Source organism: Sphingomonas sp. DMC6 (assembly GCF_056314225.1).
Genome location: NZ_JBQUYT010000003.1, coordinates 55,542 through 112,193 on the forward strand (window position 1 = coordinate 55,542; position 56,652 = coordinate 112,193).

The following is a 56,652-nucleotide window of genomic DNA, read 5'->3' on the forward strand; positions in this document are numbered from 1 at the left end:
CTTCTTTTCCTCTTCGAGCCGCTCGATGCGCTCGATCAAGAGGCGGAGCTGCTCGGCGGAAATATTATCGGACATGGGTGTTCGGCTCCTGAAAATGGCGCCGGACGGCCGCTGCCCCGAATCGCGTCGCGCGGGGCCGGCCTTCCGGAAAGGAAAGGATGAACCCGGGCGCTTACTGAAGCCGCGCCGCGTGCTCAACCCTTATCCGCGGGCAGTGCTTATCCGCGCCCCGGCTCGGTCATCGCCGGCGGGTCGCTGGCCGGGAAGCTTTCGTCGAGCGCTTCGTCCAGCTCGGCATTTTTCTTCAGGCTCGCTTCCATGCGCGCGAGTTGTTCCGGCGTAGCTTCGCTCTGGTACTTCGCCTTCCAGTCGGCCTGGTCCATGCCATAGACGATGCGCCGGGCCGCGGCCTTGTCGATCGCCGGATCGGCTTCGTGGATCCAGTCGCCCAGGCAGTTACGGCAAAAGCCGGAAAGCCCCATCAGATCAATGTTTTGAGCATCTTTGCGATGGCGCAGGTGGCGCACCAGCCGACGGAAAGCAGCAGCGGCCGTGGCGTCGTCGAGCCGATCAAGTTCATCCATTGCGCGTCTCCGCTGTTGATCCCGTCGCATTAGAGGTTAGAGGCGGGCTCGCACAAGCCGAGGATGACAACGATGACACAGGCGATCCCTCCCCGTTCGCGCAAGGTTCGCGTGCTCGCAACGCTGGGCCCGGCCAGCAACAGCCCCGAGATGATCGAGCGGCTGTTCCGCGCAGGCGCCGACGCATTCCGCATCAACATGAGCCACGGCGACCAGGATTCGAAGCGGCCGGTGTTCGAGGCGATCCGCGCGATGGAGAAGGTAACGGGCCGCCCGACCACCATCCTCGCCGACCTGCAGGGGCCGAAGCTGCGCGTTGGCAAGTTCGCCGATGGCAAGGTGATGCTGGTCACCGGCCATGAATTCACCCTCGACCGCGATCCCACGCCGGGCGATGCCACCCGCGTCGAACTGCCGCACCGCGAGATCTTCGAGGCCGCGCACGAAAATGCACGGCTGCTGCTCGACGACGGCAAGCTGGTGCTGCGTGTGACCCATGCCGCGCCCGACCGGCTGACCACTATCGTCGAAGTCGGCGGCCCGCTGTCGAACAACAAGGGCCTCAACGTGCCCGACATGGTGCTGCCGCTCGCCGCACTGACCGAGAAGGACCGCAGCGACCTGAGCTTCGCCGTCGAAATGGGCGCCGACTGGATCGCGCTCAGCTTCGTCCAGCGGCCCGAGGATCTGATGGAGGCGCGCCGTCTGATCGGCGGCAAGGCAGCCTTGCTCGCCAAGATCGAGAAGCCGAGCGCCATTGCCCGGCTCGACGAGATCATGGAGCAGTGCGACGGCGTGATGGTCGCGCGCGGCGACCTGGGCGTCGAGCTGCCGCCGCAATCGGTGCCGCCGCTGCAGAAGCGCATCGTCGAAACCGCACGTCGGCTGGGCCGCCCGGTGATCGTCGCGACGCAGATGCTCGAATCGATGATCGAGAGCCCCTCGCCCACTCGCGCCGAAGTGTCGGACGTGGCGACGGCAGTCTATGACGGTGCCGACGCGATCATGTTGTCGGCGGAAAGCGCGGCGGGCAAATGGCCGGTCGAATCGGTGTCGATGATGAACTCGATCGCCGACGCGGTGGAACGCGACCCAGCGCACGGCGAGCGTGTCCACTTCACCGTCACCAAGCCCGACCCCACCACCGCAGACGCGCTGGCCGAAGCGGCGAAGAACATCGCCAGCACGGTGTCGGCTGCGGCGATCATCTGCTTCACCAGCTCGGGTTCGACCGCGCGCCGTATCGCTCGCGAGCGGCCGAGCGTGCCGATCCTGGTGCTGACGCCGGAACGCGACACGGCGCGGCGGCTGGGCCTGCTCTGGGGCACGCATGCCGTCCACACCCGCGACGTCGATTCGTTCGAGGAAATGGTCGCCAAGGCCAAGCGGATGGTACTGCGCCACGGCCTGGCCAATGCTGGCGATCGGGTGATCGTGTGCGCAGGCGTGCCGTTCAAGACGCCAGGTTCCACCAACGTGCTGCACGTGGTGACGATCCTGGGTGACGAGCTGAAAAACTATCAGGGCGCCGAGGGGCAATAAGCCGTTCGAGCCTCCCCGGGCGCCGTCCGGGGAGGCTCCCGGTACGCGGCGCGAATCAGGCGGCCAGCACGCCCAGCCGGACCAGATCGCTGCGGAAGGCCGCAGCGCTGCCGGTGAACAGCACGCCGTTAATGCCGGCCCGATTCGCCGCCTCGACATTGGCGGGCATGTCATCGACGAACACCGAATCGGGGCCCTTCAGGCCGAAACGGTCGAGCGCGAGCGCGTAAATGGCGGGATCGGGCTTCACGAGCTTCTCGTCACCCGAGACGACGATGTCGCGGAAACGGCCGAAGATCGCATCCTGCTGCGGCGCCCATTCGCGCCAGAACTCACCCGAGAAATTGGTGATGGCGTAGAGCGGCACGCGCGCCGAATCGAGCTCTGCCACCAGCTCGGCCATGCCGGGGATCGGCGGCCCAAGCTGCTCGCCGAACTTCGGCCCCCAGAGCGCGATCATCTCGGCATGCTCCGGGTAAAGCGCGCTAAGCTCCGCCGAGGTTTCGGCGAAGGGGCGACCAGCGTCATGCTGGAAGTGCCATTCCTTGGTAACGACCTGCGACAAAAATGCGTCGAGCGCCTGTTCGTCGTCGAACAGGCGCTCGTACAGCTTGCGCGGTTCCCAAGGAAAAAGGACGTTGCCGACGTCGAAAATGACGGCGTACGGCGTCCCCACCCGAAGGCTCAGCCCTGGCGGGCCTTGAAGCGCTTCTGAGTCTTGTTGATCACGTAGATCCGGCCACGGCGGCGGATCACGCGGTTGTCGCGGTGCCGCCCCTTGAGCGACTTCAATGAATTCACGATCTTCATGACCGATTCGCTTCTCAAAATTATCTGGAATGCCGGAAAAGAGGCGCCCGCCTATAGTCGCCGGCCGAGGAAGTCAAGGCAAAGCGCGGCCTGCTGGAGCATGAAAGGTGCCAAGCTCCCTGTTCGCTCGCAATGCCGGAGCAACGCGGCCAATGGATGCCGGAACCGACTCGACCGGAGCCGGGTTGGAGCGATAGACCCGTTGCGCCCGCGAAACAGGAGTGCACAGCCGTGAAGAAGTATCTGCGTATCCCCTTGCTCCTGGCCGCCCCGGCGCTGGCTGCCGGTTGCACGGCGACCAACCATCATGCGCCGATCGACGTGACGCGCTATCATCTGAGCCAGCCGCTCGAGCGGACCACCGTACAGGTCGAGCCGATGAGCGGCGCGATGGACGTCACCCCCGAATTCCGCATCTATGCCGATGCGGTGCAGGCCGAACTGGCGCGGCAGGGCTATGTTCCCGCCACCAGCGAACGCCCCGCAGGCTACACTGCCAGCGTGTCGTTCACCCGCATTTCGCGCGGTGTGATCAAGGATCCGCCGCCGGTGCAGATCGGCCTGGGCGGGGGCACGTTCAATGGCGGTCGCGGCGGCGGCGTGGGCGTCGGCGGCGATTTCTCGTTCGGCATCGGCAAGCGCAAGGAGCACCCGATCCTGACCTCGGAACTGTGGGTGCAGTTGCGTCGCCGCTCCGACATGAGCGTCGTATGGGAAGGCAAGGCGGACACCACTGGCGTGGGTCTGGACGATAACCAGCCCGCCGCGAGCGCCCAGCGGCTGGCCGCGGCACTGTTCAAGGACTTCCCCGGCGAGTCCGGCATCACTATCACGGTGAAATGAGCATCCAGATCAACGCCGCGTTCGACAGCGGCAACATCCGCGCCATCGCCATCGAAGGCGATCAGGTCGACCTCGAGATCGTCAAGGATCATGAGTCCGACTTTTATCAGTGGTTCCACTTCCGCGTCGCCGGCGCGGCCGGACGTACGCTGACGTTCCGCATTCTCAACGCTGCGGGATCGGCCTATCCGTTCGGCTGGCCGGGCTACAAGGCGCGCTGGTCGGCGGATCGCGAATCGTGGCGGATGGCGGAGACGGACTATGCCGACGGCGTCCTGACCTTCCGCCACCATTGCCAGACCGACCTCACCTGGTTTGCCTATTTCGCGCCCTATTCGATGGAGCGCCACCACGACCTGGTCAGCCGCATCGCGCTGATGGAAGGCGTGACGCACCGCCAGCTTGGCACGACGCTGGACGGCCAGCCGCTCGACTGCCTGACGCTCGGCACCGGCCCCAAGACGGTGTGGCTCTATGCCCGCCAGCATCCGGGCGAGAGCATGGCCGAATGGTGGGCCGAAGGCGCGCTCGAGTTCCTGACCGACGAAGATAACGAAGTCGCCCGCACGCTGCGCGAGAAGGCGACCTTCCATGTCGTGCCCAACATGAACCCGGACGGGTCGCGGCGCGGCCATCTGCGCACCAACGCGGCGGGCGTGAACCTCAACCGTGAATGGCATGCGCCGACGCCCGAGCGCAGCCCCGAAGTGCTGGCAGTCCGCAACGCGATGGACGAGACCGGCGTCACCTTCGCAATGGACGTGCATGGCGACGAGGCGATCCCGGCCAACTTCCTCGCCGGCTTCGAAGGCATTCCTAGCTGGACCGACGCGCTGGGCGAGAAGTTCTATGAATTCGGTCGCCGGCTCGCCGCGCACACGCCCGATTTCCAGACCGAGCTTGGTTATGACAAGTCGGCGCCGGGCAAGGCCAATCTGTCGATGTCGACCAACCAGCTTGCCGAGCGGTTCGGCGCAGTGTCGATGACGCTGGAAATGCCGTTCAAGGACCACGATGCGAACGCCGATGCGGAATTCGGCTGGTCGCCGATCCGCAGCAAGCTGCTGGCGCATGCGTGCCTGGAAACGCTGGCGGGCATGATCGACGAACTGTGATCGCGATTCGGGACGGCGGGCTGGACGATGGGCAGGTGCAGGATCTGCTGCGCCTGCACGCGAGCGGCATGCGCGCCAGCTCGCCCGCGGAGAGTTGCCATTTTCTCGATCTGTCGGCGCTCCGTGCGCCCGATATCCGCTTCTGGAGCGCGTGGGACGGCAACACGCTGCTCGGCATCGGCGCGCTCAAGCAGCTCGACGCGACGCATGGCGAAGTGAAGTCGATGCGCACCGCGCCCGAACATCTCGGCAAAGGTGTAGGTGGGGCATTGCTCGATCATATCATCGCCACCGCCCGCGCGCTCGGGCTCTCGCGGCTGAGTCTGGAAACCGGTTCAGCGCCGGAATTCGAACCCGCCCTGCGCCTCTATGCCCGGCGCGGCTTCGTTCCCTGCGGCGCTTTTGCCGATTACCCCGCCAACGACCCGTTCAGCCGGTTCCTCACCCTGCCCCTCTAGTTCCCACGCTGCGTTCGCGTCGCAAAAGCGCGTGACAAGTCCTGCCAGCGGTAACAGAATGTTATCGCACTGCCGCAATGGTGGTGTCGGGGGATGGGGGATCCCCCTTGGGGCAAGGGCGCACAACGGGGGGCAGTGATGATCGACCAGCAACCATTCGGGCATCGAGCCGCGCGTTGATCGAAATCCGCGACGGGGGCCTCGACACGCCCGAGGTACAGGCGCTGCTCCGCATGCATCTGGAAGAGGTGGCGGCCCACCCGACCCCGGGCAGCGCACATGTGCTGGACCTGATCGGTCTGCGCAAACCCGACATCAGCTTCTGGAGCGCCTGGCGCGAAGGGGCATTGCTCGGTTGCGCGGCGCTCCGCGCGCTCGAGCCAGGGCATGGCGAGATCAAAAGCATGCGCACCGCCCCCAACCAGTTGCGACGCGGCGCGGGAGCGTCGCTGATGTCGCACATATTGGGCGTCGCGCGCGAGCGCGGCTATCGGCGGGTCAGCCTCGAAACCGGCACCACGACCGCGTTCGAGGCGGCACAGGCGCTGTACCGCCAGTTCGGTTTCACCGACTGCCCGCCCTTTGGCGACTATCGCGCCGATCCGGCCAGCCGGTTCATGTCGCGCATTCTGTGAGCCAGCCTGGCGCCCGCCTACACGGGAAGGCCCCGGCTGTTCAGCCGAAAATCTCCGCCAGGAAATCCACCATCGCCCGCCAGCTGCGTGCGTCGGCGCGCGGCTCATAGGCGATTGCCGGGTTCGGTCCGCCCTTGCGGTCAACATCGGTGAAGGCATGGCCGGCATGGCCATAGGCATGGAGCTGCCAGTCGGCACCGCCCTCGGTCAGTTCCTGCGCCACTGCCACCACTGCTTCGGGCGGCGCGATCGGATCGTCCCAGCCATGGCAGACCAGCAGTTTGGCGGTGATCGGCCCGACATTGGCATAATCGGGACGGTCATAGACGCCGTGGAACGAGACACCGCCCAGTATCGGCAGCCCGGCGCGCGCCATATCGAGCACGCATTTGCCGCCGAAACAGAAACCGACCGCCGCCCGCTTCGCCGGGTCGGCCACCGCCAGCCCCGTCAGCGCATCGAGCGAAGCCTGGAGGCGGTCGCGCAGCAGGACGCGGTCGGCGTTCAGTTCGGCCATGTAGCGGCCCATCTCGGGGTCGCCGAGCCGGGTGCGCTTGCCCTGGCCGAACACATCCGCCGCCAGCGCGACATAGCCGAGCGCCGCCAGCGCCTCCGCCTTGCGATTGTCCGCTTCCTTCTGGCCGAGCACGTTGGGGAGCACGAGCACCGCCGGACGCTTGCCCATAACTGCATCGTCCCACGCAGCCACGCCTTCGAACGGACCGCCCGGGCCATCATACACCAGCGTCTGTCGCACCACTGCCATGTCGAATCCTCGCATGCTTGCCCCCGCCGCGCTTGTCGCTAAGGACAGCGGCAAATCGATGCAAGGAGCCGCGCACATGCCCACCCTCGTCCTGATCCGGCACGGACAGTCCGCCTGGAACCTGGAGAATCGCTTCACCGGCTGGTGGGATGTCGACCTGACCGAACAGGGCGTTGCCGAGGCGACCGCCGCCGGCAAGCTGATGCAGGAAAAGGGCCTCGACTTCGACCTGTGCTTCACCAGCTTCCAGACCCGCGCGATCAAGACGCTGCATCTGGCGCTGGAAGCAATGGGCCGGCTGTGGCTGCCCGAGGAAAAGGACTGGCGGCTGAACGAGCGCCATTATGGCGGCCTGACGGGCCTGAACAAGGCCGAGACCGCCGCCAAGCATGGCGAGGAACAGGTCAAGGTCTGGCGCCGCAGCTTCGATGTGCCGCCGCCGCTCCCCGAAGCGGGCTCGCCCTGGGATCTGGGCAAGGATCCGCGCTATGCTGGCATCCCGATTCCGCAGACCGAAAGCCTGAAGGACACGATCGCCCGCGTGCTGCCCTATTGGAAAGAGCGGATCGCGCCCGAGCTGAAGGCCGGCAAGCGCGTGCTGATCGCCGCCCATGGCAATTCGCTGCGCGCGCTGGTCAAGCACCTGTCGGGCATTGCCGATGCCGACATCGTCAACCTGGAAATCCCGACCGGCCAGCCGATCGTCTATCAGCTCGACGACGAGCTGAAGGAAATCGAGCGCTATTACCTCAGCGAGCGGTGAAACCATTGCCCTTGGCGCCCGGCCCCACTAACAAGCCGGGCTTCCATTAAGGGGCAGGCATGTCGGAAGCACCTCTCGTCGGGATAATAATGGGCAGCACGTCCGACTGGGACACGATGCGGCACGCCGCGTCGATCCTGGAGGAACTGGGCGTGCCGCACGAGACCAAGGTTGTCTCCGCACATCGCACCCCGCAGCGCCTTTATGACTATGCCACCGGCGCAGCGGATCGCGGGCTGAAGGTGATCATCGCCGGCGCCGGCGGCGCGGCGCATCTGCCGGGCATGGCGGCGGCGATGACGCATCTGCCGGTGCTGGGCGTGCCCGTCGAATCCAAGACGATGAAGGGGCTGGATAGCCTTTATTCGATCGTTCAGATGCCCGGCGGCATCCCCGTCGGCACGCTGGCGATCGGCAAGGCGGGATCGAAGAATGCGGGCCTGCTCGCCGCCGCGATCCTCGCCACATCCGACGATGCACTGGCCGAACGGCTGATCGCGTGGCGCACGGCGCAAACCGAGAATGTGGTGGTGGACCCGGAATGAGCGTGCTTCCGCCCGGATCGACGATCGGCATTCTCGGCGGTGGCCAGCTCGGCCGGATGATCGCGGTGGCCGCAGCACAGCTCGGCTATCGCACCCATGTGCTGGCACCCGACGAGGAAAGCATCGCCGCGCAGACTGCCTCCAGCTACACCCGCGCCGATTATCACAGCCATATCGTGCTCGACGAACTGGCCGCCCATGCCGACGTGGTCACCTATGAGTTCGAGAATGTCGCACTCGCACCGGTCGCGCATCTCGCGGCCAAGGTGCCGGTGCGGCCGGGCGCCAAGAGCCTGGAGATCGCGCAGGACCGCGCGAACGAGAAGTCGTTTGTCGCCGAGCTGGGCGGCCGTACCGCGCCTTGGGCGCTGGTCACCACCCGCGACGAGCTGCACGACGCGATCGCGCGGATCGGCGCGCCGTCGATCCTGAAGACGCTGCGGCTGGGCTATGACGGCAAGGGCCAGGTGCGGATCCACGACGCGAACGAAGCGGAAGCGGCCTGGGCCGCCATTGGCGAGCGTCCCGCGATCCTCGAAGGCTTCGTCACCTTCAGCCACGAATTTTCGATCATCACCGTGCGCGGGCTGGACGGGACGCTGGCCAGCTATCCGCCGCCGTGGAACGAGCATAAGGACGGCATCCTCGCCCGCTCCACCCTGCCCGCCCCGGCCGAAATCGCCCGCCACTGGACCGAGGCCGCCACACTGGCCGGCCGCGTCGCCGAGGCGCTGGATCATGTCGGCGTGCTGACCTGCGAGTTCTTCGCGACCGATGCGGGGCCGGTGTTCAACGAGATGGCACCGCGCGTCCACAACAGCGGCCACTGGACCATTGAGGGCGCCGAGACCTCGCAGTTCGAAAACCATGTCCGCGCGATCTGCGGCCTGCCGCTGGGATCGACTGCGCTGACAGGGGCCCATGTCGAGATGGAAAACCTGATCGGCGACGAGGCCGATCGCTGGCCCGAGCTGCTCGCCGAGCCGGGCACGCACCTGCACCTCTATGGCAAGGGCCAGTCGCGCCCCGGCCGCAAGATGGGCCATGTCACCCGCGTGAAGCGGGGCTGAGCGGGGTCACGCCCCTCCCTCGCAGGGAGGGGCGCCCGCTTGCCTCAGCGCACCACCGGCAGCGCGATGTAGCTGGCGTTCGGCCCGGCGACCGTGACCTTCTGCGTCGCCTTCACATAATCGCCCGGCTTTGCGAGCAGGATGTTCGGCACGAAGGTCTGCGGGTTGCGGTCATAGAGCGGGAACCAGCTCGACTGGACCTGCACCATGATGCGGTGGCCGGGCAGGAACACATGGTTGGTCTGCGGCAGCGCGAAGCTGTAATCGAGCGGCTTGTTGGCCGGGATCGGCTTCGCCACCGCCAGCGATTCCCGGTAGCGTCCGCGGAAAATGTCCATCGCCACCGCGAACTGATAGCCGCCCTGCGCGCGGTGGATCGGCATCTGTTCCGGATAGACATCGATCAGCTTGACCACCCAGTCGCTGTCCGTGCCGCTGGTGGAGGCGTTGAGATGGACGACCGGCTGGCCGGAAATCGTCACCGGCGCCGTCAGCGGCGCGCTGCTGAAGGTCAGCACGTCCGGCCGGCTGGAGACCGCGCGCTGGTCGGTGGCGAGCCATGCGGTCCAGTGGTCGCCGTCATAGCCGACCGGCATCACCGGCCGGTTCACGAAGGTGACGGGGTGTGCAGGGTCGGAAACATAGTCCTCGCTGGCAAACGCGCCCCCGGGCGCATCGAAGCCGACCGTGCCGCCCGGCTGGAGGAACAGCTTCGTGCTGGCTGGCGCGGCGGGCCAGGTGGACAGGCGCTGCCATTCATTGGCGCCGCTCTGAAAGGCAGTGACCGGCGCCACGTCCATCGGCGTGCCCTTCAGCCAGTGGGCGAGGAAGGGCGCCAGCACATGCCAGCGCCACCATTTCGCCGTGTCCTGATCCCAGGTGACGCCGGCAAGGCGGCTGCCCTCCTCGATCTCCATGCCGTGCCACCACGGGCCCATCGTCAGGAACAGCTTGCCGGCCGCACCGGGCTTGTCCTTCAACGCGGCATAGACGGCGGGGGCGCCGTAAATATCCTCCTGATCCCATAGCGAATGGACCAGCATCACCGGCACCTTGAACGGCTGGGCGGCAAGCACCTTGTCCATCGCCTGATCGGACCAGAAGGCGTCATAAGCGGGGTGCTCGAGGATCTTGCGCCAGAAGCCGGTCTGCTCCAGCCCGTGCGCCGACGCGATCGCGCCGGCCGACCCGCCCTGCATGTAAAGTGCGTAATCGTCGTAGAAGTTGGATACCCAGGGGCTCGAATTGTCCCGCGTCGCGTCCTGCTCCCAGATATAGGGCAGGTTCATCTGGCGGAACGCGCCGTTGTGAAACCAGTCGTCGCCGCGCCAGCCATCGACCATCGGGTTCATCGGCACCGCCACCGCCAGCGCCGGATGCGGGTTGATCAGCGGCATCAGCGACAGGAAGCCGTCATAGGAAATGCCGAGCACGCCGACCTTGCCGTTCGATTCCGGCAGATGCTTCACCAGCCAGTCGATCGTGTCGTAGCTGTCGGTGGAATCGTCGGTATCGGTCGGGTTCCAGCGGGTGTGCGCCAGCGCGGGGGTCATCATATAGATGCCCTGCGAGCCATATTTGCCCCGCACATCCTGGATCACGCGGATATAGCTGCCTGCCGCGATGATGTCGGCGGCATTGTCATAGCCGTCCATCGCCGCGACCATCCTGCCGCTCTTGACGTTCGACGTCAGCGCCTCGGCATTATAGGGCGTGCGGGTCAGCAGGATCGGCGCATCCTTCGCCCCCTTGGGAATCAGGATGACGGTGTGGAGCGTGACGCCGTCGCGCATCGGAATATCGACGACGCGGCGTTCGTGATCCCAGTCGGGCGTTGCAGTCTGGAAGGTGGCGGGCCGCTCATCGGCGGTCTGCGCCGTGGCGGGCTGGGCGCCCAGAAAAGCGATGACGGAGGCGGCGGCAAGCCAGTGACGCATGATGTGATTCCCCCAAGTTTTGATGCGGGGAGGATGCCGCGCCGCGCGGGAATGTAAATGGGCCGTAGGGGAAGTGGGAGCACAACCGGCCGGTCTCCCCTCCCGCTTGCGGGAGGGGGCGGGGGAGGGACCGACGTGGAAGAAACGCCGATCCGCCTCCCCCTCCCCTAGTCCCTCCCGCAAGCGGGAGGGGAACGGGAAAGCCCCATTTGCAGGGGAAGGTATAGTGCGCTTACGCCCGCGTGCCGGTGATCGGGAAGCTGCCGAACGCGCCCGCCGTCACGGTGCCGTTCAGGCTGTCCCCGTCTACGGTCGCTTCGCAGGTCAGCGTCATCGGCATCGGCACCGAAATGTCGAGCGACCAGCTGAGCGTGTCGCCGCTCACCTTGCCGTCCTTGATCTCGGCCTGGCCCATCGCGCCGTTGAAGCTGCCGGTGAAGCTGTCACCATTGCTCGCGACCGTCAGCACCGCCTGCTGATCGCCCAGCGGCGACTTGGTCACGGTGTTCCAGCTGCCATCCACATTCGCCATTGGTCTCTCCTGCTCACTTGGCCGCCGGCGGTGTCTGTCCCGCCAGCGTCGCCGGGTTCACCACCTCGACAGGCAGGCCCAGGCTGTCAAGCTGCGGGCGGACCTTTGCGGCGTCGCCCACTACCACCCAGACGAAGCGATTGGCGTCGAGAGCCTTGCGTGCCGCAGCGTCCAGCTCGGCTACCGTCATCGCGCGATATTTTTGTGCGATGCTGTCGTAATAATCGTCCGGACGGTGGCGGATGTCGTTGGTCTGCATCGCCTCCAGCACCGCGCGGGCGGTTTCGAATCGGCCGGCGAGTTCGCGGGTCGAGCCGTTGACCTCGCGCGTCAGTTCCTCCGGCGTCACGCCTTTGGTGGTCAGGAACTCGCGCACCTGCGCTTGCAGCGCCTGAATCGAATCGCCGGTGCGATCGGCCTGGACCGACGCCGTGGTCGCATAGGGCACAGCGTGTTCCAGCCAGTTGAAGCTACCGCTGGCGCCATAGGCCCAGTGCCGGTTCTCGCGCAGTTCCATGTTGATGCGCGACAGGAAGCCGCTGCCGAGCACCTGGTTGGCGGTGACGGTAACGAGCAGGTCGCTCGCCGGATTGAGCGGCGTCATCTGCGCCCCCACGATCAGCGATTGCGGCGAATTGGGCCGGTCGACCAGCACGATGCGCGGGCTTGCCTGGTTCGGCGCCGCGGCGAACGACTTGGTGCCGGCAGGCCCCTCACCGCGCCAGTCGCCGAACCGCGCCTCCAGCGCCGCCTTCACCGTCTCCAGCGGAAGATCGCTGACAACGAAAATCTTCGCCTTTTCCGGGCGAATCCATGCATGGTAGAAGGCGAGCAGATCGTCGCGGGTAAGCGCTGCCACAGCGGCGGGATCCCCGCTGCCCGAACCGAGCTTAGCGTAGGGATTGGCGGCCCCATAGAGCAGGCCCGGCACCACCCGGCCCGACAGCCCGTTCGGGCTTGCCAGTTCGAGCTTGATGCCGGTCAGCGCGGTCGCGCGCAGCCGTTCGATTTCGGCCGGGGCGAAGGCAGGGTGTCGAACGATATCGGCGAACAGCTCGGTAATACCCGCCAGATTGGCGCTGGGGCCGCTGAAGCTGAGATAGGTCCGGTCCGCCGAGCTACCCGCACCGATCCCGGCACCCAGCCGTTCCTTGGCCTCGGCAATGGCGATCGAATCGCGGCTGGTCGTGCCTTCGTCGAGCATGTCGAGCGTGAGATTCTGGGTGCCCGCCTTGCCGTCCGGATCGGCGACGACGCCCGCATCGAAGCTCATGACCGCCTGCGTCACCGGCACGGCCGTCTGGCGAGCGTAAATGAGTTCGACGCCGTTCGAGAGGTGCGTGCGCTCGACCTTCGGGAAATGGATGTCGCGCACCGGCCCCACTTGCGGGAGCGGACCGCGGTCGCCCTTGGGGATCGGCTCGTCGGCCGCCTTTACCGGGGTGACCGGCTTCGCTTCCTGATAGGCATCGCGCTGACCGGGATCGACGCGGATCGTGAGGGCCGGGCGGGTCAGCCATTTCGCTGCGGCCGCGCGGACCTTTTCCGGCGTCATTGCCGCCAGCTCGGCAAGCTGCTTGCGATAGAAGCCGGGATCATTCGAATAAAGCGCGCCCTCTGCAAGCGTCACTGCCTGCGAACTGGCCGATTCAAGCCCGCGGATGGCAGAGGCAACACTGGTGGTTGCGACGCGCTGGATTTCATCTGCGGTGGGGCCCTTGGCGATCAGATCAGCCATGATGGCGTCGATGCGCTTGCCGACCAGTTCGGGGTCGACGCCCGGCTGGACCATGGCCTGCACCTGGAAAATGCCGACCTGCGCCATCGTCTCGGCATTGGCCGACACGTTCACGGCCAGCTTCTCCCCCCGGACCAGCGCGTTGTCGAGCCGCGAGCTGCCCAAGCCGCCCAGCACCTGGCCGAACACTTCCAGCCGCTCTGCATCGGTATCGTTGAGGCCGGGAATCGCCCAGTTGCGGATGATGATCGTGGCGGGCACGCTGTCCTTCAGCGCCACCGTCTTCGGCGCGGCCAGCGTGGGGATTTCCACCTTCGGCAATTCGCTCTTGGGGCCCTTGGGGATCCCGCCGAAATATTTCTCGACCAGCGGCCGCGCCTCGGCCGCGTCGATGTCGCCCGCCAGCACCAGCACGGCGTTGTTCGGACCATAATGGTCATGGAACCAGCCCTTCACATCGCCCAGGCTCGCCTTGTCGAGATCGGCCATCGAGCCTATCGTGGTGTGGCCATAGGGATTGCCGGCAAACAAATTCTCGAACAACGCATATTGGACGAGGCCGAACGGCCGGTTGTCGCCCTGGCGCTTCTCGTTCTGGACGACGCCGCGCTGCTCATCGAGCACCCCCTGCGTGATTGCCGGGGTCAGCCAGCCCATCCGGTCGCTTTCGAGGAACAGTGCGCGTTCCAGCGCGGGCTTCGGCACCGTTTCGAAATAATTGGTGCGATCGAAGCTGGTGGTGCCGTTCATGTCGGTGGCGCCAACCTGCTTGAGCGGCTCGAAGAAATCGCCCGGCGCGTTCTGCGATCCGTTGAACATCAGGTGCTCGAACAGGTGCGCAAAGCCGGTCTTGCCGGCCGGCTCGTGCTTCGAACCGACATCGTACCACACCGACAGCGCCACCACCGGCGCCTTGCGATCGGTATGCACGATCACCCGCAGGCCGTTTGCGAGGGTGAACTGCTCATAGGGCAGGTTGATCTGCTTCACCAGGTCGGCGACCGGCGCGGGCCTGGGCAGCGACTGGGCGGCGGCGGGGGCCTGTTGCGCAAGGGCAGGCAGGGCGGGAACGGCAAGCGCACAGACAGCGGCACTGCAAAGCAAGCGGAACGACTTCATAATGATGGGCACCCCCGGGGTACGATATGGCGCCGTGAACATACCCGGCCGCAGGCGCCCCGCAAGCGCGATTGCAGCCACTGGGCCGCACAAAAGAAAAGGGGCGGCACGCCGCAGCGCCCGCCCCTTTCCCTAGGCTGTCAGCTGGCGATCAGAGGCCGACCTTCAGCGTGATGAACACCTGGCGCGGCGCGCCGACCATCAGCGTCTGGTTATCGCCCGAATTGCCGAAGCCGTTCGTGCCGATCGTAGAGACATATTTTTTGTCGAACAGGTTGGTGACGTTGCCCTGCAGTTCGAGCTGGCGACCGCCGAGCGTGAACTTGTAGCCCAGCGTCGCATCCACCACCACGCGGCCATCGACATACTGGTCGTTGGTGTAAGTGAAGTAGCGCTTGCTCATATAATCGGCGCCGATGCGGGCGTTGAAGCCTTCATTATCGTGCCAGGTCACTTCGCCCTTCAGCATGTGCTTCGGCGAATCGACCACCGTCTTGCCAGCCGTCGGGACGGTGCCCGAAGCGGTCACGACGTTATCGCGATAGGTCGAGTCGTTGTAGCTGTACGACGCGAACAGACCGAAGCCCATCGGCAGGCGGACATCGCCCGTCGCTTCGAAACCGATCGAGCGCACATTGCCGACATTCTGCAGGATCGCCGGGTTGCCGACGATGCCCGCCCCGGTCGTCACGCCGAGCAGACGGTTGCGGAAATCGACATAATAGCCGGCGAGCGAGCCGGTGAAGATGCCGTTGCGATAACGGCCGCCGATTTCATAGGTATCCGACTGTTCGGGCTTGAGCTGGGTCGAGCCGCTGAGCAGCGCGTTGAAGCCCGCCTGGGTAGTGGCGAACGGGCCGGTCGTGGCCGAAGCGACGAAGGCGCGGGTCGCCTGGGTGAAGCCGGCGAACAGCTCCGCATTGTCGTTCAGGCGATAGTTCAGGCCCGCATGCGGCTGGAACCAGTCGGTCACCTTGATACGACCGCCGGCCAGGCTGCCGGCGACGATCGGATCGGCATGGTTGGTGACGGCAAAGCCCTTCCAGCCCAGATCGACGGTCAACGCACCGAAGGTCAGCTTGTCCTGGACATAGTATTGGACGGTATCGGTTTGATACTTCCAGTACCACTGCGTGAAGAACGGGTTCGACTGGAACGACAGGCTGTCACGGCCCGGATCAGTACGGCTGGTCAGCCCGTAGAAGCGGCGGGCCTGGCGGAAGTCGTTCCGCTCGTACCAGCCGCCGACCGTGATGTCGTTGAAGCCCAGCTTGGTGCCGATATTGCCGAACACGCCCTTGCGGTGGATGTCATATTCGGTCGTACGCAGCGACATCGGCACGCCGTTGGGCGAATCGACATAAGGCGTATACCAAAGGCCCTGGCCGTGATTGGAGTGGTAATAAGCCTTCAGCGTGCCATGCACCGGCGCATCGCCGGTGGTTTCGATACCCGCAGAGCCCAGATAGTCGCGGCGCAGACCGGCGGCGTTGTAATAGGCGTCGTCCGGATTGGCGAAGGGCGCCGGATAGGTCGTGCCGGCCGCCGGGTTGGTCGGCGTCGCGCCGGTATAGCCGGTATTGGCGCCCACGTCGGACACCAGGATCGCCTTGGCATAGTCGTTAGAGATATTGTCCCAGTTATAGCCGAGACGCTTGATCATGCCGAGCGACATGTCCTGATAGTCGTTCTCGCGACGATCAGAATAGTCAAAAGTGCCCACAGCGCGCAGATAGGGGCTGATCGGCTGAACGACCTTGGCGTTAACCTGGTCGACCTTCTGCGAGCCCCAGCCCTTCCACTTGTCGGTATCCGAGTGGAGATAGGAGACGTAGGCGCTGGGGCCGCCCGGTGTGATTTCGCCGGTGTCGAGCCGGCCGAAGACGCGCCAGAAATTGTCGCTGCCGCCGGTGACGTTCAGATCGGCGCCGAGGTGCGACTTTGGATCGCTGGAGACGAACTCCACCGTGCCGCCGAGATTGTTGGTTGCCTGGGCACCGATCGAGGAACCCTGTGCCACACGGGTCACGGCGATGTTTTCGCTGGTGATGGCGCGGCTGATGTGCAGGCCGTTGACGTTGCCATAGCTGGCGTCGCCCAGCGGAATGCCGTCGAGCGTGAAGCCGAGCTGGTTCTGGTTGAAGCCACGGATCGAAATGCGTTCCGCCCATTCATAGGCGCCGAACGGATCGGCACCCTGGAAGTTGACGCCCGGCAGCTTTTCGATCGCCTTCAGCGGGCTGGTGCCCGGCACCAGTTCGGCGAGGTCGCTCTGAGAAAGCTGCTGGGTCTGGCGGGTTTCGCCACGGCCGATCACGACGATTTCGTCGGTCGATTGGGCAGCGCCGCCCTGCGTGTCATTGTCGGTCAGTGCAACCTGGCCGCCGGCGGCCTGCGCCAGCGCGGGCGCCGAGATGAACAGCGTCGTGCCGGCAAGCAGGCCGGCAACAAGCATACGATTCCGCATGCGAAAATCCCCTGGGATGAGACACGGGCACAGCGCCCGTGCTGCGCCGCCGCTAGGCCCGCTGCGTTGCAGCAATTGTCCGTTTCGATGACGAAATGCCTGCAAGTGCGCGTCAGCGTTGTGACAAACCTTGCAAAAACCGCGGAAATTCACCGATTTACACCGCCAGAGATTGGGGCGAGCAAAGTCGGCGCTTGTTGAACGCACCCCTTGTGTTGCCCAATTGCAACACTATCTGCTGCTCAAACACGAACAGGGATCAGGCATGAACCTCGAAAAATTCACCGACCGCGCCAAAGGCTTCCTGCAATCGGCGCAGACCGTGGCGATCCGCATGAACCACCAGCGGATCAGCCCCGAACACCTTCTCAAGGCGCTGCTCGAAGACGAGCAGGGGATGGCCAGCGGGCTGATCCAGGCTGCCGGCGGCGACGCGAAGCGTGCGCTGAGCGAGACCGATCTCGCGCTGTCGAAAATTCCCGCCGTCAGCGGATCGGGCGCGCAGTCGACACCCGGGCTCGACAATGATCTGGTCCGCGTGCTCGACCAGGCCGAGCAGATCGCGCAAAAATCGGGCGACAGCTACGTCACCGTCGAGCGGCTGCTGGTCGCGCTGGCGCTGAGCCTCAACACCGCTGCAGGCAAGGCGCTGCAGGCTGCGAATGCCCGCCCCGAAGCGCTCAACGCCGCAATCAACAGCATGCGCGGCGGCCGCACCGCCGACACTGCCTCGGCCGAAGACCGCTATGACGCGCTCAAGAAGTTTGCCCGCGACCTGACCGAGGCAGCGCGCGCCGGCAAGCTCGATCCCGTGATCGGCCGCGACGAGGAAATCCGCCGCACCATCCAGATCCTCGCCCGCCGGACCAAGAACAACCCCGTGCTGATCGGCGAGCCGGGCGTCGGCAAGACCGCGATCGCCGAGGGCCTCGCGCTGCGCATCGCCAATGGCGACGTGCCCGATACGCTGAAGGACCGCACGCTGATGGCGCTCGACATGGGCAGCCTGATCGCCGGCGCGAAATATCGCGGCGAGTTCGAGGAGCGGCTGAAGGGCGTGCTCGACGAAGTGAAGGGCGCCGAGGGCCAGATCATCCTCTTCATCGACGAAATGCACACGCTGATCGGCGCGGGCAAATCCGAAGGCGCGATGGATGCGGGCAATCTGCTCAAGCCCGCGCTCGCCCGCGGCGAGCTGCACTGCATCGGTGCCACCACGCTCGACGAATATCAGAAATATGTCGAGAAAGACCCCGCGCTCCAGCGGCGGTTCCAGCCGGTGTTCGTCGGCGAGCCGACGGTTGAGGACACGATCTCGATCCTGCGCGGCCTCAAGGAGAAGTACGAGCTGCACCACGGCGTGCGGATCACCGATGCGGCGATCGTCGCGGCGGCGACGCTCTCCAACCGCTACATCGCCGACCGCTTCCTGCCCGACAAGGCGATCGACCTGATGGACGAGGCCGCCAGCCGCATCCGCATGGAAGTGGAGTCCAAGCCCGAGGAGATCGAGACGCTCGACCGCCGCATCATCCAGCTCAAGATCGAGCGCGAGGCGCTGAAGCGCGAGACCGACGAGGCATCGCGCGAACGGTTGGCGACGCTGGAGGAAGAGCTGGCCAATCTCGAGCAGCAATCGGCCGAGCTGACCACGCGCTGGATGGCGGAGAAGGACAAGATCAACGCCGAAGCGGTGCTCAAGGCGCAGCTCGATCAGGCACGGCTGGAGCTGGAACAGGCGCAGCGTGCCGGCGACCTCGCGCGCGCCGGCGAGCTTTCCTATGGCGTCATCCCCCAGCTCACCCGCCAGCTCGACGAGGCGCAGAGCGCCGCCAAGGGCGCAATGCTGCGCGAGGAAGTGACCGCCGACGACATTGCCGGCGTGGTCGCGCGCTGGACCGGCATTCCGATGGAGCGGATGCTGGAAGGCGAGCGCGAGAAGCTTCTCCATATGGAAGACCAACTCGGCAAGCGGGTGATTGGCCAGGCGGACGCGGTGAAGGCAGTCTCCACCGCCGTGCGCCGCAGCCGCGCTGGGCTGCAGGACCCGAACCGGCCCCTGGGTTCGTTCCTGTTCCTCGGGCCGACCGGCGTCGGCAAGACCGAGCTGACCAAGGCGCTCGCCGAATTCCTGTTCGATGATCCCAACGCGATGGTGCGCATCGACATGAGCGAGTTCATGGAGAAGCACGCGGTCGCGCGGTTGATCGGTGCCCCCCCGGGCTATGTCGGGTATGAGGAAGGTGGCGTCCTGACCGAAGCGGTTCGCCGGCGCCCCTATCAGGTGGTGCTGTTCGACGAGGTGGAGAAGGCGCACAACGACGTGTTCAATGTGCTCCTGCAGGTGCTCGACGACGGGCGCCTGACGGACGGACAGGGGCGCACGGTCGATTTCTCGAACACGATCGTGATCCTGACCTCGAACCTGGGCAGCCAGTTCCTCACCAATCTGGCCGACGGTCACCGCGTGGAAGAAGTCGAGCCGCAGGTGATGGAAGTGGTGCGGGCACATTTCCGCCCCGAATTCCTCAACCGGCTGGACGAGATCATCCTGTTCCACCGGCTGGGCGCCGAGCATATGGCGCCGATCGTCGACATCCAGGTCGGTCGGGTGGCGAAGCTGCTCAAGGACCGCAAGGTGGCAATCGACCTGACACCGGCCGCCCGCGACTGGCTGGGCCGGGTGGGATACGACCCGGTCTATGGCGCACGGCCGCTGAAACGCGCGGTACAGCGCTATCTGCAAGACCCGCTGGCCGAGCTGATCCTGAAGGGCGAGGTGAAGGACGGGTCCACCGTCCATGTCGACGAGGGCGACGGGGCGCTGGTGCTCAGCGTGGGGTGAGGTGCGATAGCGCCTGGCAACGGCAGGCTCTTGCATCAAAGAAAAGAGGCGGGCTTTAGGGCCCGCCTCTCTTTTACTTCGAGCTCGATACTCTTGATTAAAGAGCGATATCGAGACCCAGACGGACGTAACGCGGCGACTGGTAACCGGTCACGACGCCATAGTTCGGATCGGGAATGTAGGACGTCGGCAGACCCGTGGTGGGGCTCGTCGTCACATCCAGATCGCCGAACTGATAACGGCGCAGCACGCCCTGCGAATTGAACAGGTTGAACACATCGGCACGGAGCGTGACCTGATGGCCGCCCAGGTTCAGATTATAGCGTGCCGACACGTTGGTCTGCTGAATCCAATCGCCCTGCTGCGCGGTGCCCCGCGGGCTCGGCTTGCCATTGCAATAGTGCGAAGCCGCACCATAGCCGTTCGCAAAAAGATCGGTCGGGTTGTAGCCGAAGCAGCTAAGCGGCGACGGCGACGCGACCTGCAGGTTCAGGCCCAGCGTGAAATTGCTGCTCAGCGCAACACTGCCGAAGAGCTTAAAGTTGTGCGTGCGATCGTTCGGCAGACGGCCATACGAATACGGCACAAACCCCGGCTGGTCGAAGTCTTGTGTAATGCCCGCGTCGGTTTGACCGAAGTCGGATTGCACATACCCTTCCGAATTACCCTTGTTCTTCGTCCAGGTGTAGCTGCCGCCGACCGTGAAGCGTCCGTCGAACGCGCGGTCAAATTTGAAGGTCACGGCGTCGTAATAACGCAACGCCTTGCCATAACCGAGTTGGTTGGCGGTCAGCGTGATCTTCTGGTTGTTGATGTCATAGCCATTGGCCAGCAGGTTGACGATGATATCGCTACCCGGATTATTGATCACATACTGGTGGAAGCCGGTCCAGATGGCGTTGCAGGTGGTTGCCGCACCAGTCTTAACGTTGTGCGGGACAATTCCGTTGGCGGCGCAATAAGAATTCACCGCAGCATCGATTGCCGAGTCTTCGGCAGTACGATCAAGCTTGCGATGGGTCCATTCAAGGCCAACAGTCCACAGCCCCAGCTTCTGTTCGTAGCCGACGATGAGCTCGCTTTCGCGAGTCGACTTCAGATTGGCAGCAATGCCCTGGGAGAGGGAGATATCCGCGCCGTCGCCGGTCACGTTGCAGTTCGTCATCGGACCATTATTAACCAGTGCGAACGGACATGCCGACTGATACGATCCCTGATTGGTAACAAGGCTGGTCAGGATCGGCAGGCCATTCGAGTCAACACCGCTGAAGTGCCAGCGCTGACGGAAGTAGTAAGACGGCGCAGCCTGACGATAAGCCGTATTGCTGGCGACCGGCAGATAGTACCAGCCATAGGCTGCGTACAAACGGCCCGACTTGTCGCCGAAAATTTGATATTCAGCGCCGATACGCGGCGCATAATTTTTCGGAAGGTCGACAGCCGCAAGGCCGCTCGGCTTGTTGACGAGGAAATCGTCGCGACGCGCGCCGAGATTCAGCGTGAGACGATCAAACGGCTTCCATTCATCTTGGATATAGAAGGCTTGGTTCTTCGCCTTGAAGGAGCCGCCGGTGTTATAATAGTTGAGTTCAACGATCGGACCACCCGCGTCGGATGCCCGCGCCAGCATACGCACGCCCGAACCACCCAGCAGTGCATTGTACGCAGCATCCGAGGTGAAGCCGTTCGTGTGCTCGAACGCACCACCCGTCGTGATCGAAACGTGGTTGAGCGTGTTTCTTTCCTGGTCGTAGCCGAACCGCAAATGATGGCTGCCCAGCAGGCTGAACAGAATGTCCGCGTCGGCGCGGAAGAACTTGCGCTCCGTATCATACGGCTGATCGACCAGCTGAGTCCGCTGACCGGTGTAAAAGCCACCGTTCGGCTGACCGTAAAGCGTGGCCCCCGAAGCGTTGGTGAAGTATGGAACATTCGTGGCCCCTGCGACGGCAACATTCAGGAACTGGTCCTTCACGCGGCCATAGGCGGCCGAAACGGTCAGCCAGTTGGTGAACGTGCCGGTATATTTACCGACATAGTCCACGCCGCCCTTCGGGTAATCGGTGACCGTGTTCGCACCGCCATAGGTGTTGACACCATTTGCGTAGCTGTACGGAAGCACCATTTCCTGCGTGGTATTCCGGGTGTCGAAGATCGTAAATTCGAGGTGCTGGCTGTCGATCGGATAGGCATCGAGCTTCACGCCCCAGAACGGATCGCTGTTCGTGTCCTTATACGCCGTACCAGCGTTCGGGTAATTCGTCAGGCTGCTAGAACGCTGGAACTGCAACAGACCATAAATGAACAGCTTGTCCTTGATGATCGGGCCGCTCGCCTCGATCGCACCGGTCAGCGTGTCGGTGGTGTCCGCAGCGCGGTTGGTGCTGCGAACGAAACCGGTGCCATTATACGTGGTCAGATTATTACCAATGGAGCGCAGGGAATTCGGCGCCCAATCGATGTGCACTGCGGCCTTGAAATCATTACTTCCCGACTTCGTCACCGTGTTGACGATACCGCCAGTGGCGCGGCCATATTCAGCCTGATAACCGCCGGTCTTCGTTTCCACGCTCTGCAGGAACCAAAACGGAACCGTCGCGCTTCCGAGATAATTGTCGAAGTTGGTGATGTTGAGGCCGTTGACATAATATGCGTTTTCGGCAACCGAAGCGCCCCCGAGCGACGGCAACCCATTGAAGGCCCCATTGGTCGAGTTGCCTGCGACCGTTCCCGGTGCGAGCAGGACGATCGAGGTCAGGTCGCGGCCGAGCGGCTTGTCCTTGATGAAGCTCGAAACGTCGACAGTGCGGCCACTGGTGGTGCCGGTGAACGCTTTGACGGCGCGCGCGCCCGTAACGACGACTTCCTCACTACCCAACTGGACCGGAATGCTCGCGGCCTGCGATGCGAGCAAGCGGATACCGGTTGCGGTATAGGAGGGCAGCCCTTCGGCAGTAACGCTCAGATCATAGTTGCCGGGCAACAGCGACGCGAAGCGGTATACGCCGTTCGACTGGGTCGTGAAGGTCCGCTTCACACCCGTGTCGCTCGACGTGATCGTCACGGTTGCGTCGGCAATCGGATCGCCACTGGCGTTCGTGACAGTGCCGGTGATGGCACCGCTCGTATAGTCCTGCGCAGAGGCGGTAGCGGTGAGCGCGGCGCTGGCGACAACGGTCGCCCCCAGCAACGCCAAAACCTGCAGCGCGGAACTACCGCGCAACATCATATGGGCTTTCTTCATAAGTTTCCCTCGCTTAGCCTGGCTGCTTTCTTCCCTGCAGCCAGGGTGTCTCCCCGCTCTCCCTCTGGTCCGCAGGCGAACCGGGGAGAGCTTGGGCAAGAGGAAACAGTGAGAACGGGGTGCTGTAAAGCGTAGGTTCAGCTTTCCGGCCGGCTTTCATAGGGGTGTCGCATAAATGCCACATGCCAAGTCATAAAGTTACCGGTATACGATAAACTTTGTTACTTTATGTTGCGGAATGTGTCAGCCAGCCCATTTATTCAGCACGCATCGCCTTGTCCACAGCCAGCAACGGATCGATGCGGGCGGTGCGCCAGGTCAGGCCCCAGTGCAGGTGCGGGCCGGTGGCGCGGCCGGTGGCGCCGACCAGGGCGATCGGCTGGTCGCTAACCACCGAGTCTCCTTCGCGAACATCGATGCGGGACAGGTGCATGAAGGCGCTCGCCAGCCCCATGCCATGGTCGAGAATCAGCAAATTGCCTTCCAGCGTGAACGGCGCCTCTGTCGCCAGCGTCACCACCCCGGCGGCGGGTGCGCGGACCGGGGTTCCGATAGGGCGGGCGATGTCGATGCCCGAATGATAGGCACCGGGCTGGCCGGCATAGATTCGCTGCGATCCGAATCGCGTCGAGATTCACCCCGTGAGTGGCCAGCGGAACGGCCCGCGCCACCCGTCACTCGCTACGTCCCGCGCGCGGGCAGCGGCGATCCGGGCCAGTTCGGCGGGGCGCCTCATCTCGATCGGGCGGAAACACATGGGCTCGCTGCGAAAGGACGATAGCCAATACCGCCTCGGTGCAGCGCTACTTCCCAGCTTAGTAATCGAAGCGCGTGATCCACGGCTCCAACTGCGGCAAAATCGACTCCAGATGCGCTCGATACCGCTCCCAACGACCAGTAGCGCGTCGATAGAGTGGTTCCGTCACCTGCGCATAGCTCGCCGTTGAAATGACACCACGGCGGCGCGCAGTTTCACGGTACTCCAACACTGCGTCATCCCACTTGAGTCCAAGAAATTCGAACAGTGTTGTGAGTTCGGAATGCGGGTTTTCGATCAGCCGCTCATATTTTACCGCACAAACCGGACCGTGAATCAGACGGGTTGCTTTGCTCCAATATTCGAAACTCTGTGCGTAGAAGGCCGCGGCGGTATCCAGGGACAGGAAATTCGCCATCGCATCGTTGAGGCGAAAATTGGTGATAAAGCAGCTCAGGACCACGTCGCATGGATGGCGCAATGCAAGAATGATCGGTGCATTCGGAAAAAGGCGCCGTATCAGCGGCATATGCAACAGATGCAGCGGTGATTTGTCGATCAGGACAGAACCGGTGCGGGCCCCCGCCGCACGCTCGACCTCCCAATAATATCGCGCGCGTAGAGCTTCCGCCTTCCCATCATCCATGTCCGCGAGGGCCTCAAGGCCACCCGCCATTTCTTGCACAAGTCGTAACGGTGGCTGTTCCTCCAGCAGCTGCACGTCTGGATGTCCCATCAGCATCGTATCAAGCAATGTCGTGCCGGATCGCGGGAAGCCGACGAGAAAAACAGGGGGCCGGCCGGCCGGCACGCTAACGCTTGTCCATTGGCCAACCCATTCGGCTGACAGCAGCGCATGATCCCTCGCCAGTGCCGCGCGCATCGCGGCTGCCCGCACTTCGGGTTGCGAAGGGTCTGCCGCCTGCAAGCGATTCATGCGCGTGAAACTGGCAAACGCCGCGTCAATTTCTCCCAGGCCGTCATGGAATTGGCCCGCCATCTGCGCGGTACGGATCGGCTCAACATCTGCAGGTATACGCGCCAAAGCGGCGAGCCCGTCGGCATAGCGCTTCTCGCGCCGGCAGAGCATCGCTTCCAAAAAAGCGATCGCTCCATCACTGACACCATTCGCTCGCGCCCTGGCGATCGCAGCCGGCAATTCCTCCGTGCGATTGGAATGTTCCAGCAACAAGCCGTTTACAAGGTGCGCATCGGAATTCTCCGGCGCGCGCTGCAACACTTCCCCAAGCTCTCGCTCCGCTCCCTCCACGTCCCAGCGATCAACTCTCTCGGTTGCAAGGGTAAGCCGCAATGAGATGTCCTCTGGCGCCCGCCGTACAGCCTCTGCCAGTTCAGACACGACGGCGTCGCTGCGTCCGAGGCTCTTCAGAATTGCCGCACGCTCCATTAATGGCTTCGGATCGCCCGGGAACGCCGCCGCACACGCATCCAGCACGTCGAGCGCCTCTGCGTGTCGACCGGCCTGAACAAGCGCAGCGGCCAGGTTGAGGCGGACGGGCGCTGACGGTAGCAACGACACCGCGCGGCGAAGTGCCGTTACAGCTTCTGCGGCATCGCCGGCATCCGCCAGAGCATTACCCAGATTATTCCAAAGCTCCGCATCTCCCGGAGCCATTGCCGCTGCGGCCCGGTAGGCTTGCGCTGCGACCAGATAGTCACCTGCGAGTTGCGCCACGTAACCGCGCAGACGCCATAAGCGGCCGGTCTTGTCCTGATCGGAATCGTGCGATGACAACAGATATGTCGCCCGCTCGACATCGCCCGAGTCCGCATTGGCTCGAACGAGGTTGAGAAAGAGCCCGAAATCAGAGGGCATCGCTTCATGCGCTCGCTGCAAATAGCCGATACCCGCAGCGAAGTCGCCGGCCTGGCAGCAAAGCATTCCTAACAGACCCGCGACAGGCGGCATCTGATCCGCCTCTTCATAAAGCGCTTCAGCGATCGCTCGTGCCAAAGCCGGTTCGCCCCTGGCTGCCGCCGCTACGGCAGCACGAAGTCTTACAGCCTGATCGGAGGAAAGCGCCTTCGTCTGCATCATCGTTCCATTGTCGAGAGCACCGGTTCGTCGAAACCCGTAGCACGAGAAGAAAGGGCGGCGAACCAAGGTTCGCCGCCCGAAAAGTTACAAACGGAGCGAACAAAACGCTCAGAAATTGAGCGTTGCCCCGACAAAGATATAACGCCCCAGTGCATCGTACACAGCGGGATAGGTGTTACCGTTGCAAGGCCCGGTCGGGCAGGCGCTTGCCGAGCCATCAGCCTTACCCGAGCTGACGAGCGGCGGCTCACGATCGAACAGGTTGTTCACACCAAGACGGAGCGTATATTTCTTGGTAGGCGCGAAAGTAAGCGCCAGATCGAAGTAGTTTTGCGCAGCCAGGCGCGAACCGAAATCGTAGTACGTACCCTTGAGCGAGCTCTCGTTGCTCGACAGGTCGACCTTGACAGGATCGATGTAGCGCCACTGCAGCGACGCTCCAATACCGACAGGCGAGGTATAGCTCAGACGAGCCTTATGCCGCCAACGGGGATTGGGCGCGGAGGGAGTTCCAGTAAGGTTGCTGCACGTAACGCCATAATAGCCTGCACAATCATACGATGCCGTCAGGCCGTTATTGACGCGGAAGCTGTCGAGATAGGTACCTACCAGCGTCAGGCTGAAGTCACCAACGCCTTGAACCTTGCGGTTGTACCCGAAGTTGACGTCTACGCCCTTGGTTTGCACGCGACCCACATTATGCGCGATGTCGGTGACGTAACCGTCATTCGTGAGCCACAACGACCCGGTTACGGGGTTCCGCTTAATCAGGCCGCAGGCGACCGGGTTGAGCGAGTTGGTGCAGCTTGCAAGAATTGCGTCGGCGCCGAAACCTTGGATCGCGTCCCGCACCTTGATGTCGAAATAATCGACGCTGAGGTTAAGGCCGGGTACGAACTCGGGCTGGAACACGACACCGAACGACTTGGTAGTCGCGATTTCCGGGTTCAGCTGGTCGTTACCGCCCACAAGGCCGTTGTATTGACCGGCCGGGTTGGCAGCAACGCGCTGACCGACCTTCAGACCCTGAGCCAAGCAGCCCGTGTCGGCGGCGGTTAGAACCCGATTGGCGCACGGATCCGTCGAGCCATCGAGCGCGACGTGCTGGACAGCGAACAGGTCCTGCAAGTTCGGCGCACGAACCGCCCGGTTATAGCTGCCACGGAAACGGATCGAGCGGACCGGAGCAAACTCCAGCCCAAGCTTATAGGTGTTTGTGTTGAACGAACGCCCGTTGCTGATCTCATAATGAGAATAGCGGTACCCGCCATCAAAGGAAAGATCGTAGAAGAAACTCTTTTGCACCAGCGGCGCGTGAATTTCACCAAAACCTTCCGTAACCTTGTAGCTTCCAGAAATCGGAAGAGTTGCGCCGCCCTGGCCGGTGAGATCGCCGGTCGAAAATGCCTCATCGACCTTCAGATCGAGCGCTTCCCGCCGATATTCCACGCCAAGATTCAACGCAACCCCGGTATCCGCCCAAGGTGTCTTGACGCCATACTTTGTCAAGTCACCCGTGATCGAAGCACTCGCGACCTGCTGAGAGATGACGGCATGCTGAAAGCCGGTTGCAGAAAGGTAATTTACTGCCGCCGGCGTTACGGTGGTCAGTCCGCCGAAGATATCATAAGGAACGCAGTTCGGGTCTGCACCGGTCGTGACCGAACGGCAGGTTGGCACTCCGTTGACATTCACGACGTCGAGAGCGTTGTTGAGCTTACGAACTGAAAATTCGTTCGAATATATCTGGGTGTAGGTAGTCCGCCCATACTGGTAATAGGCGTCATAGTTCCATGCTTCGCCCAGATTACCCTTCGTTCCGATCACGCCACGATACTGCGTATGGCCGAAATCGGCCAAGCGCGGCCCACCTTCAATGTTGCGACGGAGCAACTGAAAGAAAGCCTTGTTATAAACACGCCCGGTGGTTGGATCGATATAGTTGATCGGGGCCGCCGCGGAGTTGGGATTGCTGTCGGCAGTCAGGGGGAAATTACCCAGAAAACCCGTTACGAGATTTTCCTGCGCACAGATCACCGACTTCTGCTGCGCCGAGAGAAGCGGGTTATCGCAATTGATCGTCAGCGTGTTACCGAAATCGCCCGACGGAGCAATTTGGGCTACCGAGCGATCGTCCATGAAGTTGAATTCGAGATACGGACGAAGCGAGTCGTTAACCTCGTAATTAACGAAAGTTCCGGCAGTGTAACGCTCGTCAGGGCGCTGATAGTAGTTCGTCGGCGCGAAGTTGTACCGGGTACGACCCGGCTGCAGCGTGCGGCCACTGCCAATCTGGAAGAAGGTTGACGTGCCGCCGTTATACACAACCGCGTTACCAGGAGCTGCGGTCGAAGAGCCGCCGCACTGCAACGCAGTCGCGCTTGCATTCTGAATGGTGCAGGCGCTGTAATCGCGGTTCGACTGCAGCACCGCATCTACTTTACGATAGCCAAAATACGCGACCGCGTGCCCCCGGCCGTCCGCGAACTTCGAGCCTATGCTGAGCGTTGCATTGACGGTACCGCCATCCGCCACACTACCATCGGGATAGCCATAGCCTGCCAGGCCAGCCTGAGTCCGCGCGTTCAGCAGCGGCGGCGTTACGCTGTTTCCGTTATTATGCTGATACAGGCTGTACTGGCCGTCTAGACGAATGCCGGTAAAGTCCGTGTCCATGATGAAATTAACGACGCCTGCAACGGCATCGGCACCATAGGTCGACGATGCGCCACCGGTGAGCACCTCAACACGCTTCACCAGCGCTTCAGGAATAGCATTGAGATCGGCAGCGGAAGAAGTCGGATCGCCGGCCATCAGACGACGGCCATTGACCAGCACAAGCGTACGCTGCGGACCAAGGCCGCGAAGATCGACCGTAGCTGCGCCGCTCGCTCCGTTCGAAACGGTGCTCGACTGGCCTGCAAAAACCTGCGGCAGGGAGTTCAGCATGTCCTCGACGCGAGTAACACCCTGAAGCTTGAGATCCTGGCTGCTGACGACTGTTACCGGACTGACCGATTCCAGATTCGGCTGGGGAATGCGCGAACCTGTAACCACCACCTCCTGGGGTGCGGCCGCCGGCGCGTCGGTGGACTGCGGAACGCTGTCTTGCGCGAAAGCCGGCGTCGCCGACAAAATGCCGACGAACGCTATTGCGGAGAGGGCAACGCCCCCACGCAGCTTCAGTTGCTTACTCATGAATTACCCTCGTTTGGCCGGTCGCTTGCAAGCGAGTCCGGATTTCCTCCCGCTTCGTTCCGAAGCGCACGCGTCGGACAAAGCTTGAGCCAACTGAAACAGTTAACGAGCAAACTTGTAAAGCTGCAACGAACAGCCGCGCGCCACTTTAGTGAGATTGTCGTAAAAATGACACATAGAGGAGGAAATTATTACAAGAAAGCATTATAAGCTGTTATTTTATATCACAGATCCAATCGCCCGACCCATTTATTCAGCACGCATCGCCTTGTCCACAGCCAGCAACGGATCGATGCGGGCGGTGCGCCAGGTCAGGCCCCAGTGCAGGTGCGGGCCGGTGGCGCGGCCGGTGGCGCCGACCAGGGCGATCGGCTGGTCTCTCACCACCGAGTCTCCTTCGCGAACATCGATGCGGGACAGGTGCATGAAGGCGCTCGCCAGCCCCATGCCATGGTCGAGAATCAGCAAATTGCCTTCCAGCGTGAACGGCGCCTCTGTCGCCAGCGTCACCACCCCGGCGGCGGGCGCGCGGACCGGGGTTCCGATGGGGCGGGCGATGTCGATGCCCGAATGATAGGCACCGGGCTCTCCGGCATAGATTCGCTGCGATCCGAATCGCGTCGAGATTCGCCCCGTGAGCGGCCAGCGGAACGGCCCGCGCCACCCGTCACTCGCCACGTCCCGCGCGCGGGCAGCGGCGATCCGGGCCAGTTCGGCGGGGCGCCGGGCAGTAAATTCAGCGCGCGGCACCGGGTATTTGGGCAAATGATCGAGCCGGGAAATGTCCCATGCGCGCGGCGCGATGGTGAGGGGCGCGCGTATCGCCCGGCCATCGCGGAGCGTCGCGACCAGTTCGGCGGCAGGGCCGGCATCCCGGTCGAACGCGATCAGGAAACGGCCATCGGCCGCGAAGGGAATCGGCTTGCCATCGAGCGCCAGCGCCACGGTTCCCGCCGGCACGTTGCCGCGCGCCAGCCCACCCTGGCTCAACACGCCGTCCAGGGCGAATGGATTGGCCGGCAGCGCGCCCTTCGCACCGGCCTGCCGCGCACCCGCCATCACCGCCAGCAGCGTCCAGGCGAACCCGGCCGCAGCCGCACGACGCGAGGGATTCATGCGCCGGTGAGCGCCTTGGTGGCCACCTGGGCACTGGCATAGGCTTCCTGCCGCTCCGCGCTCCAGTAGCGGAGTTCGTCGACGGGGATGCGTTCGCCGGTGACGGCGCACAGCACATGATCGCCCGGCGCCAGCACGCGGAAACTGCTAGCCATGTAATGCAGCTTGGCCAGGCGCCCGGCATTGGACATCAGCATGTGCGGTATCGCTCCTTCGGGATATAGGTGCCGTTACAACAGGCTGGGCTGTTCGGGCTTTTCGGTACCATAGGTTTTGGCGGCGGCGCGCTCAACCCGGGCATCGACCGGACCATCGGCGAAATGCAGCGTCACGGCTTGCGCAGTCCGCGCCGCCTCCGCCGAGGCGACCACCTTGCCGGTGCCGCGCGCCGCGACCCAGGCATAGCCTTTCTTGAGCGGCAATTCGGGATCGAGAAGTTCGAGGTGCCGGCCCATTGCCGTCAGCCGTTCGGCGGCAGTTGCAAAACGGCGGTCGAGCAGCGCCGGGCGCAAGGCCTCGGCGGTTCGGGTGAAATGCTGGCGCAGCGCCGCGAGCTCGCGATCTGCCGCGCGGTCGAGCGCAAGCGCCGCTAGCCGCTGCTGCGCCGACGCAAGGCGCTGTTCGAGCGCCGCCGGGCGCAGCGCCCCGCCCGAGCGCTGCAGCGCATCGCGACCGCGCGCCACACGGCGTTCGAGCGCCAGATCGAGCCGCGTGGCAAGATCGTCGAGCTTCTGCCGCTGCGGGCCGAGCAGCGCATCGCGACGCGGCATCACCCGCACCAGCGCCGCCAGCCGCTCGCCGGCGCGCTCGTGATAGCGGCGCACGCAACGCTCGCTGCGGTGCGCCAGCGTGGCGATCCCGTGGCGCACTTCGGACAGCACGGGCACCGCAATTTCGGCCGCAGCGGTGGGCGTGGGCGCGCGCAGATCGGCGGCATGGTCGCACAAGGTAGTATCGGTCTCGTGCCCGACCGCGGAGATGACCGGAATCGAGCACTCCGCCACTGCGCGGACGACGACTTCCTCGTTGAACGACCAGAGATCCTCGATCGAGCCGCCGCCGCGCGCGACGATCAGCAGGTCGGGGCGCGGCACCGGGCCGCCGGGGCGGATCGCATCGAAGCCGCGCACCGCCCGCGCCACTTCCTGCGCCGATCCGTCGCCCTGCACCTTCACCGGCCACACCAGCACATGGCTGGGAAAGCGATCCTCCAGCCGGTGGAGAATGTCGCGGATCACCGCGCCGGTGGGCGACGTCACCACGCCGATCACGCGCGGCATATAGGGCAGCGGCTTCTTGCGGTCGCGGTCGAACAGACCCTCGCCCGCCAGCTTCGCCTTCAGCTTTTCGAGCAGCGCCATCAGCGCGCCCTCGCCGGCCAGCTCCATCCGCTCGATGACGATCTGATATTTGGAACGGCCGGGATAGGTGGTCAGCTTGCCGGTCGCGACCACTTCCAGCCCGTCCTGCGGCTGGAACGGCAGCGCCGATGCAGCACCGCGCCAGATGACGCCGTCGATCACCGCATCCACATCCTTCAGTGCCAGATAGGCATGGCCCGAGGCCGCGCGCTTCCAGCCCGAAATCTCGCCGCGGATGCGGACATGGCCAAATTCGCCCTCCACCATCCGCTTCAGCCGGAGCGAGAGTTCGCTGACACTCATCGGTGCCGCGTTGTCGCCGGGCACCACCTCGGCTACGAGCCGCGCCGATGAAGGATCAGAAAAGGGATCGGCCATGAACGTCCTGCTGCTGGGATCAGGGGGTCGCGAACATGCGCTCGCCTGGAAGCTCGCGCAATCGCCGCTGCTGACGCAGCTTTATGCCGCGCCGGGCAACCCCGGCATAGCCGCCCATGCGACCTGCGTCGACCTGGTGCCGACCGATCCGGCCGCCGTGCTGGCGTTTGCGCAGGCCCGGTCGATCACGCTGGTCGTGGTCGGGCCGGAAGCGCCGCTGGTGGCGGGCGTGGCCGACGCGCTGCGCGGCGCCGGCATCGCGGTGTTCGGCCCCGATCAGGCGGCAGCGCAACTCGAAGGATCGAAGGGCTTCACCAAGGATCTGTGCGCGCGGGCGAACATCCCGACCGCGGGCTATGTCCGCGTGACCAGCCTGGAGGCTGCGCTCGCCGCGCTCGATCCGTTCGGGCTGCCGGTGGTGGTGAAGGCCGATGGTCTGGCCGCCGGCAAGGGCGTGACGGTCGCTATGAGCCGCGACGAAGCTGAAGCCGCGCTGACCGCGATCTTCGCCGATGCCGGTGCCAGCGCGGTGATCGAGGAGTTTCTGGACGGCGAGGAAGCCAGCCTGTTCGTGCTGACCGACGGCACCACGGCCCTGTCCTTTGGATCGGCGCAGGACCACAAGCGCGTCGGCGACGGCGATGTCGGGCCGAATACCGGCGGCATGGGCGCATACAGCCCCGCCCCGGTGCTGACGCCCGCGCTGGAGCGCGCGGCGATCGAGCGCATCATCCAGCCGACCATCGCGACGCTGGCGGCCGAGGGCATGCCCTATTCGGGCGTGCTCTATGCCGGGCTGATGCTGACCCGTACGGGTCCGAAGCTGATCGAATATAACGCCCGCTTCGGCGATCCCGAATGCCAGGTGCTGATGCTGCGCCTGGAGGACGACCTGCTCGAGCTGCTGCTGGCGGTGGCGCGCGGCGAACTGGCCGGCCGGCCGGCGCCGCGCTTTTCGCCCGACACTGCGCTGACCGTGGTGATGGCGGCCAAGGGCTATCCCGGCACGCCCGAGACAGGCGGTGCGATCAAGGGAATCGATACGGCGGAGGCGACCGGGGTGCGTGTATTCCAGGCAGGCACGAAACGCCTTGGCGATACGCTGGTGGCGAGCGGCGGGCGCGTGCTCAATGTGACCACGCTGGGGCCGGACGTGGCGACGGCACAGGCGGCGGCCTATCGCGGTGTCGATGCGATCGACTTTCCCACCGGCTTCTGCCGCCGCGACATTGGCTGGCGCGAAATCGCCCGGAAAGGCTGAAACGGATCGGGCCGGCGGAACCCCGCCGGCCCGTCACGGTCAATCCTTCTTCTTGTCTTCGGGCTTCTCGTTCACGAAGTCGACAAAGCCGTCGACCAGCTCGGTCCACAGATCGAGATTCTTCTTGAACAGCGCGACGGGCATCGCCTGGTCCTCGAAATTGATGTCATATTCGAGCGCGGCTTCGCCGTCCTTGTCCGAATAGGCGCGGCCAAAGCGATGCGTGCTGTTCCATTCATTCGCACGCTCGGCGGAGAGCTTGTCGGTCCAGCCCGAATAGAATTCGATGTCGGCGCAGTCCTTGTGGTCTTTGCAGTTGTAGAAAAAGATCGTGAACTTGTAGCCGCTGACGCCGCTCCGGATGATGGGATCGCCATCATCATCCTTGGTCAGCTCGGCCTTGTAGCCGGCCTCCTGCATCACCGGCACAAAGCTCTTGGGATCATAGGAGCGCACCTGCGCTGCGACTTGCGGTGCAAAGGTCAGCGAGGCGAGCCCCGCCAGCAGCAACATCTTCATTTCTTCCCCCGTGCTGAACGCCACAGTGCGGCGAACCACCAGCGGCCATATACCAACCTCGCCCTGGCGAATAGCGACTGCGTATGGCTGGACGCAGCGTGGCGGCGCGCTATGCAGGCAAAACGGGCACAGGACTTCCGGAGCGGTACGCATGAACGACCAGACGAGCCAGGGCTATGGCGCCGTGGCAGCCACCACCGACACAGGCTGGATCACGATTTCCTTCGTGCTGATCGCGATCGGCATGGTGGCCGCGCTGCTGGTGCTGATCTGGGGCACGCGGCTGGCGATCCGCCGCCGGCACGCCCGCGCCGAGCTGGCCGAACGCGGCGAACTGACCGCAGCCTCGACCGCCCCTGTCCCGGTGGCCGAACCCGTCGCCCCGCCCCCCACCGTCGTCGAGCCGCTTGCCGACGAACCGATCGCGGCCGCCGCACCGCTGGCGGCAAGTCCGGCCTCGCTGGCCGCCGACACCAATGCCGCCCCGGCGCCTGCCGCGCAGACGGGCAGCGATGACCTCACCCGGCTGAAGGGCGTAGGCCCGAAGCTGGCCGCGCGGCTGGGCGAGCTGGGCATCACCCGCTTCGCCCAACTGGCCGCACTCGATACGGATCAGGCAGCCGCACTCGACGCGCAGCTCGGCAATTTTCAGGGCCGCATGACGCGCGACCGCTGGGTGGAACAGGCCCGCTTCCTCGCCGCAGGCGACCAGGCCGGTTATGAGGCGGTGTTCGGCAAGCTCTGATCCGACAGCGGAGCACCGCGCCGCTGCACAATACGACCAAAGAAAAAGGCCGGAGCAGTGCGCTCCGGCCTTTTTGCTTTTACCTGCTTCGCAGCGGGATCAGTACACGCGCTTCTTCGGCGCGATATACTCGATCTCGTCGGTCAGCGTGTAGTCGTGGACCGGACGATAATCGATGTCGGTCTTGCCGCCCTTGCCGCCCCAGCCATCGAACGTCGCAATGGTGTGCTTCATCCAGTTGGCGTCGTCGCGCTCGGGGTGATCCTCGTGCATGTGCGCACCGCGGCTTTCCTTGCGGTTGATCGCGCTGCGGATCGTCACCATCGCCTGGCCGAGCAGGTTGTCCAGCTCGAGCGTCTCGACCAGATCGGTATTCCAGATCAGCGAACGGTCGCTGACATGCACGTCCTGGAAGCCGGCATAGACCTGCTCCATATGCGCGATGCCTTCGGCCATCAGCTCCTCGGTGCGGAACACGGCGCAGTGGCGCTGCATCGTCTTCTGCATGTCGGCGCGGATCTGTGCGGTGCGGGTGCCGCCATTGGCGTTACGGAAATAGTCGAGCCGGCCCAGCGCCATGTCTTCCGAGCCCTTGGGCAGCGGATGATGCGCCGTGTTCGGCTTGATGATGTCGACGATCCGCTTGCCGGTGGCACGGCCGAACACAACGAGGTCGATCAGCGAGTTGGAGCCGAGGCGGTTGGCGCCGTGGACCGACACGCAGGCTGCCTCGCCCACCGCGAACAGGCCGGGTACCACCGCATCCGGGTTGCCGTCCTTCAGATGGACGACTTCGCCGTGATAATTGGTCGGGATGCCGCCCATGTTGTAGTGGACGGTCGGCACCACCGGCAGCGGCTGACGGGTCAGATCGACACCGGCGAAGATCTTGCCGGTCTCGGTGATGCCGGGCAGGCGCTCGGCCAGGATCTTCGGGTCGATATGGTTCAGGTGAAGGTAGATATGGTCCTTCTCCTTGCCCACGCCGCGGCCTTCGCGAATCTCCATCGCCATCGAGCGCGAGACGACGTCGCGGCTGGCGAGATCCTTGGCCGACGGGGCATAGCGCTCCATGAAGCGCTCACCCTCGGAGTTGGTCAGGTATCCGCCCTCGCCGCGCGCACCTTCGGTGATGAGCACGCCGGCGCCATAGATGCCGGTCGGGTGGAACTGCACGAATTCCATGTCCTGCAGCGGCAGGCCGGCGCGCAGCACCATCGCATTGCCGTCGCCGGTGCAGGTGTGCGCCGAGGTGGCGGACTGATAGACGCGGCCATAGCCGCCGGTCGCCAGCACCACCGCATGGCTGCGGAAGCGGTGGATCGAGCCGTCTTCCATGCACAGCGCGATCACGCCGCGGCACGCGCCGTCTTCCATGATCAGGTCTAGCGCGAAATATTCGATGAAGAAGTCCGCGTCGTACTTCAGGCTCTGCTGATACAGCGTGTGCAGCATCGCATGGCCGGTACGGTCTGCCGCGGCGCAGGTGCGCTGTGCGGGCGGGCCGGCGCCCATATTCTGCATCATGCCGCCGAACGGGCGCTGATAGATCTTGCCCTCGTCGGTGCGGCTGAACGGCATGCCGGCATGTTCGAGCTCGTACACGGCGGCCGGGGCCTCGCGGGTGAGATACTCGATCGCGTCCTGGTCGCCGAGCCAGTCGGAGCCCTTGACGGTGTCGTACATGTGCCAGGTCCAGTGGTCCGGACCCATATTGCCCAGGCTGGCGGCAATGCCGCCCTGCGCGGCAACCGTATGGCTGCGGGTGGGGAACACCTTGGTGATGCAGGCGGTCTTCAGGCCGGACTGCGCCACTTCCATCGTCGCGCGGAGGCCCGAGCCGCCGGCGCCGACAATGACGGCATCATAGGTGTGATCGATGATCTTGTAGGCGGCGGACATCAGGCAGCCACTCCGGTGGTGGTGAAGGCGATCTTCAGGATGGCGAAGATCGCGAGCACGCGAACGGTGATCGTGAAATAGTCGAGCAGGACCAGCAGCACGAAACGGCTTTCGCCGTGCTGATAATCCTCGATCACGACCTGCAGGCCGTGACGGAAGTGGAAGGTGACGCTGAGCACCAGCAGGATCAGCGGCACGGCGACCAGCGGCTGGGCGATCCAGCCGGCGACGGTCGCATAGTCATAGGCCGGCAGCAGCGCGATCGAGACGATCAGCCACAGCACCAGCAGCAGGTTCGATCCGGCGGAAACCTTGTGCTTCCACCATTCGCTGGCGCCTTCATGCGCAGCGCCGAGGCCGCGGACGCGACCGAGCCGGGTTCCGTTACCCATGGGCCTTCTCCAGAAGCACGACCCAGAAGATCGCGGTGGCGAGGATGCTGACGGCGAAGGTGGCGAGCGCGCTCATCTTGTTCGCGCGCAGCTCGAAATTCGCGCCGGCATCGAGGAACAGGTGGCGCACGCCCGAGGCCATGTGCTGGAAGAAGGCGAAGCTCAGGCCGATCCCGAAGACATAGCCGAGGATGTTGAGCCCGCCGCTCTTCAGCGTGAACACGCTCAGGAAGCACGCATAGGCATCCGGCCCATAGGCCAGGGCGACCAGCCACCACACGAACAGCGCGGTGCCGACCGTCGCCATGCCGGAGCCGGTGGCGCGGTGGATGATCGAGACCGCCATATGCGGTCCCCACTTGTAGATGCCGAGATGCGGCGACAGCGGTCGCGCTTCGTTGCGGACGTTGGCCAACGTGTTTTCCTTTCGGGTCGACGCGGGCTTCCTTAATCGTGCGAGGCGAGGATGCAAGACCATTGCCCATTGGTGCACCGATCGAGACCGCCTGTTCGGGGCGAGCCACATGGTCCTAACTCCGCCTTAACCAATCCGGCGGCATAGCTTTCGCCCGATGCGGCCGTGCGTTCGCGCCGCAGTTGGGGAAGAGCATTTCGTGAGCAACTCGGCATCCATCCAGTCCCTGGCCGCTTCGGGCACGATGAGCGCGCGGATCGATGTGCGTACGCGCCTGCGGATTTTCGATTTCGAAGGCTCGCTGTTGCAGTCGAGTCGCGCCTGCTGGGAAATCCTGGAGCCTGAAGCCCATGCGATTTCAGGCGCCTATTGGCAGCAATGGCTGCGCTGCTTCGCCGATCAGCGCGACTGGGCGCCCGGCGACACCGCCAAGATGATCGACATCGGCGTGGTGTTCCTGCGCAACCGTTTCCTCGACACCACCGGCCATGCCTGGGTCGAATCGATCGAGCGTTCGGTGGCGGCCGCCTATGAAGCGAAGGTCCCGCCGATGGCGCTGCTGTCGATGATCAGCGCCAGCGACCGCGAGGCCCTGCAGGCGCTGATGCGGCGCGTGGGCGCCGAAGATTCTCGCCTGCCATCGCTGATCGACACGCTGATGCGGCTGTCGGCGCTGGAAGGCGACATCACGGTCGAACTCTACAACATGTATCGCGAACATGCCGCGCAAGTGGCGCGCGACCGGCTCGCACTGGAATTCCGCGACTCGATCGGCGCGACGGTCGAACGCGCCTCGCGCGAGGGCGGGCAGTTGCGCGAACAGGCGGCGCACACCTCGGCGTCCGCCCGCGGCATGCTGGGCAAGGCGAGCGAAGTGGCGGCAGCGGCCGAGCAATCGGCCGTGGCGATGCGCGAAGCGGCGATGACTGCCGCCGGGCTGATCCGCGCGATCGAGGATGCCCGCAGCGAAGTCGAAGCCGCCGCGACCATCGCCACGCGCGCCTCGGGCCAGGCAAGCGAAGCCGTCGGAATGAGCGAGATGCTGTCCGATCACGCCAAGTCGATCGAATCGATCCTGGGGCTGATCCGCGACATTGCCGGCCAGACCAACCTGCTCGCGCTGAACGCCACGATCGAAGCGGCCCGTGCGGGGGACGCCGGACGCGGCTTTGCGGTGGTCGCGCAGGAAGTGAAGAGCCTCGCCAACCAGACTGCCCGCGCCACCGACGACATCGCCGCCAAGATCGCCGCGATCCAGTCGGCCACGCGCTCGACGGTGGAAACCAACGCCTCGATCCGCTCGACCGTCGCCGAAGTACAGGAAAGCGCCAACCGCATCCGCACCGCGATGGAAGTGCAGGCGCAGACCGTCACCGCGATCACCGCCGCCGTCGACGAAACGGCGCTCGCGGCGGACTCGATGTCCGCCACCATCGGCGCGATCCGCGAGGATACCGAAGCCGTGGCCAGCGAAATCGACCGCGTCGGCCAGGGCTTTGTCGCACTCGACGGCGAACTGGGTTCGCTGAAGGGGCGCGCCGGGGATTTCGTCGCCAAGGTTGCGGCCTGAGGAGGTAGAATGCTCGCCAAGCGTGATCCCGGACAGTGGAGCGGCGGCGGCCGCTCGGTCGAATCGCATCGCCGCGATTATGACTGGGACGGGCAATTGCTGGCGGGATGCGCCGAACTCGCGACGCTGCTGGACGATGCGCACGAGGCAATTGCGCGGCGCGCGCAGCAGCATCTGCTCGGCATGGACCTGCCCGCCGGCTTTCGCGACGCGGTGGCAAGCGAAACCCATGTCCAGGATGGCGCGCATTATGACCGGCTGAAGGTCGAACAGCCGTTCAGCGAAGCCTGGGTTTCGGCAGTCTGCGATTATGCCGCGCGCATCCATGGTCATGGCGTGACGCTGCCGGCCATGATTTCCTATTTCGCCTTCGCCCATAGCGAGACGCTGGCAGTGCTGCGCACCAAGCTGGCCGAAGATGCCGCGCGGCTATGCCGGCTTGCCGACATCGTTCAGCGGCTGGGCATGGCGGAAATCGACCTGATGGCGGGCGCACTGGGCGCGCGCGATGCCGAATCAATCGAGCAGGAGCGGCGCGATCGCTCGCAGCGCTTCCGCGCGAGCATCGCCGAGTCGATCGAAGGCGCCACAACACTCGGCACCCGCATTCGCGTGCAGGCGCAGGGCGCGTCCAGTTCCGCCCGCGGCATGCTGGGCAAGGCAAGCGAAGTGGCGGCAGCGGCCGAGCAATCGGCGGTGGCGATGCGCGAGGCGGCGATGACTGCCGCCGGGCTGATCCGCGCGATCGAGGATGCCCGCAGCGAAGTCGAAGCCGCCGCGACCATCGCCACGCGCGCCTCGGGCCAGGCAAGCGAAGCCGTCGGAATGAGCGAGATGCTGTCCGATCACGCCAAGTCGATCGAATCGATCCTGGGGCTGATCCGCGACATTGCCGGCCAGACCAACCTGCTCGCGCTGAACGCCACGATCGAAGCGGCCCGTGCGGGGGACGCCGGACGCGGCTTTGCGGTGGTCGCGCAGGAAGTGAAGAGCCTCGCCAACCAGACTGCCCGCGCCACCGACGACATCGCCGCCAAGATCGCCGCGATCCAGTCGGCCACGCGCTCGACGGTGGAAACCAACGCCTCGATCCGCTCGACCGTCGCCGAAGTACAGGAAAGCGCCAACCGCATCCGCACCGCGATGGAAGTGCAGGCGCAGACCGTCACCGCGATCACTGCCGCCGTGGACGAAACCGCGCTCGCGGCGGATTCCATGTCCGCGACCATCGGCGCGATCCGCGAGGATACCAAGAGTGTCACCAGCGAAATCGACACGCTGCAGCACGATGTCGCCGAGGTGGACGACCGGCTGAGCGAGTTGCGGGCTGCGGCGGAGAGCTTTTCCAGCTCGGTCGCTGCCTGATCCTATCCCAGCACGCGCCGGTAGAAATCCAGCGTGAGCGCCATCGACTGCAGGAACAGCGCAGGGTCGTAGCGAGGTCCTTCGTCGCGCAGAAAGGCGTGCTGCGCGTTCAGCTCGTGCCATTCATAGGGCACGCCATGCGCCTCCAGCCCGGCGCGGATCGCCTCGCGCCCGGCAAAGGGAATGTGCGGATCCTGCCGCCCCCAGACGAACAGCATCTCCGCCTTCAGGTCACTCATCCGGGCTAGGCTGTCGTCGGACTTGCCCTCGCCCAGCGTGCCCGAGTGGATGTCGGTCGGGTAGAAGCACGCCGCCGCTGCCACGCGCGGATCGAACGCGGCGCGATAGGCGAGGTGCCCGCCCAGACACACGCCAAAGCTCGCCAGCCGGCCGTTGCACACCGGATGCGCGGCGAGTGCCGTCAGCGCAGCCTCGGCATCGGCATCGAACGCGGCGACGGGCTTGGTGAATTTCAGCGCGTTGCCACGATCGGTACCGGCGGGGTCATAGGCAAGTACCGTGCCGGCGGGCTCATATTCATGATAGACTTCGGGCACCGCCACGACATGGCCATTCCCGGCCAGCATTGCCGCCAGCCGGCAAATGGGCGCGGTGACCTGATAGATTTCGGAGAAGAGCAGCACGCCGGGGAAAGTGCCCTCCACTGCCGGACGAAACCAGTGAATCCGCATCGCCCCGCTGCCGGGAACGGGAACATCGGTGGTTTCGTCGCTGCGCAAGATCATGGGAGCTCCTTCGGGTGCCGGAGGGGGCATCCGTCCGACGCGCCGTACCCCCAATCGGGGACGGTGGGAAAGGGCAAACCCCGCCGGCGGCGGCCTGCGCCGGAAGACAGGGCCGCAACCGGGCGCTATGCGCGCAGCATGGCCCGGCTGCTCCTGTTCAACAAACCCTATGGGGTCCTGTCGCAATTCACCGACCGCGGATCGCCGACCCTGCGGTCGACACTGTCGGACTTCATTGCCGTGAAGGGCGTCTATCCCGCCGGACGGCTCGACCGGGACAGCGAGGGGCTGTTGCTGCTGTGCGATGACGGACGGCTGCAGGCGCGCATCGCCGATCCGCGCTTCAAGATGCCCAAGACCTATCTGGTGCAGGTCGAGGGCGATCCGCAGGAGGCCGAACTGGCGCCCCTGCGAAAGGGCGTGCTGCTCAAGGACGGCATGACCCTGCCCGCCGAAGTCGCCCGCATCGACCCGCCGGACCTGTGGCAACGCGACCCGCCGATCCGTGCACGCAAGTCCATCCCCGACAGCTGGCTGAAGATCACCATCCGCGAAGGGCGCAACCGGCAGGTACGCCGGATGACGGCGGCGGTGGGCCTGCCGACCCTGCGGCTGGTCCGCTGGTCGATCGGCGACTGGTCGGTGGCGGGGATCGCACCGGGCCAGTTTTTGGAGGCCTCCAGCCGGGGCCAGGGCGGGAACGCATAATAGCAGGCTGCATGGATGGAGACCTGTGCCCAGCGTCATGCCGGCGTAATCTGGCATCTCCGGCAGTAAAGCTGTTCCGTTGTCGCCCAGCCCGCAGAGACCCCGGCTTTCGCTGGGGTGACGACTGGTGGAGACCCGCCGCGCCGGGTCGCGACCACCGAGCAAAGTTTAGGAAGTTTAGGCATGCGCGCGTTTCGGCAGGGATCGCGACGGGCCTGCACGCGGATGCGAAGTTTAGGAAGTTTAGGCCCACGACGATGCGGTGCGCGTTGTCCGCAAGAACATCGGGCACAACCGCACCGCGCGTCCCTCGTGATGCGCGCGTGCATATTGAACGTAATCAAAGAGCGACTGCCAAGGCCAGCAGCGCCGAAACATATAGGGAACATTTGCAACATCGCAAGCCTTCGCCTCCACGAAGGTAACGCCGCGAGGGTCAGGAGCTGGGTGGGAAGCCGGGCATGACCGCTTTCGGAGAAGAAATGGGCACGACTGCCGTTGAGCCGGTTCGCCTTGCGCACCGCCCGACCAACATACGCCCTTCCGATTGCGACATAGATTGTCCGCTCACGCCGGGGCCGGCCGGTCTGCCAGGTAGCGTATATCGGGAGCGACTGATCCACAGCGGGAACCGCCAGAGCCCTTGACTCTTAAATCTACATATGTTGTTTAAGATGCATGGTTCGTAAGCGGCAACCCTCCAAGCAGATGCGCCTCCTTCTCCGCGCCCTTCTGGAGTCGCGCGATGAATGGCGGCATGGCTATGATCTGATGAAGGCCACGGGCCTCCTGTCGGGGACGCTCTATCCGCTGCTGATGCGCATGACGGAGCAGGAACTCGTTGAGGCAGAATGGCGTGAGCCGGAGCAACCAGGGCGGCCGGCACGACATGCCTATCGCCTGACATCGGCAGGTGCTGCGCTAGCTCTCGAGCTTGCAGGCAACGCGCCGCAACCACCATTGCAAGGAGCCTTGGCATGAAGGTGTTGTTCGCGCGCATCATGTTGCGCTTCGCTGCCGCCCTTTTCGGGGAGCGTAATCGCGACTGGGCAAGGGCGATGGAGGCGGAACTGGAAACCGCCGTTGCGGAAGGTGCGCCGTTGCAGTTCGCCTTTGGTTGCCTACTCGCCGCAGGGCGCAGCATGCTGACTGCCGAAGAGGGCAGGTTCGTCCTTACCAGCTATGCACTGGTCCTTGGGGTGATGCTGCCAGTCGCAGCGTTGCAGATCGGGTGCGCGCTGTTCGACCTGCCCTATCTGTACCCGGGGCATCATGGATTGGGCGGGGCCGTGATCGACGGCAGCGTGCAGGAAAGCCGACTGCGCGGCGTCTACCAGGCAGCCGTCCCCTCCCTGGCATTGCTGCAGCTACTGATCGGTCTGGGGCATATACGAATTGCGTGGGTTGTGCTGGACCGGAACTGGAGGGCGGCGCTTCGCTGGGGCAGCCTCAGCCTCTCTGCATCGGCGACCCTCGTGCTGTTTATGGGCGTGTTGTTCATCGATGGCCGCCAGGCACTATTGCAAGGCGCCGTGCTCGTGATCGAGCTTTTGACGATCGCCCTCGTGGCGCAATGGCACGCGCAGCTCACGCCCGTCCGCGAGCATCGGCTGGTGCGCTAAGCGCATCGTACATCGACTGCGCTGAACCAATCTTCGGGTGCACCGCCCCGGAGCGTGAGGCCGCATGGCCGTGCGCGGTGCCGTAAAGCGACACGATGGTCGCGATAAGCCCCGCTGCAACCGCGGGGGACGAAGGAGAAGATGCATGCGAACCGCACTCTGGCGTTCCGTTCTGTGCTGCGCGACCGGTGCCATTGCCCTCTTGGCCAGCGCACCGGCTGTTGCTCAGCCAGGGAATACGGAGCGCTCGCCATTCCTCGGTACATGGGAACTCGACCTTGGTAGAATGCCGGACAGCTATGGTCCGCCGCCCAAGCGCGTCCTCTTCAACTTCGAGGATGTAGGCGCCGGACAGTGGCGAACGACCGTCGACATCACCGCGCAGGACGGCAGCGTGCGGCACATGGCAGTGCGATACGCGCGCGACGGATCGGCTGCGCCCAGCGAACAGGACAATTCGGAGGCTGATAGCGCAGCAATCATCCTGCCTGCGCCCAACATACTCGTCATGAACCTCTCAAAGAACAAGGTACTCGGTTCCGTCCGCGTCTATGTAATCTCGACGGACGGCAGCGAGATGACGGAATCTGCGGCGGGGATGAGCCCGGCCGGAGCGCCCTTCGTTCGGAACTTCCATTTCAGGCGCCTGCGATGAAAGCGAACTGTGCCCGCGGGCACGTGAAGCAAGCGGTACGCAACCGACCTCTTTGAGTGTTGGCAGTCGCCCAAGCGCGACTGCCGCGATATCGATCACGGAGAAAGACCATGAAGTTGTTGGTGCTCCTATGCGCCGCGCTACTGCCGAGTTGCGCCCTCAGCAAACCTGCTGTTCCGTTGTCACCGCAAATGGCCGTGGCGTACGGCGATCTTCGCCTCGAAACGCCCTTCGGTCGAGCGGCTCTCGTGCAGCGTGTAGAGAGCGCCGCACACAGCTTTTGCCGAGCCTACGACCCGATGGATCCGGAGGCCATTTTCGATGTGCGCCTGGCAAGCGAGCGGCTTTGTCCCGAAGCCGCAGCCACCCTGCTGTCCAGGCAAATGCCCGTCGCGATCCGGCATGCTTACCGTACCGGTGTCCGAGAGCGATCGCCCGGCGGGAACCGATGACGCGGTTTGGCAGGTATATGGGGAGCGGCTGGCGAATTACGGATCACCCCGGACCCTGCTGCCGGTTGCCGCCGGCCGCGAAAGCTGATTTGAGGCGTCGCGCAGAGGGACTTTGACGGCTCCCGCAAAGCGCCCAGGAGCGCGAGAGCGGTTGCTTCCATCGTCTCGCGAGCGGCTCCATCGCGCAGTGGCGCGTACAAAGGCACATCGGCAGGGTTTCCGGATTTCCATGAACTATCGCCATTCCTTCCATGCCGGCAACAGCGCCGATGTCGTGAAGCACAGCCTGCTGATCGCGCTTGTCCGCGCCTTGCAGCAGAAGCCGGGGGCACTCACCCTGATCGACACCCATGCCGGCTGCGGGCTCTATGACCTTGGCGGCGAGCAGGCGCAGCGCACCGGTGAGGCCGCGCAGGGCGTGGTTCGCGCCTTTGCCGACACGAACCCCTTGCTGGACGATTATCGCGCCGCCGTGCGGGCGGTGAATGACGGGGCGGAGGAGCCGCGGTTCTATCCCGGCTCGCCGCAGTTTCTGGCGCAGCTGCTGCGGCCGCAGGATGCGCTGATCCTCAACGAAAAGCATCCCGAGGACGCCCGTGCCCTGCGCGGCGCGATGCGCGGCACGCCGGCGGCGGTGCATGAACGCGATGCCTATGAGCTGTGGCTGGCGCTGCTCCCCACCCGAACGCCGCGCGGCGTGGTGGTGGTCGATCCGCCGTACGAACAGACCGACGAGCGCGAACGCATCACCGCCACCCTCGCCGCCGCGCACCGCAAATGGGCGCATGGCGTGACGGTGATCTGGTATCCGCTGAAGGACCGCGCGACGCACCAGCAATGGAAGGGCAAGCTGCGCAGGCTCGGCATCCCGAAATTCCTGTCCGTCGAGCATTGGCTGTACGACGCCGACCAGCCCGGCATCTATAACGGCGCGGGCCTGTTCATCGTCAATCCGCCCTATGCCTTCACCCAGGCGCTGCCGCCGCTGCTGGAAGCGCTGCGCGCCGCGCTGGCGCCGGAAGGGCATCGGGGCACGATCACCGCGGACTGGCTGGCCGCGTGAACATGCGCATGGTTCCGGGCGAATAGTCAGAGTCTCCGGCGTAAGCAGACGCGCGCACCCACCTCCGGCCTCCTATGCGGGGAGGGGCGCGAAATGCCCCACCCGCCGGGGTGACGCGCAGGGCCGCCCGCGCTAGGGCAAGCGCCATGACCACCCATATCCTCCTCACCGGCAGCAGCCGGGGCATCGGCGCCGCGACGGCGGCGCTGCTCGGTGACGATCCGCGCGTGAAGCTCGTCGGCCAGGGCACGCGGAGCGGTATCGCGGCCGACTTCACCGATCCCGCCGCCCCGCAGCAGCTCTGGCAGCAGGCGCTCGAGGCGCTCGACGGCCGGATCGACGTACTGATCAACAATGCCGGCATCTTCGAGGCGAACCCGCTCGATGCCGCCCATGACGACTGGGTCGAAGGCTGGGAGCGCACGATGCGCGTCAATCTCACCGCCTCGGCCGAACTCTGCCGGCTCGCCGTGCGCCACTGGCAGGAACGGGGGAACGGCGGCCGCATCGTCAACGTCGCCAGCCGCGCCGCCTATCGCGGCGACAGCCCGGCGCATTGGCATTATGCCGCCTCCAAGGCGGGCATGGTGGGCATGACCAAGTCGATCGCGCGCGGCTATGCTGCCGAGGGCATCCTTGCCTTCGCCATCTGCCCCGGCTTCACCATGACCGGCATGGCCGAGGACTATCTGGCGAGCCGCGGCGGCGACAGGCTGCTGGCGGACATTCCGCTGGGTCGCGTCGCGAGCCCGGAGGAAATTGCCGTCATCGCCAAGTTCTGCGCGCTCGATGCGCCGCCCTCGATGACCGGCGCGGTCCTCGACGCCAATGGAGCCAGCTATGTCCGCTGAAATCGATAGCTGGAAGGTCAGCCTGCCCTGCACCCGCGCCGAGGCCGAGGCGATCGACGCCGGCATGATCGAAATCGACGCGGTGCTGATGACCACCGAGACGGTCGAGGACGATGTCGAGCATTGGCGGCTCGACGCCTATCTGGAGCAGGAGCCCGATGCGGCGATGCTCGCGGCGATCAAGGCGCTGGTGCCGAGCGCGGCGGGCGTGGCGCCCGAAGTCGAGGCATTGACCGCGCAGGACTGGGTGACGCTGAGCCAGGAAGGGCTGGAGCCGATCCGCGAGGGGCGCTTCGTCGTCCATACCAGCGCGCATCCTGCCGAGGCGCCGGAGGGCGGCCGTGCCTTCCTGATCGATGCCGGCCGCGCCTTCGGCACCGGGCATCATGCGACGACGTCGGGCTGTCTGGCGATGCTCGACGGAATGGCGGAGAAGCAGTTCGCCAATGTGATCGATGTCGGCACCGGCACCGGCCTGCTCGCCTTCGCCGCCGCCTGGCTGTGGCCAACCGCGCGGATCATGGCGACGGACATCGACCCCGCCGCGGTCGACGTGACGCGCGAAAATGCAGAGGCGAACGGGGTTGGGGGCGTCGAGCTGATCGTTGCCGACGGCGCGCTTTCCGATGCGATTACCGCCCGGGCGCCCTATGATCTGGTGATCGCCAACATCCTTGCCGGACCGCTCGTGTCGATGGCGCCGGAACTGGCCGCGATTGCCGCACCCAACGCCACGATCGTGCTCGCCGGGCTGCTGGAAACCCAGCGGCCGCAGGTGGTCGCCGCGTTCGAGACTTGCGGCTGCACGCTGGAACTGGTCGACCGCCGCGGCGACTGGACGATCCTGCGGCTGGCGGCGGGGGCCGAACGCTATGTGCCGACGACGCCGCCGGACCCCAAGGGCCGCGACGGCTGGGCGCTGGATATCTGACGGGGGTAGTCGCCTACCCCGTCACCGCCGCGCCGCGGCTGCGCGCATATTCCTGCGTGCCGTGGGTAATCACCCGGTCGCCCGGTTCGATCGCGGCGATCGGAATTGGCGGCTGAGGGACGATTTCGGCATAGAGCGGCGCGAAGTCGGTCTCCACCGTCTGGCGCAGCAATTCGTCGAAGCTGGGGATGACGAAATAGTTCTGCTGGAAATCGTCGATCCGATATTCGGTGCGCATCACCCGCTTCATGTCGAAGCCGATGCGATTGGGGCTGTCGCTTTCCAGCGCGAACACGCTTTCGGCCGAGCTGGAGACGATGCCGGCGCCATAGATGCGCAGCCCGTCGGCTTCCTCGACCAGACCGAATTCCACCGTGTACCAGTAGAGCCGGGCAAGCTGCTTCAGCCCGCCCAGTTCCAGCGCGCGCATGCCGCCGCGACCATAGGCCTCCAGATAATCGGCGAACACCGGATCGGCGAGCATCGGCACATGGCCGAACACGTCGTGGAACACATCGGGTTCCTGGATATAGTCGAGCTGGTCCGGCCGGCGGATGAAATTGCCCGCGACGAAGCGGCGGTTGGCCATATGGTCGAAAAAGATATCGTCGGGCACCAGCCCCGGCACCGCGACCACCCGCCAGCCGGTGAGCTTCATCAGCCTTTCGGAGAGTTCCTCGAAATCGGGAATCCCCGACTCAGACAGGCGCAGCGCCTCCAGCCCGCGCAGATAGGCGGCAGAAGCGCGGCCCGGCAGCAGCTTCGCCTGGCGTTCGAACAACCGGTCCCAGGTGGCATGTTCCTCGGGCGTGTAGGCGGACCAGCCTTGTGGTATCGTCCAGTCCGGCGCCGCGCCCTCCGGCGGCCGGTCCAGCACATGGGTTTCCTTGTTCATGGCAAGGGCATAGCATGGGCGCCAGAAGGGCGAAACGGCGGCGATTACGGAGTGTGCGCAAGATGACCCCGAGCTGGCCCGTTCCCCAATCCGCCGCAGTGCCGCCGCCCCGGCTGGCTATGCTGGCAGAGGCGCCCCGCGCGGCCTGGGGGCTGGCGGAACTGGCCGGCCGCTGGACCGCGCTGGGCGAGGGTCCGCGCGGCGACGGGCGGCCGGTGATGGTGCTGCCCGGCCTGTTCAACAATGATCGCGCCAATGCGGTGCTGCGCCGGCATCTGCGCCGGCTGGGCTATCGTGCGACCGGCTGGGGCCTTGGCCGCAATCTGGGCGCGCGCACGATCGGCGCAGAGGGTGAACGGCTGATGGCGCAGGTCGAGGCGCTGTATCGCGACAGCGGCCAGCCCGTGACGCTGATCGGCATATCACTGGGCGGAATCATGGCGCGGGTGGCAGCGCACCGGCACCCGGAGCAGGTGCGCGCCGTCATCGCGATCAGCTCGCCCTTTGCCGGTCCGCCCCATGCCACCAATGTGTGGCGGCCGTTCGAATGGCTGAGCGGCGAGCGCATAGATGACCCTGCGCTGCTCGCGCAACTGGAGGAAGCGGCCGCGCCGCTCCCGGTGCCCGCCACCGCGATCTGGAGCCGCAGCGACGGGCTGGTCAACGGCCTCAACTGCCGCACCGGCGCCTGCCGTGCGGTGGAGGTCCGCAGCAGCCACCTGTGGGTGCAGATGCGCGCGGCGGTGCTTGCCGCCGTGGCAGAAGCGCTGGCGCAAGACGCCTGAGCGCGCCCGCGCGGCTATTGCTGCTGGGGCTGGCCCTCTTGCTGGCAGCGTTCCGGATGCTTGCGGCATTCCTTTTCACGCTTGCGCATCGCCCGGCCGCGGTTGCGATCGGCCTCGTCCTGGCTGGTCGTCGTCCAGTCGACGACCTTTGCGCCGGCCTTGACCGGCATGGTCGCCACTTTCGCCGCAGTCTTCACCACGCATCCCCCCGCCAGCAGCGGCACGAGCAACAGGGCGGGGAACGGGATGCGCATGACAGAAGCCTTACTGACCGGACGCGGCGAGGAACCTATCCCGTGCCGGCACGCCGATGGAAGGGAAATCGGTGAAGAAGCCGTCGATCCCGGCCTTCAAAAAGGCGGTGATTTCATCCGCGAGCCGGCCATGCGCCGCCGGATCGGTGCCGGTGCGATAGGCGGGCATCAGGAAGAAATTCTCGGCGCGGAAGGTCCAGGGATGGAGTTTCAGCCCCACTGCATGGGCATCGGCGACCAGCGTGCTCGGCGTGCCGTCAGTGGCGATGATCTGGGTCAGCTCCGGCCCGATGCCATAGGCATAGCTGGCAATCGCCTTCAGCCCTTCCGGGGTCGCCATTTCCTTGTAGCTGGCATAGGCATGGTCCGCCGGCCCCTCGCTGCCCGCCATGAGCTGGATCAGCCGCACCTTCGTCATCGTTTTCAGCATCTTGAGGTTGTTCACCTCGAACGACTGGATGAACACCGGCGCATCCGGGCTGTCCCAGCCGGCTTCCTTCAGCTTCGCGACCAGCCGGGCCTCGAGCGGCAGGCCGATCGAGGCGAAATAGCTGGGGTGCTTGGTTTCGGGATAGATGCCGATCGTGCGGTGCAACCGCGCCGATTCCTTCTTCGCCAGCGCAATGATCTCGTCCAGCGTCGGGATGGTCGCCTGGCCGTCATAGGCGGTGTTGCCGGGGCGGATCTTGGGCAGCCGCTCCTTAGCCCGCAGCGTCTTCAGCTCGGCCAGCGTGAAATCCTCGGTGAACCAGCCGGTGATCGCCTCGCCGTCGATCGTCTTGGTCGTCTTGCGGCTGGCGAATTCGGGATGCGCGGCGACATCGGTGGTATCGGCGATGTTGTTTTCGTGACGGGCCACGAGCGCGCCGTCCTTGGTGGGCACCAGATCGGGCTCGATCACGTCGGCGCCGCTGTCGATCGCGCGCTGGTAGGACAGCAAGGTATGTTCGGGCCGCTCGCCGCTGGCACCGCGATGGCCGATGACGATGATGCGGGGCATGGGCTTTTCCATCGGATGATCCTGCCCGAACGCGGCGGCGGGCGCCATCAGCATCATCGCAAGCAACAGCAATCTCGTCACGAAACTCTCCTTTGGCTAAGCGGTTAGGACGCGGATGTGACGGGAGCGGGACAATTGGCCGACAACGACAGCATATTGGCGGCAGCCGATGCCTGGCGCGGCGCGCGCATGGCGCTGGCAACCGTGGTGTCGACCTGGGGCTCGGCACCGCGCCCGCGCGGCAGCCATTTGCTCGTCCATGAAGACGGGCGGTTCGAAGGATCGGTTTCCGGCGGCTGCGTCGAAACCGATATTTTGCAGACTGCCGCAGAGGTGATTGCCGGCGCCCCGGCGGTCATGAAGGAATATGGCGTTGCCGACGCAGCGGCGTGGGAAGTCGGCCTGCCGTGCGGCGGCAAGATCGCGGTGCTGGTGCAGCCGGTATCCGACGAAGGTTTCCCGCCAGACCTGTTCGATGCGATCCGCGCCGCACGGGCCGGGGGACGGTCGCTAACGGTGGGAACCGACCTGGCCACCGGCCGCAGCACCATGGGAGGCGAAGGCTTTATCCATCGCTATGCCCCGCCGCGGCGCCTGCTGATTGTCGGCGCGGTGCAGATCGCGCAGGCGCTGGCGGGGCTGGCGCGCGAGCTGGGCATCGCCACTACGGTGATCGACCCGCGCGGCCGCTTCCTGACGAGCGAGCGCTTCCCGGGCGTGGCGCTCGACGATCGCTGGCCGGACGAAGCGGTTGCGGCGCTCCGGCCCGACGCGGCGACCGCGCTGGTGACGCTGAGCCACGACCCCAAGATCGACGATGCGGCGCTGATTGCCGCGCTTGCGGCGCCGACCGGCTATGTCGCGGCACTCGGGTCGCGGCGCAGCCATGCGGCGCGGCTGGAGCGGCTGACTGCCGCAGGTGTGGCGCCGGAACAGCTTGGCCGTATCGAAGGGCCTGCCGGCCTCAACATCGGCGCAATCGGTCCGGCAGAGATTGCCCTTTCGATCGCCGCCGCCATGGTGCAGCGTTTCCGTGCTGACGCCTGAAACCACCGCACTCGTGCTGCTCGCCGCCGGACGCTCTCGGCGGTTCGTCGACGGCGACAAGCTGGCCGAGCTCTATCTCGGCCAGCCGCTTGCCTTCCATGTCGTCACCGCACTTGAGAACATGCCGTTTCTCGCCCGCATCGCCGTGGTGTCGGACACGGCGCTCGATTTCTCCACGCGCGGCTTTCGCGTGATCGAGAACCCCGATCCCGCATCCGGCCAGGCCCAGTCGCTGCGCTATGGTGTTGCCGCGGCCGAGGCGGTGGACGCGCAGGCAGTGCTGGTCGCGCTTGCCGACATGCCGCGCGTAACGGCGGCGCAATGCTACCGCCTGTTCGATGCCTCGTCCGGCCCCTCCACGCTGGTTGCCTCCAGCGACGGCGTGCAGCCGATGCCGCCCGCTCTGTTCGGGCGCGATCACTTTGCTGCGCTGAGCGGGCTGGAAGGCGATGCCGGCGCGCGGACACTCATTCGCCGGGGCCGCCATGTCGTCACCCGACCGGAAGAACTGGTGGATATCGACACGCGCGAAGACCTGGAGGCATTTCGCGCGCGCGAAGCGGGCGAAGCTATTCGTGCCGCAATGCGTCGATTGGATTGAGCGCGGCGGCGCGGCGGGCCGGAAAAAAACCGAACACGATTCCGATCAGCGCCGAAATCGCAAAGCTCAGCAGGTTGATCGACAGATCGAACTGGAACGGCAGATGCGCCAGCGTCGCCAGCCCCCAGGAAGCGAAAAAGGCCAGACCGACGCCGACCAGCCCGCCAAGGCAGGAAAGCGCAATCGCCTCGACCAGGAATTGCAGCAGCACTTCCTTGCCGAGCGCGCCGATCGCCAGCCGGATGCCGATCTCGCGCGTCCGCTCGGTCACCGACACCAGCATGATGTTCATGATACCGATGCCGCCGACGAGCAGGCTGACCGCGGCAATGGCCGCAACGAACAGCGTCATCTGGGACATCTGCTGCTGGATCGTAGAGGCGAACTGGGCGCTGTCGAAAATGTCGAAATTGTCAGGCTGGCCGGGGGAGAGATGGCGGCGCTCGCGCAGCAGCCCGACGAGCGCGTTCTTCACGCTCTCGGTGTCATAGCCCTTGGCCACCGCCACCTGAATCGCCAGCACATTCTGGTTGCCGACGAAGCGGCGCTGCACGGTCTTCATCGGCAGCACCACGGTGGAATTGACGTCGTTGAACCCGGCATTGTCGCGCTTCTTGAGCACGCCAACCACTTCACAACTTACCGTGCCCAGCCGGAATCGCTGGCCGACCGGATCTTCATTGGCGAAGAGATTGCTGCGGATGTTATCGCCGATGATGCACACCGATTTGCCGGCGCTCTGCTCGGCATCGGTAAAGCGGCGGCCGCCGGTGAATTCCAGATTCTGCGCGTCGAAATAGTCGTTGCTGGTGCCGGTGATCGAGGCCGTCCAGTTCTGCGCGTTGCGGACCGCCAATGCCGACGCCGATGCCTGGGGCGCGACGGCGCTGACGCCACTCACCTGCTGGCGGATCGCCAGGATATCGGCGTTTTCAAACTGCGGCGGGTTGGTGCCGCCGCGCCGCCCGCCGCTCGGGAAGACGGTCAGCGTATTGTTGCCCAGCGAGCTGATCGACTGCTGCACCGAAGCGGAAACGCCGTTGCCGAGCGTGACCATGGTGATGACTGCAGCGACGCCGATAATGATGCCGAGCGTCGTCAGGAACGAGCGCAACAAATGCCGTCGGATTTCGCGCAGTGACAGGAGCAGCGTGGTGAACAGCATCGCTCAGGCCCCCATCGCAGTACCGGCGGGGATTTCGGTCCGCTCGACCAGCCCGTCCTTGAAATGCACGATGGTCTTGGCGAAAGCCGCCATATCGGGTTCGTGGGTGACCATCAGCACGGTGATACCCAGTTCGGCATTGAGCTGCTGGAGCAGCTTCATGATTTCGACCGAGCGTTCGCTGTCGAGATTGCCCGTGGGTTCGTCGGCGAGCAGCACATCGGGCCTGGTCACGATCGCGCGGGCGATCGCGACGCGCTGCTGCTGGCCGCCCGACAATTCGGCGGGCGTATGGTCCGCCCAGCGATCGAGCCCCACTTGCGCCAGCGCCGCCATGGCCGCCTCGCGCCGCGCGCGGCGATGCTCGCCGCGATACAGCAGCGGCAGCTCGACATTCTCCAGCGCCGTGGTGCGGGCGAGCAGGTTGAAGCCCTGGAACACGAAGCCGAGATAGCGGCGGCGCAGATAGGCGCGCTGGTCGCGATCCAGCTTCTCGACATGGACGCCGCGGAACAGATAGGCGCCCCCGGTCGGCACGTCGAGGCAACCGAGAATGTTCATCGTCGTCGATTTGCCCGAGCCCGATGCCCCCATCACCGCCATGAAGGCACCCGGCTCGATCGTCAGGTCGACGCCTTTCAACGCCTGAAACGCCGTCGGCCCTTCGCCGAACGTCTTGGTGACGCCCTGCAGCTGGATGAGCGGCTCGCCCATGTCAGTCCTGATCGTCCTTGGCGGGCTTGGCAGGACCATTGGCCTGAACACCGACGATTACCTTCATGCCGGGCTTCAACTGCGCGCTCGTCACTGCGGTGCGGCTGCCGTCGCTCGGGCCGGTCACGACATCGACCTTCTGCGGCTTGCCGTCCTTGCCCACGACATAGACTGTCTGATGGCTGCCACGGCCGATCGACTTTTGCTGATCCTGCCGGCGCGGGCCGAACTGGACCTGCACGCCGGCCTTGGCGCCGGCTTCCTCCGGCGTGAAGCGCAGTGCGCCATTGGGTACCATCAGCACATTGTCGAGCTTCTCGACGCCGATCGTCGCGGTCGCGGTCATGCCCGGGCGCAGCGTCAGGTCCGGATTGGTGACCGACAATATCGCTGCGTAGGAAACGACCTGATTGGAGCTGCTGGTCGTGCCGCTGCTGGTTGCCGAGCTGCTCGACGCCGTCGAGGCGGTCAGGTTGGAACCCAGATCGACGCGGGTGATCTGCGCCGGAAAGGTCCGGCCGGGAAACGCATCGACGGTAAAGCTGGCAGGCTGCCCGACCTTCACCGACCCGACATCGGCTTCGTCGATCGCCACCTCCAGCTTCATCTGCGTGAGATCACGGGCGATCACGAACATCGTCGGGGTGCTGAACGAAGCAGCAACCGTCTGGCCGGCATCGACCTGACGCGCGAGCACGACGCCGTCCACCGGCGAACGGATGATCGATTTGAACCGCTGCGTCTGGTTCGACGACAACGATGCCTGGGCAGAAACGACGTTCGCCTGGGCCGCGCGCAGATTGGCGCGGGCGCGTTCCACGGCGGCGCGGGCAGTATCCAGTTCGGTCTTGGCCGGCACCTTGCCGCCCGACAGCCGGCTCACTTCCTCCATGCGCCGAAGCTGGGCGACCGACTCGTCCAGCGTCGCTTGCGCCTGCGCCACCGCCGCCTGGTTGGCGAGCAGCGTTGCACGGCTCTGGGTAATCGCGTCGTCAAGCCGCGACGGATCGATGATCGCGATGGGTTGCCCCTCTTTCACCCGATCATTGACGTCGACCAGCACCTTGAGGACGAGGCCGGAGATTTCCGAGCCCACCGTCACCTGCCGCGTCGGCGCCAACCGGCCCGTTGCCGACACGGTGACCGCGAGCGCACCCTTTTCGGCGGGCACCGTGATGTAGCTGGGCGGCGGCTTCGGCGCGAAGCAGCGCGAGACGAGCAGCCCGAGCACCACTACCACGACGGCGATGATGATCCAGCGCAGGTTGCGCCGCCACCAGGGTCGCCGCTTGGTGCCCAGAAAGGCGTTCAGTTCCGGTGTTTCACTGGCCATCGGCGGAGCTGCCTGTCGTCGTGGGGAGGGGTTGGGTGGGGGCGTTGCTGCTGTCCCAGCCGCCGCCAAGGGCGACATAGAGCTGGATCAGCGCAGTCGCCTGTTCGGATTCGGCCTGGGACAAGCCGTTCTTTGCCGAAAGCAGGGCGCTTTCGGACTGGTTGAGGGTGGTGAAATCGGTAAGGCCGGAGCGGTAGCGCATCCGCGCGAGCAGCGCCTGGTTGTTGGCTGCTTCCAGTGCGCTACGGAACTCGGTCTCGCGGAGCTGGGCCGCCTGTAGAGCCACGATCGCGTTTTCGATGTCCTCCAGCGCCTTCAGCACACTGGCCTTGTAGGTGAGGAAGGCCCCATCAGCGGCGGCACGCGCGGCGCGCACCTGACTGCGCGTGCGGCCGGCATCGAAGATGGTCTGGGCGATGTTGGCGAACAATCTGCCGGTAATCAGGTCGACCACCGATTCGAGCGAGGCGCTGCCGCTATTGAGGCTGCCGCCGATCGACAGGTTGGGATAGAGTTGCGCCGCCGAAACGCCGATCCGCGCGGTCGCGGCGGCCAGGCTGCGCTCGGCGGAGCGTACATCCGGGCGCTGGCGCAGCGCATCGGCGGGAATACCGGCAGCCACGCTCGCCGGGCCGCGCGGAATCGGCCGACTCGCCTCCAGCATCGGCCGCAGCGCGCCCGGCGCCTGCCCGGTCAGCACACCCAGCCGCGCAACATAGCCGGCATAGCTGGTTTCCAGCTGCGGAATGGTCGCTGCGGTCTGCGCCCGTTGCGCCCGCGCCTGCTCGGCATCGAGCGACGAGACCAGCCCGGCCTGCACGCGCCATTCGGCGATCCGCAGATTTTCGTCCTGGATCGTCAGACTTTCGCGGGCATTGGCAAGCTGCGCCTGCGTCAGCCGCGCCAGCACATAATTTCGTGCCGTCTCCGATTCGACCGACAGCAATACCGTCGCCTGGTCGAAACCAGCTGCTTCATAGGCAGCGCGGGCGGCATCGACGCCGCTGCGTACGCCGCCGAACAGATCGACCTGGTAGCTGGCATCCAGCCCCAGCGAGAAACTGCTGGTGCCGCCCTGCGAGAAGGAGGCGACCGTTCCGTCGGAGAGGCGCGTGGTGGTGGTGCCACCGCGGATCGGCTCGCTGCGCGAATAGCCTGCCGAGCCACTCAGCGTCGGCATCAGCCCCGCACGCGCCTGTACCAGCGATTCGCGCGCCTGACGCAGCCGCACCACGGCCTGGCCGATGTCGAGATTGGCGGTCTGCGCCTTTTCGACCAGCTGCCCCAGCATCGGATCATCGAACCGCCCCCACCAGCGGCCGAGGTCCTCCCGCGCCTTCTGGTCGGCAGCGACCGAGAAACTGTCGGGTACCCCCAGCGCCTGCGCGGTCTGGGGATGATAGGGGGGGCCCATCGTACAGCCCCCCAGCGGCGGCACCGTGCACAGCAACAGAGCGATCGCGCGACGTGTCATGGCGTTATACATGACTGATACGCGCGCCCGTTTCCAGCGGAAACATTCATTTCCGTAACGATCCTGCGGCACACGCCGGCTTGCCTATTGCCCACCCCCGCTCCTAGATGCGCCGCGACCAGGAGGGGTCTGATGAGCGATAGCGTGTATCCGGTGCCGGAAAACTGGGCGAAGCATGCCCGTGTCGACGCCGCAGGTTATGAAAAACTCCATGGCCGTTCGCTCGCCGACCCCGGCAGCTTCTGGCTCGAACAGGCACGCCGGCTCGACTGGATCAAGCGCCCCGAAATTGCCGGCGACTGGTC

General features: G+C 65.1%; 52 protein-coding genes and 1 pseudogene (2 of these 53 running past the window's edge). 25 read left to right on the forward strand and 28 right to left on the reverse strand.

Features of this window, described 5'->3' with window-relative positions; all coding sequences use genetic code 11:
• Together ACT53M_RS07560 and ACT53M_RS07565 are read right to left on the reverse strand one after the other, a co-directional pair.
• Positions 1-75, reverse strand: the beginning of a protein-coding gene (locus ACT53M_RS07560) for a DUF2312 domain-containing protein (protein ID WP_476228678.1). Its footprint begins 162 nt before the window's first position; only the first 75 of its 237 coding nucleotides appear in the window; its start codon is at positions 73-75; its stop codon lies off the left edge, out of view.
• 143 nt (positions 76-218) lie between these two features.
• Positions 219-584: a DUF1244 domain-containing protein gene (locus tag ACT53M_RS07565; protein WP_476232475.1), complete on the reverse strand. Its 366-nt coding sequence runs from the start codon at positions 582-584 to the stop codon at positions 219-221.
• 72 nt (positions 585-656) lie between these two features.
• On the opposite strand from ACT53M_RS07565, the gene pyk reads away from it, so the two are divergent.
• Positions 657-2,126 carry a pyruvate kinase gene (pyk, locus tag ACT53M_RS07570; RefSeq protein WP_476232476.1) on the forward strand — a complete coding sequence of 490 codons (1,470 nt, stop codon included), beginning with the start codon at positions 657-659 and terminating at the stop codon, positions 2,124-2,126.
• Positions 2,127-2,181: 55 nt separating this feature from the next.
• Here the strand turns inward: pyk and ACT53M_RS07575 are convergent, their stop codons facing one another.
• Both ACT53M_RS07575 and ykgO read right to left on the reverse strand, forming a co-directional pair.
• Positions 2,182-2,802 (reverse strand): HAD family hydrolase, encoded by a 621-nt coding sequence (locus ACT53M_RS07575; RefSeq protein WP_476232477.1) that lies wholly within the window; start codon positions 2,800-2,802, stop codon positions 2,182-2,184.
• Positions 2,803-2,810: 8 nt separating this feature from the next.
• On the reverse strand, positions 2,811-2,936 hold the full coding sequence (gene ykgO / locus ACT53M_RS07580; protein WP_010543750.1) for a type B 50S ribosomal protein L36: 126 nt from the start codon (positions 2,934-2,936) through the stop codon (positions 2,811-2,813).
• A 231-nt stretch (positions 2,937-3,167) separates the two neighbouring features.
• Here ykgO and ACT53M_RS07585 point away from each other — a divergent pair, with 231 nt between their 5' ends.
• From ACT53M_RS07585 to ACT53M_RS07600, 4 genes are all read left to right on the forward strand, one after another.
• Positions 3,168-3,779, forward strand: a complete 612-nt coding sequence (locus ACT53M_RS07585; RefSeq protein WP_476232478.1) for a DUF4136 domain-containing protein — start codon at positions 3,168-3,170, stop codon at positions 3,777-3,779.
• Positions 3,776-4,894, forward strand: coding sequence for a M14 family metallopeptidase (locus ACT53M_RS07590; RefSeq protein WP_476232479.1), 1,119 nt, complete (start codon positions 3,776-3,778; stop codon positions 4,892-4,894). The genes ACT53M_RS07585 and ACT53M_RS07590 overlap by 4 nt, the downstream gene beginning before the upstream one ends.
• Positions 4,891-5,352, forward strand: coding sequence for a GNAT family N-acetyltransferase (locus ACT53M_RS07595; protein ID WP_476232481.1), 462 nt, complete (start codon positions 4,891-4,893; stop codon positions 5,350-5,352). Before ACT53M_RS07590 ends, ACT53M_RS07595 begins: the two co-directional genes overlap by 4 nt.
• Before the next feature lie 176 nt (positions 5,353-5,528).
• A complete protein-coding gene (locus ACT53M_RS07600; protein ID WP_476232482.1) occupies positions 5,529-5,987 on the forward strand; it encodes a GNAT family N-acetyltransferase in 459 nt (152 codons plus the stop codon).
• A 40-nt stretch (positions 5,988-6,027) separates the two neighbouring features.
• On the opposite strand, the gene ACT53M_RS07605 is transcribed toward ACT53M_RS07600, so the two are convergent.
• Positions 6,028-6,753, reverse strand: coding sequence for a dienelactone hydrolase family protein (locus tag ACT53M_RS07605; protein WP_476233222.1), 726 nt, complete (start codon positions 6,751-6,753; stop codon positions 6,028-6,030).
• A gap of 76 nt (positions 6,754-6,829) precedes the next feature.
• Here ACT53M_RS07605 and gpmA point away from each other — a divergent pair, with 76 nt between their 5' ends.
• From gpmA to ACT53M_RS07620, 3 genes are read left to right on the forward strand one after another with little or no spacing between them, the layout of a single operon-like run.
• Positions 6,830-7,516: a 2,3-diphosphoglycerate-dependent phosphoglycerate mutase gene (gpmA, locus tag ACT53M_RS07610; RefSeq protein WP_476232483.1), complete on the forward strand. Its 687-nt coding sequence runs from the start codon at positions 6,830-6,832 to the stop codon at positions 7,514-7,516.
• A gap of 59 nt (positions 7,517-7,575) precedes the next feature.
• Entirely contained in the window at positions 7,576-8,061 is a 486-nt protein-coding gene (gene purE / locus ACT53M_RS07615; RefSeq protein WP_476232485.1) for a 5-(carboxyamino)imidazole ribonucleotide mutase, read from the forward strand.
• On the forward strand, positions 8,058-9,131 hold the full coding sequence (locus ACT53M_RS07620; protein ID WP_476232486.1) for a 5-(carboxyamino)imidazole ribonucleotide synthase: 1,074 nt from the start codon (positions 8,058-8,060) through the stop codon (positions 9,129-9,131). The genes purE and ACT53M_RS07620 overlap by 4 nt, the downstream gene beginning before the upstream one ends.
• A gap of 44 nt (positions 9,132-9,175) precedes the next feature.
• Here the strand turns inward: ACT53M_RS07620 and ACT53M_RS07625 are convergent, their stop codons facing one another.
• The 4 genes from ACT53M_RS07625 to ACT53M_RS07640 form a co-directional block, all read right to left on the reverse strand.
• Positions 9,176-11,068 (reverse strand): CocE/NonD family hydrolase, encoded by a 1,893-nt coding sequence (locus ACT53M_RS07625; protein WP_476232487.1) that lies wholly within the window; start codon positions 11,066-11,068, stop codon positions 9,176-9,178.
• A gap of 232 nt (positions 11,069-11,300) precedes the next feature.
• Positions 11,301-11,600, reverse strand: a complete 300-nt coding sequence (locus ACT53M_RS07630) for a hypothetical protein (protein WP_476232488.1) — start codon at positions 11,598-11,600, stop codon at positions 11,301-11,303.
• Between the two features lie 13 nt (positions 11,601-11,613).
• Complete coding sequence (locus tag ACT53M_RS07635) at positions 11,614-14,457, reverse strand: M16 family metallopeptidase (protein WP_476232490.1); 2,844 nt, start codon at positions 14,455-14,457, stop codon at positions 11,614-11,616.
• 151 nt (positions 14,458-14,608) lie between these two features.
• Entirely contained in the window at positions 14,609-16,924 is a 2,316-nt protein-coding gene (locus tag ACT53M_RS07640; protein ID WP_476232491.1) for a TonB-dependent receptor, read from the reverse strand.
• A 265-nt stretch (positions 16,925-17,189) separates the two neighbouring features.
• Here ACT53M_RS07640 and clpB point away from each other — a divergent pair, with 265 nt between their 5' ends.
• Positions 17,190-19,769, forward strand: a complete 2,580-nt coding sequence (gene clpB / locus ACT53M_RS07645) for an ATP-dependent chaperone ClpB (protein WP_476232492.1) — start codon at positions 17,190-17,192, stop codon at positions 19,767-19,769.
• Between the two features lie 97 nt (positions 19,770-19,866).
• On the opposite strand, the gene ACT53M_RS07650 is transcribed toward clpB, so the two are convergent.
• From ACT53M_RS07650 to xseA, 7 genes and pseudogenes are all read right to left on the reverse strand, one after another.
• Complete coding sequence (locus tag ACT53M_RS07650) at positions 19,867-23,013, reverse strand: TonB-dependent receptor (protein ID WP_476232493.1); 3,147 nt, start codon at positions 23,011-23,013, stop codon at positions 19,867-19,869.
• Positions 23,014-23,269: 256 nt separating this feature from the next.
• Positions 23,270-23,746, reverse strand: a pseudogene (locus ACT53M_RS07655) (M23 family metallopeptidase); the annotation flags it as partial.
• A gap of 82 nt (positions 23,747-23,828) precedes the next feature.
• Positions 23,829-25,829: a tetratricopeptide repeat-containing sulfotransferase family protein gene (locus ACT53M_RS07660; protein WP_476232494.1), complete on the reverse strand. Its 2,001-nt coding sequence runs from the start codon at positions 25,827-25,829 to the stop codon at positions 23,829-23,831.
• Positions 25,830-25,937: 108 nt separating this feature from the next.
• Positions 25,938-29,027: a TonB-dependent receptor domain-containing protein gene (locus ACT53M_RS07665; RefSeq protein WP_476232495.1), complete on the reverse strand. Its 3,090-nt coding sequence runs from the start codon at positions 29,025-29,027 to the stop codon at positions 25,938-25,940.
• A 249-nt stretch (positions 29,028-29,276) separates the two neighbouring features.
• On the reverse strand, positions 29,277-30,143 hold the full coding sequence (locus ACT53M_RS07670) for a M23 family metallopeptidase (RefSeq protein ID WP_476232496.1): 867 nt from the start codon (positions 30,141-30,143) through the stop codon (positions 29,277-29,279).
• The gene (locus ACT53M_RS07675; RefSeq protein WP_476232498.1) at positions 30,140-30,340 is read right to left on the reverse strand and encodes a DUF2093 domain-containing protein; all 201 of its coding nucleotides are present in this window, start codon (positions 30,338-30,340) and stop codon (positions 30,140-30,142) included. The genes ACT53M_RS07670 and ACT53M_RS07675 overlap by 4 nt, the downstream gene beginning before the upstream one ends.
• Positions 30,341-30,373: 33 nt before the next feature.
• Positions 30,374-31,882, reverse strand: coding sequence for an exodeoxyribonuclease VII large subunit (gene xseA, locus ACT53M_RS07680; RefSeq protein ID WP_476232500.1), 1,509 nt, complete (start codon positions 31,880-31,882; stop codon positions 30,374-30,376).
• Between xseA and purD the strand changes: the two genes are divergently transcribed.
• A complete protein-coding gene (purD, locus tag ACT53M_RS07685) occupies positions 31,881-33,143 on the forward strand; it encodes a phosphoribosylamine--glycine ligase (RefSeq protein ID WP_476232502.1) in 1,263 nt (420 codons plus the stop codon). The two genes, xseA and purD, sit on opposite strands and share 2 nt — an antisense overlap.
• Positions 33,144-33,182: 39 nt before the next feature.
• On the opposite strand, the gene ACT53M_RS07690 is transcribed toward purD, so the two are convergent.
• Entirely contained in the window at positions 33,183-33,662 is a 480-nt protein-coding gene (locus ACT53M_RS07690) for a YbjN domain-containing protein (protein ID WP_476232504.1), read from the reverse strand.
• A 151-nt stretch (positions 33,663-33,813) separates the two neighbouring features.
• Between ACT53M_RS07690 and ACT53M_RS07695 the strand changes: the two genes are divergently transcribed.
• Positions 33,814-34,407 carry a hypothetical protein gene (locus ACT53M_RS07695; RefSeq protein WP_476232506.1) on the forward strand — a complete coding sequence of 198 codons (594 nt, stop codon included), beginning with the start codon at positions 33,814-33,816 and terminating at the stop codon, positions 34,405-34,407.
• Between the two features lie 99 nt (positions 34,408-34,506).
• On the opposite strand, the gene sdhA is transcribed toward ACT53M_RS07695, so the two are convergent.
• The 3 genes from sdhA to sdhC are packed head-to-tail and all read right to left on the reverse strand — an operon-like array spanning position 34,507 to position 37,116.
• Positions 34,507-36,309, reverse strand: coding sequence for a succinate dehydrogenase flavoprotein subunit (gene sdhA / locus ACT53M_RS07700; protein WP_476232508.1), 1,803 nt, complete (start codon positions 36,307-36,309; stop codon positions 34,507-34,509).
• Complete coding sequence (gene sdhD, locus ACT53M_RS07705; RefSeq protein ID WP_476228652.1) at positions 36,309-36,701, reverse strand: succinate dehydrogenase, hydrophobic membrane anchor protein; 393 nt, start codon at positions 36,699-36,701, stop codon at positions 36,309-36,311. Before sdhD ends, sdhA begins: the two co-directional genes overlap by 1 nt.
• Positions 36,694-37,116: a succinate dehydrogenase, cytochrome b556 subunit gene (gene sdhC, locus ACT53M_RS07710; protein WP_476232510.1), complete on the reverse strand. Its 423-nt coding sequence runs from the start codon at positions 37,114-37,116 to the stop codon at positions 36,694-36,696. Before sdhC ends, sdhD begins: the two co-directional genes overlap by 8 nt.
• 244 nt (positions 37,117-37,360) lie before the next feature.
• On the opposite strand from sdhC, the gene ACT53M_RS07715 reads away from it, so the two are divergent.
• Positions 37,361-38,686 (forward strand): methyl-accepting chemotaxis protein, encoded by a 1,326-nt coding sequence (locus ACT53M_RS07715; RefSeq protein WP_476228748.1) that lies wholly within the window; start codon positions 37,361-37,363, stop codon positions 38,684-38,686.
• Positions 38,687-38,695: 9 nt separating this feature from the next.
• Positions 38,696-40,051, forward strand: a complete 1,356-nt coding sequence (locus ACT53M_RS07720) for a methyl-accepting chemotaxis protein (RefSeq protein WP_476232511.1) — start codon at positions 38,696-38,698, stop codon at positions 40,049-40,051.
• A gap of 2 nt (positions 40,052-40,053) precedes the next feature.
• Here the strand turns inward: ACT53M_RS07720 and ACT53M_RS07725 are convergent, their stop codons facing one another.
• Positions 40,054-40,797: a dienelactone hydrolase family protein gene (locus ACT53M_RS07725; RefSeq protein ID WP_476232512.1), complete on the reverse strand. Its 744-nt coding sequence runs from the start codon at positions 40,795-40,797 to the stop codon at positions 40,054-40,056.
• A gap of 138 nt (positions 40,798-40,935) precedes the next feature.
• Between ACT53M_RS07725 and ACT53M_RS07730 the strand changes: the two genes are divergently transcribed.
• From ACT53M_RS07730 to ACT53M_RS07765, 8 genes are all read left to right on the forward strand, one after another.
• A complete protein-coding gene (locus ACT53M_RS07730) occupies positions 40,936-41,505 on the forward strand; it encodes a pseudouridine synthase (protein ID WP_476232513.1) in 570 nt (189 codons plus the stop codon).
• A gap of 678 nt (positions 41,506-42,183) precedes the next feature.
• Positions 42,184-42,486, forward strand: a complete 303-nt coding sequence (locus ACT53M_RS07735) for a PadR family transcriptional regulator (protein ID WP_476232514.1) — start codon at positions 42,184-42,186, stop codon at positions 42,484-42,486.
• A complete protein-coding gene (locus ACT53M_RS07740; protein WP_476232516.1) occupies positions 42,483-43,127 on the forward strand; it encodes a hypothetical protein in 645 nt (214 codons plus the stop codon). Before ACT53M_RS07735 ends, ACT53M_RS07740 begins: the two co-directional genes overlap by 4 nt.
• A 145-nt stretch (positions 43,128-43,272) precedes the next feature.
• On the forward strand, positions 43,273-43,782 hold the full coding sequence (locus ACT53M_RS07745) for a hypothetical protein (protein ID WP_476232517.1): 510 nt from the start codon (positions 43,273-43,275) through the stop codon (positions 43,780-43,782).
• A gap of 110 nt (positions 43,783-43,892) precedes the next feature.
• A complete protein-coding gene (locus ACT53M_RS07750; RefSeq protein WP_476232519.1) occupies positions 43,893-44,234 on the forward strand; it encodes a UrcA family protein in 342 nt (113 codons plus the stop codon).
• Positions 44,235-44,463: 229 nt separating this feature from the next.
• Positions 44,464-45,297 carry a 23S rRNA (adenine(2030)-N(6))-methyltransferase RlmJ gene (locus ACT53M_RS07755; RefSeq protein WP_476232521.1) on the forward strand — a complete coding sequence of 278 codons (834 nt, stop codon included), beginning with the start codon at positions 44,464-44,466 and terminating at the stop codon, positions 45,295-45,297.
• 146 nt (positions 45,298-45,443) lie between these two features.
• Positions 45,444-46,148, forward strand: coding sequence for an SDR family NAD(P)-dependent oxidoreductase (locus tag ACT53M_RS07760; RefSeq protein ID WP_476232523.1), 705 nt, complete (start codon positions 45,444-45,446; stop codon positions 46,146-46,148).
• The gene (locus ACT53M_RS07765) at positions 46,138-47,079 is read left to right on the forward strand and encodes a 50S ribosomal protein L11 methyltransferase (RefSeq protein WP_476232525.1); all 942 of its coding nucleotides are present in this window, start codon (positions 46,138-46,140) and stop codon (positions 47,077-47,079) included. Before ACT53M_RS07760 ends, ACT53M_RS07765 begins: the two co-directional genes overlap by 11 nt.
• A gap of 13 nt (positions 47,080-47,092) precedes the next feature.
• On the opposite strand, the gene phhA is transcribed toward ACT53M_RS07765, so the two are convergent.
• Positions 47,093-47,974: a phenylalanine 4-monooxygenase gene (phhA, locus tag ACT53M_RS07770; protein ID WP_476232527.1), complete on the reverse strand. Its 882-nt coding sequence runs from the start codon at positions 47,972-47,974 to the stop codon at positions 47,093-47,095.
• Positions 47,975-48,036: 62 nt separating this feature from the next.
• On the opposite strand from phhA, the gene ACT53M_RS07775 reads away from it, so the two are divergent.
• Complete coding sequence (locus ACT53M_RS07775; RefSeq protein WP_476232529.1) at positions 48,037-48,759, forward strand: alpha/beta hydrolase family protein; 723 nt, start codon at positions 48,037-48,039, stop codon at positions 48,757-48,759.
• Positions 48,760-48,773: 14 nt separating this feature from the next.
• On the opposite strand, the gene ACT53M_RS07780 is transcribed toward ACT53M_RS07775, so the two are convergent.
• Both ACT53M_RS07780 and ACT53M_RS07785 read right to left on the reverse strand, forming a co-directional pair.
• Positions 48,774-49,013: a hypothetical protein gene (locus ACT53M_RS07780; protein ID WP_476232530.1), complete on the reverse strand. Its 240-nt coding sequence runs from the start codon at positions 49,011-49,013 to the stop codon at positions 48,774-48,776.
• Between the two features lie 10 nt (positions 49,014-49,023).
• Entirely contained in the window at positions 49,024-50,070 is a 1,047-nt protein-coding gene (locus ACT53M_RS07785) for a glycerophosphodiester phosphodiesterase (protein WP_476233223.1), read from the reverse strand.
• A 78-nt stretch (positions 50,071-50,148) separates the two neighbouring features.
• Between ACT53M_RS07785 and ACT53M_RS07790 the strand changes: the two genes are divergently transcribed.
• Positions 50,149-51,060, forward strand: a complete 912-nt coding sequence (locus ACT53M_RS07790) for an XdhC family protein (protein WP_476232531.1) — start codon at positions 50,149-50,151, stop codon at positions 51,058-51,060.
• Positions 51,047-51,661: a nucleotidyltransferase family protein gene (locus ACT53M_RS07795; protein ID WP_476232532.1), complete on the forward strand. Its 615-nt coding sequence runs from the start codon at positions 51,047-51,049 to the stop codon at positions 51,659-51,661. The genes ACT53M_RS07790 and ACT53M_RS07795 overlap by 14 nt, the downstream gene beginning before the upstream one ends.
• On the opposite strand, the gene ACT53M_RS07800 is transcribed toward ACT53M_RS07795, so the two are convergent.
• Genes ACT53M_RS07800 through ACT53M_RS07815 form a run of 4 tightly spaced genes read right to left on the reverse strand, consistent with a single transcriptional unit; the run spans position 51,630 to position 56,347 of the window.
• A complete protein-coding gene (locus tag ACT53M_RS07800; RefSeq protein WP_476232533.1) occupies positions 51,630-52,826 on the reverse strand; it encodes an ABC transporter permease in 1,197 nt (398 codons plus the stop codon). The two genes, ACT53M_RS07795 and ACT53M_RS07800, sit on opposite strands and share 32 nt — an antisense overlap.
• A gap of 3 nt (positions 52,827-52,829) precedes the next feature.
• On the reverse strand, positions 52,830-53,540 hold the full coding sequence (locus ACT53M_RS07805; RefSeq protein ID WP_476232535.1) for an ABC transporter ATP-binding protein: 711 nt from the start codon (positions 53,538-53,540) through the stop codon (positions 52,830-52,832).
• Between the two features lies 1 nt (position 53,541).
• Positions 53,542-54,873, reverse strand: a complete 1,332-nt coding sequence (locus ACT53M_RS07810; RefSeq protein WP_476232537.1) for an efflux RND transporter periplasmic adaptor subunit — start codon at positions 54,871-54,873, stop codon at positions 53,542-53,544.
• Entirely contained in the window at positions 54,863-56,347 is a 1,485-nt protein-coding gene (locus ACT53M_RS07815; RefSeq protein ID WP_476232539.1) for an efflux transporter outer membrane subunit, read from the reverse strand. Before ACT53M_RS07815 ends, ACT53M_RS07810 begins: the two co-directional genes overlap by 11 nt.
• Before the next feature lie 132 nt (positions 56,348-56,479).
• On the opposite strand from ACT53M_RS07815, the gene acs reads away from it, so the two are divergent.
• Positions 56,480-56,652, forward strand: the 5' end (the start) of a protein-coding gene (gene acs / locus ACT53M_RS07820) for an acetate--CoA ligase (protein WP_476232540.1). It continues 1,765 nt past the right edge of the window; only the first 173 of its 1,938 coding nucleotides appear in the window; the start codon lies at positions 56,480-56,482; the stop codon falls past the right edge of the window.

Coding starts and splice junctions, on each gene's coding strand:
- ACT53M_RS07650 (WP_476232493.1), bottom strand. CDS start 23,013: ATGAAGAAAGCCCATATGATGTTGCGCGGTAGTTCCGCGCTGCAGGTT.
- ACT53M_RS07800 (WP_476232533.1), bottom strand. CDS start 52,826: ATGCTGTTCACCACGCTGCTCCTGTCACTGCGCGAAATCCGACGGCAT.
- ACT53M_RS07725 (WP_476232512.1), bottom strand. CDS start 40,797: ATGATCTTGCGCAGCGACGAAACCACCGATGTTCCCGTTCCCGGCAGC.
- ACT53M_RS07775 (WP_476232529.1), top strand. CDS start 48,037: ATGACCCCGAGCTGGCCCGTTCCCCAATCCGCCGCAGTGCCGCCGCCC.
- ACT53M_RS07675 (WP_476232498.1), bottom strand. CDS start 30,340: ATGCTGATGTCCAATGCCGGGCGCCTGGCCAAGCTGCATTACATGGCT.
- ACT53M_RS07720 (WP_476232511.1), top strand. CDS start 38,696: ATGCTCGCCAAGCGTGATCCCGGACAGTGGAGCGGCGGCGGCCGCTCG.
- ACT53M_RS07755 (WP_476232521.1), top strand. CDS start 44,464: ATGAACTATCGCCATTCCTTCCATGCCGGCAACAGCGCCGATGTCGTG.
- ACT53M_RS07745 (WP_476232517.1), top strand. CDS start 43,273: ATGCGAACCGCACTCTGGCGTTCCGTTCTGTGCTGCGCGACCGGTGCC.
- ACT53M_RS07810 (WP_476232537.1), bottom strand. CDS start 54,873: ATGGCCAGTGAAACACCGGAACTGAACGCCTTTCTGGGCACCAAGCGG.
- ACT53M_RS07805 (WP_476232535.1), bottom strand. CDS start 53,540: ATGGGCGAGCCGCTCATCCAGCTGCAGGGCGTCACCAAGACGTTCGGC.
- phhA (WP_476232527.1), bottom strand. CDS start 47,974: ATGAACAAGGAAACCCATGTGCTGGACCGGCCGCCGGAGGGCGCGGCG.
- ACT53M_RS07750 (WP_476232519.1), top strand. CDS start 43,893: ATGAAGTTGTTGGTGCTCCTATGCGCCGCGCTACTGCCGAGTTGCGCC.
- ACT53M_RS07730 (WP_476232513.1), top strand. CDS start 40,936: ATGGCCCGGCTGCTCCTGTTCAACAAACCCTATGGGGTCCTGTCGCAA.
- xseA (WP_476232500.1), bottom strand. CDS start 31,882: ATGGCCGATCCCTTTTCTGATCCTTCATCGGCGCGGCTCGTAGCCGAG.
- ACT53M_RS07625 (WP_476232487.1), bottom strand. CDS start 11,068: ATGCGTCACTGGCTTGCCGCCGCCTCCGTCATCGCTTTTCTGGGCGCC.
- ACT53M_RS07780 (WP_476232530.1), bottom strand. CDS start 49,013: ATGCGCATCCCGTTCCCCGCCCTGTTGCTCGTGCCGCTGCTGGCGGGG.
- ACT53M_RS07715 (WP_476228748.1), top strand. CDS start 37,361: ATGAGCGCGCGGATCGATGTGCGTACGCGCCTGCGGATTTTCGATTTC.
- ACT53M_RS07695 (WP_476232506.1), top strand. CDS start 33,814: ATGAACGACCAGACGAGCCAGGGCTATGGCGCCGTGGCAGCCACCACC.
- purE (WP_476232485.1), top strand. CDS start 7,576: ATGTCGGAAGCACCTCTCGTCGGGATAATAATGGGCAGCACGTCCGAC.
- ykgO (WP_010543750.1), bottom strand. CDS start 2,936: ATGAAGATCGTGAATTCATTGAAGTCGCTCAAGGGGCGGCACCGCGAC.
- ACT53M_RS07635 (WP_476232490.1), bottom strand. CDS start 14,457: ATGAAGTCGTTCCGCTTGCTTTGCAGTGCCGCTGTCTGTGCGCTTGCC.
- sdhA (WP_476232508.1), bottom strand. CDS start 36,309: ATGTCCGCCGCCTACAAGATCATCGATCACACCTATGATGCCGTCATT.
- clpB (WP_476232492.1), top strand. CDS start 17,190: ATGAACCTCGAAAAATTCACCGACCGCGCCAAAGGCTTCCTGCAATCG.
- sdhD (WP_476228652.1), bottom strand. CDS start 36,701: ATGGGTAACGGAACCCGGCTCGGTCGCGTCCGCGGCCTCGGCGCTGCG.
- ACT53M_RS07670 (WP_476232496.1), bottom strand. CDS start 30,143: ATGAATCCCTCGCGTCGTGCGGCTGCGGCCGGGTTCGCCTGGACGCTG.
- ACT53M_RS07665 (WP_476232495.1), bottom strand. CDS start 29,027: ATGAGTAAGCAACTGAAGCTGCGTGGGGGCGTTGCCCTCTCCGCAATA.
- ACT53M_RS07660 (WP_476232494.1), bottom strand. CDS start 25,829: ATGATGCAGACGAAGGCGCTTTCCTCCGATCAGGCTGTAAGACTTCGT.
- ACT53M_RS07605 (WP_476233222.1), bottom strand. CDS start 6,753: ATGGCAGTGGTGCGACAGACGCTGGTGTATGATGGCCCGGGCGGTCCG.
- ACT53M_RS07620 (WP_476232486.1), top strand. CDS start 8,058: ATGAGCGTGCTTCCGCCCGGATCGACGATCGGCATTCTCGGCGGTGGC.
- ACT53M_RS07765 (WP_476232525.1), top strand. CDS start 46,138: ATGTCCGCTGAAATCGATAGCTGGAAGGTCAGCCTGCCCTGCACCCGC.
- ACT53M_RS07565 (WP_476232475.1), bottom strand. CDS start 584: ATGGATGAACTTGATCGGCTCGACGACGCCACGGCCGCTGCTGCTTTC.
- ACT53M_RS07590 (WP_476232479.1), top strand. CDS start 3,776: ATGAGCATCCAGATCAACGCCGCGTTCGACAGCGGCAACATCCGCGCC.
- ACT53M_RS07640 (WP_476232491.1), bottom strand. CDS start 16,924: ATGCGGAATCGTATGCTTGTTGCCGGCCTGCTTGCCGGCACGACGCTG.
- ACT53M_RS07630 (WP_476232488.1), bottom strand. CDS start 11,600: ATGGCGAATGTGGATGGCAGCTGGAACACCGTGACCAAGTCGCCGCTG.
- ACT53M_RS07735 (WP_476232514.1), top strand. CDS start 42,184: ATGGTTCGTAAGCGGCAACCCTCCAAGCAGATGCGCCTCCTTCTCCGC.
- gpmA (WP_476232483.1), top strand. CDS start 6,830: ATGCCCACCCTCGTCCTGATCCGGCACGGACAGTCCGCCTGGAACCTG.
- ACT53M_RS07690 (WP_476232504.1), bottom strand. CDS start 33,662: ATGAAGATGTTGCTGCTGGCGGGGCTCGCCTCGCTGACCTTTGCACCG.
- pyk (WP_476232476.1), top strand. CDS start 657: ATGACACAGGCGATCCCTCCCCGTTCGCGCAAGGTTCGCGTGCTCGCA.
- ACT53M_RS07760 (WP_476232523.1), top strand. CDS start 45,444: ATGACCACCCATATCCTCCTCACCGGCAGCAGCCGGGGCATCGGCGCC.
- ACT53M_RS07785 (WP_476233223.1), bottom strand. CDS start 50,070: ATGATGCTGATGGCGCCCGCCGCCGCGTTCGGGCAGGATCATCCGATG.
- ACT53M_RS07740 (WP_476232516.1), top strand. CDS start 42,483: ATGAAGGTGTTGTTCGCGCGCATCATGTTGCGCTTCGCTGCCGCCCTT.
- ACT53M_RS07815 (WP_476232539.1), bottom strand. CDS start 56,347: ATGACACGTCGCGCGATCGCTCTGTTGCTGTGCACGGTGCCGCCGCTG.
- purD (WP_476232502.1), top strand. CDS start 31,881: ATGAACGTCCTGCTGCTGGGATCAGGGGGTCGCGAACATGCGCTCGCC.